The sequence below is a fragment of the Streptomyces sp. NPDC052107 genome (assembly GCF_040680215.1).
Lineage (GTDB): Bacteria > Actinomycetota > Actinomycetes > Streptomycetales > Streptomycetaceae > Streptomyces.
In genome coordinates, this window is record NZ_JBFAWG010000004.1 from 229,388 (window position 1) to 285,893 (window position 56,506).

Below are 56,506 nucleotides of genomic sequence, written 5' to 3' on the forward strand. Positions count from 1 at the left end.
CGGCGGTAGCAGCGACAGAGGGTCCAGGTAGGTCTCCCCTCGGCGCAGGCCCCAGTGCACGCATGTGGCCGGGCAGTGGGAGCCGGTCGCCTCCACCGTGCCCACCGTCTCTCCCGCCCTCACCTCCTCCCCCTTCCGGACCGACGGGGTAATCGGCTCATACGTCGTTCGAAGATCCGTGCCCGTCAGCTCCACGGAGACCACCCCCTTCCCCGCCACACGCCCCGCGAAGGACACCCGGCCCGGGGCGACCGCCCGTACGGCGGAGCCGGGCGGCGCCGCCAGGTCCACGCCCCGGTGGCCGGGGCCGTACACCGTCGCCGGTGGTTCCCAGCCCCGTAACACCAGGGGCCGGACGCCCACCGGCCAGACGCGCGCGAGGGGCGGGACCGGGGCCTGTGGGGGCGGTGCGGGGGCCGCCGGCGGGGTGTCCGCCCAGGACCGGCAGGGCACCAGGGCGGCCAGGCAGGCCAGGGGCAGGCCGAGGAGCAGACCCACCGACAGCAGGACATATCGCATCGCTTCTCGCATGCGACAACCGTCCCGCACCCCGCCGGTCACGGCCGGAGACTGTGGACAACCCGCCGGTTGTGGACAGCGGCGTCACCCGGTGGCCCGGCGGTCCCGTACACTTCTTCTGGCGATCCGGGTCACCGGGTCGACTTCGCACGCCCCGACACCGGGCCGTCAAACGGTCGGTGTCAGCGCCTCTCGGTCCTTCGCGGCAAGGCGCGTCGCGGGCGTCAGGCGCGGGAGCCGTCCGGTCCCCGCGGCACAACCGAGAAACTCAAGGAGATACGGCCATGGCCGTCGTCACGATGCGGGAGCTGCTGGAGAGCGGCGTCCACTTCGGTCACCAGACCCGTCGCTGGAACCCGAAGATGAAGCGCTTCATCTTCACCGAGCGCAACGGCATCTACATCATCGACCTGCTCCAGTCGCTGTCGTACATCGACCGCGCCTACGAGTTCGTCAAGGAGACCGTCGCCCACGGCGGCACGGTCATGTTCGTCGGCACCAAGAAGCAGGCGCAGGAGGCCATCGCCGAGCAGGCCACCCGCGTCGGCATGCCCTTCGTCAACCAGCGCTGGCTGGGCGGCATGCTCACCAACTTCTCGACCGTCTACAAGCGTCTGCAGCGCCTCAAGGAGCTCGAGCAGATCGACTTCGAGGACGTCGCCGCGTCCGGTCTGACCAAGAAGGAGCTTCTCGTGCTCTCGCGCGAGAAGGCCAAGCTGGAGAAGACCCTCGGTGGTATCCGCGAGATGCAGAAGGTGCCGAGCGCCGTCTGGATCGTGGACACCAAGAAGGAGCACATCGCCGTCGGTGAGGCCCGGAAGCTGAACATTCCGGTCGTCGCGATCCTCGACACCAACTGCGACCCCGACGAGGTCGACTACAAGATCCCGGGCAACGACGACGCGATCCGCTCCGTCACCCTGCTCACCCGTGTGATCGCCGACGCCGTCGCCGAGGGCCTCATCGCCCGCTCCGGCGTCGCCACCGGCGAGAAGGGCGAGAAGGCCGCGGGCGAGCCGCTCGCCGAGTGGGAGCGCGACCTGCTCGAGGGTGAGAAGAAGGACGAGGCTCCGGCCGCCGAGGCCGCTCCGGCCGCCGAGGCCGCCACCGAGGCTGCTCCGGCCGCCGAGGCCGCTCCGGCCGAGGGTGAGAAGGCCGCGGAGGGCGAGCAGGCCTGACGCCGGTACGTCAGCGTTCGACGGCGGGGGCGGCACTGCATCCGACAGCGCCTCCGGCGCGGTGAAGTCCGCCCCCGCTGTTCACCCGCAGGTCGGCACGACGTACGCGTTCCGCGGCTACATGTGGAACGCAACCGTGTGGACCTGAAGATCTTCCAGACTTCGAGAAAGACTCACAGACTCATGGCGAACTACACCGCCGCCGACGTCAAGAAGCTCCGTGAGCTCACCGGCGCCGGCATGATGGACTGCAAGAAGGCGCTGGACGAGGCCGAGGGCAACGTCGACAAGGCCGTCGAGGCGCTGCGCATCAAGGGCCAGAAGGGCGTCGCCAAGCGCGAGGGCCGCTCCGCCGAGAACGGCGCCGTGGTCTCCATCATCGCCGACGACAACTCCTCCGGCGTCCTGGTCGAGCTGAAGTGCGAGACGGACTTCGTCGCCAAGGGCGAGAAGTTCCAGGCCGTGGCCAAGGCCATCGCCGAGCACGTCGCCAAGACGAACCCGGCCGACCTCGAGGCCCTGCTGGCCTCCGAGATCGAGCCCGGCAAGACCGTCCAGGCGTTCGTGGACGAGGCCAACGCCAACCTCGGCGAGAAGATCGTCCTGGACCGCTTCGCGCAGTTCTCCGACGGCTTCGTGCTCGCCTACATGCACCGCACCATGCCCGACCTGCCCCCGCAGATCGGTGTCCTGGTCGAGCTCGACAAGCCGAACTCCGAGGTCGCCAAGGGCGTCGCCCAGCACATCGCCGCCTTCGCGCCGAAGTACCTCTCCAAGGACGAGGTCCCGGCCGACGTCGTCGAGTCCGAGCGCCGCATCGCCGAGGAGACCACCCGCGCCGAGGGCAAGCCCGAGGCCGCGATCGCCAAGATCGTCGAGGGTCGTCTCAACGGCTTCTTCAAGGACGCCACGCTGCTCGGCCAGCCGTACGCGCTCGACAACAAGAAGTCGGTCCAGAAGGTGCTGGACGAGGCCGGTGTCACCCTGAAGCGCTTCTCGCGCATCAAGGTCGGCATCTGAGCCCGTTCCGCGATCGACGCGCGACCCGCGGGAAATTCTCGGTAGGGTCGACAGCAGTCGTCCGCGCACACCGCCACACCCCGGGGTGGGGCGGACGGCAGCAGATCTGACGAGGAGGCCATTGCCGCGTATGGGAGCGAAAAGCGACCCCACCGGCAATGGCCTTCTTCGTATGTGCAACACGTGAAAGAGGCGGGATCTCCCATGACCACCAAGGCCCAGAAGAGCGACGACGGCAAAGTACGCGGCCGGTTTCTGCTGAAGCTGTCCGGAGAGGCCTTCTCCGGTGGCGGGGGCCTGGGCGTGGACCCGGACGTGGTGCACAAGATCGCCCGGGAGATCGCGGCCGTCGTCCGTGACGGGGCAGAGGTCGCGGTCGTCATCGGCGGCGGCAACTTCTTCCGCGGCGCCGAACTCCAGCAGCGCGGCATGGACCGCGCCCGCTCCGACTACATGGGCATGCTCGGCACCGTGATGAACTGCCTCGCCCTCCAGGACTTCCTGGAGAAGGAGGGCATCGACAGCCGAGTGCAGACCGCCATCACCATGGGCCAGGTCGCCGAGCCGTACATCCCGCTGCGCGCCGTGCGCCACCTGGAGAAGGGCCGCGTGGTCATCTTCGGCGCCGGTATGGGCATGCCGTACTTCTCCACCGACACCACCGCCGCCCAGCGCGCCCTGGAGATCGACGCCGAGGCGCTGCTCATGGGCAAGAACGGCGTGGACGGGGTCTACGACTCCGACCCCAAGACCAACCCGGACGCCGTCAAGTTCGACGCCCTCGGCTACGGCGAGGTCATCACCCGCGACCTCAAGGTCGCCGACGCCACCGCCATCACGCTGTGCCGTGACAACAAGCTCCCGATCCTCGTCTTCGAGCTCCTCGCGGAGGGCAATATCGCCCGTGCCGTCAAGGGTGAGAAGATCGGCACGCTGGTGGGTGACCAGGGCAGCCGAGACTGACCCGGCATCAACCCGGCCGGTGGTGTGCGGCCCCGTAAGGGGCCTGACCCTGGCCGGGGGATGGACAATGTCCTGCCGGTCGGGAACCGTGCAGGAAGAAGACGCGACGCAGCCGGCCGCCGCCCGCCAGAGGAACCGCAGCCGGGCCTTACTCAAGACACGCAGGAGCAAGTGGTGATCGAAGAGACCCTCCTCGAGGCCGAGGAGAAGATGGAGAAGGCCGTCGTGGTCGCCAAGGAGGACTTCGCCGCGATCCGTACCGGCCGTGCGCACCCGGCGATGTTCAACAAGATCGTGGCCGACTACTACGGTGCCCCGACGCCGATCAACCAGCTGGCCTCGTTCTCCGTGCCGGAGCCGCGCATGGCGGTCGTGACCCCGTTCGACAAGAGCGCGCTGCGCAACATCGAGCAGGCGATCCGCGACTCCGACCTGGGGGTCAACCCCAGCAACGACGGCAACATCATCCGTGTGGTGTTCCCCGAGCTGACCGAGGAGCGCCGCCGCGAGTACATCAAGGTCGCGAAGGGCAAGGGTGAGGACGCGAAGGTCTCCATCCGGTCCGTGCGCCGCAAGGCGAAGGACGCCATCGACAAGCTGATCAAGGACGGCGAGGTCGGCGAGGACGAGGGCCGCCGTGCGGAGAAGGAGCTGGACGACACCACGGCGAAGTACGTCGCCCAGGTGGACGAGCTCCTGAAGCACAAGGAAGCGGAGCTGCTCGAAGTCTGATGAGCGACTCTTCCTGGGGGGCGCCGCCCGCGGCGGGCCAGGCCGGGTATTGGGGACCCGCCGAGGGCGGGCCGTCCCAGTCTGTCCCGGGGGCCGGCCCGGCGGGTCCCGCGTACGATGCGCCTGAGGCGCAGCAGACTCGCCCCATGCCCATCGTGCCCGAGGACCCCGCGTACGGTGGAAACGCTTACGGCGGAGACCAGGATGGCGACCGGGGGGCCGCTCGCCGGAGCGGCCCCTTGTTCCAGGGATTCCACGACGAGTTCCGCCCTGAGCCCCCTCAGGCCCGCACCCTCCCGGCCGAGAGCCAGAATCCGGAGCCCATGCCCGACGCCCACCAGCCGGCCCCAGCGCCGCAGAAGAAGAGCGCGGGCCGTGACCTGAGCGCAGCCATAGGCGTCGGGATCGGGCTCGGTGTGGTGATCGTCGCCTCCCTGTTCGTCGAGAAGGCCGTCTTCGTCGGGGTGATCGCGGTCGCGGTCGTCGTCGGCCTGTGGGAGCTGACCAGCCGGCTGCGGGAGCGCAAGGACATCAAGGCGCCGCTGGTGCCGCTCGCGGTGGGCGGTGCGGCGATGGTGGTCGCGGGGTACGTCCGCGGCGCCGAGGGCGCCTGGGTCGCCATGGCGTTGACGGCGTTGGCAGCCCTGGTCTGGCGCATGACGGAGTCGCCGGAGGGCTATCTCAAGGACGTCACGGCGGGCGTGTTCGCGGCGTTCTACGTGCCGTTCCTGGCCACGTTCGTGGCGATGATGCTGACCGCGTCCGACGGCCCCTGGCGGGTCCTCACCTTTCTCCTCCTGACGGTCGTCAGTGACACCGGCGCCTACGCGGTCGGCTGGCGGTTCGGCAAGCACAAGCTGGCCCCGCGCATCAGCCCTGGCAAGACCCGCGAGGGCCTGGTGGGCGCGGTGCTGTTCGCGATGGTCGCGGGCGCGCTGTGCATGCAGTTCCTGATCCACGACGGCACCTGGTGGCAGGGCCTGCTGCTGGGCCTCGCGGTCGCCGCCAGCGCCACGCTGGGCGACCTCGGCGAATCCATGATCAAGCGCGACCTGGGCATCAAGGACATGGGCACCTTGCTCCCCGGGCACGGAGGCATCATGGACCGCCTCGACTCGCTCCTCCCGACGGCCCCGGTGGTCTGGCTCCTGCTGGTGCTCTTCGTCGGCTCCGCGTGAGCCACGGGTCGGGCTCCGCGTGAGCCTCGTGTCGTACGGCTTCCGGGCCCCCGTCCTGCGGGCAGGACGGGGGCCCGTCGACGTTGGTCGTACGGCCCTTGAGGTGGGACGATCTGGAGACGAGCCCTCTGTCCGGGAAAGGAGGTCGTGATGTCCGCCTTCCATGAGGAGATCGACGTCGACCGGAGTCCCGGTGACGTGTGGGCGTACCTCAGCGACCCGTCCCACCTGCCGGAATGGCAGAAGAGCGCGGTGTCGGTCGAGCAACTCGACGACAGCCCCTTCGGACTCGGGTCCCGGCTCCGGATCACCCGCCACGTCGGCCGCCGCGACGTGCCGCTGACCATGCGGGTCACCGAGTTCGAACCGCCGCGCTCGTGGAGCATGCAGGGCATCGACGGTCCGGTCCGGGGCCGGGTCCACGGCGAGGTCGTCCCGCTCCCCGACGGCCGTACGCGCGTGACCATGGACCTGGACTTCGAGGGCCGCGGCGTCGGCAGGGTGCTGATCCCGCTCGTCGTACGCCCCCAGGTCCGCAGGGAACTCCCGGAGAACGAGCGGCTGCTCAAGGAGCGGCTGGAGCACGCCGCCGGCTAGCCGGAAGCTCCTCAGGCGGTGGCCCGGATGGCGGCGATGTCGAACTGCAGGCGGACCTTCTCGCTCACCATGGCCCCGCCCTGGGCCAGCCGCGCGTCGTAGGACAGCCCCCAGTCGGAGCGGTTGATGGTGGTGGTGCCGTCGAAACCGACCCGCTCGTCACCGAACGCGTCGATGACGTGACCGATGTAGGTGAGCTCCAGATCGACGGGACGGGTGGTGTCCTTGATCGTGAGGTCGCCGGTCATGCGGTAGACGTCCTGGCCCGCCAGCCGCACGGCCGTGCTCGTGAAGGTCATCCGCGGGTGCGCCCCGGCGTCCAGGAACTGCCGGCCGATCACGTGCGCGTTGCGCTGCTCGACACCCGTGTCGACGCTGGCCGTGTACAGCACGATGTCGGCCCGGGAGCGGGTCGGCTCACGGCCGTCGAAGTACAGACGGCTCTCGTACTCGGTGAACGCGCCCCGCACCGTCGTCACCATCGCATGCCGCACGGAGAACCCGATCCTGCTGTGCGCGGGATCGATCAGCCACTCGCCGGTGAGGCCCGCCAGCTCGGGATCGGGCAGAACGGCGGTGGCGGTGGCACCGGCCGCCGGGACGGCGGTCGCCACGGGCGCGGCGGACTGCTGCGCGCGCCGGTGGAAGGAGTTGCGGCCGAAAAGGTTCATGGACTCGTGGTTACGGCAGGGCAGGGAGCCGGACAAGGGCCGATCAGGAAACCCGACCGTTCCCCGGCAGAACTTCACAGGGCGCAGCAACGGCGACCGTCCCGTGCCCATAGCCTTCGAGGGGGATCTCCAGGAACACTGTGTTGCGGGCCTTTACAAGGGGGTTGATCCCGCAACCTTCGGCCGTCACCCGTGACACCCCGGCCACACGGGCCGCTGAAGACAGTGACCCCGGGCGGGGTCATGGCGCTTGCCACTCCGGGGGAGGCGCGCGGGCGCCGATACGCGGGGGGAGGCTCGTCCACCCCCGTAACGAGTCTGCCCCTGCTCGAAATCTGGCCCGAGTGCCCAACGTGGCAGGGCACCCAGGCCACTTCAGGGGGCGGGGTGGCGCGGTCACACACCGAACAGCGACGGGCGACTAGCCTGCGGAACAGAGGCCGTCGTTCGGACAGAACACAACCCCCGTGTAGTTGTGGCCGGTCCGTATGGTCACGGGATTCGGGTCGGGGGGGAAGTTGACGTAAGAACCCGCGTCAGCTGTAGCGCTGAAGTGGACCGTCGTCCCGACCGGGAAGCTCGCAGTGCAGTGCGGCCGAGCGACGGACAGGTTCGGTCGGACGGGCGCCAGTGGGCGCCGACCGGTCTTCGGCGCGGGTCAGTGCCTCCCGTACGGTGTCGCGCTGGAGGCGCGGGGAGATGCCGACAGTCTCGCTCTCGGCGATCTGCTTTTCGAGGAAGGCGAGGATCGCCCGGAGCCGCGGTGCATCAGGCGGGAAGAGCAGTCGTGCCCGACAGCTGGCACAGACGCCCTCGCAGCTCGGTCCGGCCGGGCCGCGTGGCGAGCTGCCGGTAGGTGGCGCGTCACTCCTACCGTGCTTGGGCGAGGTCGTCGAGGAACGGTCGCACCGCAAAATTCAAGCATGTGTTCGATTCTTCGGCGTCATCGTGGAGGCAGGCACGTGACGGGTAGGGCATGCGCCGGAACCGAGAGGGAGTCACACACCCGCCGAATCCTTAAAAATTTACCTAAGTCCTATTGACTAGGGCCATATCCGGTGCATTGTGATTAATAGGCCATAACACCGAAAGAGTTACAAAGTCGATGAGGACGTCTAGTCGACGGAGCGACTTGGACAGGATGTGGTTCAGGCCCCCGGCAAGCCGGCGCGATACCGGAATGACAGTGACGACTGAAGCTCCAGGACACGCGCAGCACTACCGGGGACTGCTTTGCCCTCGGAGCCGTCGCACGGGCCGGGTCGCCGTGCGACGGCTGTGCTGAGCCCGCGAAGCCGCCCGCCTGGTTTCCCTGAGGTGGGCTGCTCGTGCAACGAGCGCGGACGGTGACCGCACTCGGCCGCCTGCTGCGGGCGGTCCCGAGGTGCCGGCCGTCGACGTGGTGCGGGAGAGCTGGGCGGCAACTGTCGCGGCCCTGCCTGTGGGGACGCGGATCACTGGCGAAGTCATCGGTCGCGGGGCCCATCGGAATCCTCATACGTATAGATCGCGTGCCGAACGCCATGGCGCTGGCGGAGATCACGTCCATGCCGCGGGGAATGGACCTCCCGGCCCTCGGCGCCTTCGTCAGTGGTGAGGGCCTCAGGCACGCCTACAACCACCAGGTCAGGGTCCGGCTCGACGAGTGGCGGGCAGCCGACGAGTGATCGCCCCTGGGCCGTCCCTGGGCCGCCCGAAGCCGCTCAGCAGCGACCGGTGACGCCTACTGACGACTGACGTAGCGAGCCGCAGCCGCAGGTCACCCATTTGGATCTGCGACACTGGTAACGCCATGCCTAAGCCCGGAGAACTCACTTTCGTCGCCCCGCGCGGAGCTCAGAAGCCGCCGCGGCATCTTGCCGATCTCACGCCCACCGAGCGCAAGGACGCGGTGGCCGAGGCCGGGGAGAAGCCGTTCCGCGCCAAGCAGCTCTCGCAGCACTACTTCGCGCGGTACGCGCACGACCCGGAGCAGTGGACCGACATCCCCGCCGGATCGCGTGCCAAGCTCCAGGAAGCGCTGTTCCCCGAGCTGATGACCGTCGTGCGGCATCTGTCGACCGACGAGGGGACCACCCGCAAGACGCTGTGGCGGCTGTTCGACGGGACCCTCGTGGAGTCCGTGCTGATGCGGTACCCGGACCGGGTCACCATGTGCATCAGCTCGCAGGCGGGCTGCGGGATGAACTGCCCGTTCTGTGCGACCGGGCAGGCGGGGCTCGACCGGAATCTGTCCACAGCCGAGATCGTCCATCAGATCGTGGACGGGATGCGGGCGCTGCGGGACGGAGAGGTGCCCGGCGGGCCCGCTCGGCTCTCCAACATCGTCTTCATGGGCATGGGCGAGCCGCTCGCCAACTACAAGCGTGTCGTGGGTGCCATTCGGGCGCTGACCGATCCGGCTCCGGACGGGCTGGGGTTGTCGCAGCGCGGGATCACCGTGTCCACCGTCGGGCTCGTGCCGGCCATCCACCGGTTGGCCGACGAGGGCTTCAAGTGCCGGCTCGCGATCTCCCTGCACGCCCCCGACGACGAGCTGCGCGACACCCTCGTCCCCGTGAACACGCGCTGGAAGGTGCGCGAGGTGCTGGACGCCGGGTTCGAGTACGTCGAGAAGAGCGGGCGCCGGCTGTCCATCGAGTACGCGCTGATCCGGGACATCAACGACCAGGCGTGGCGCGGCGACCGGCTGGGCCGGCTGCTCAAGGGCAAGCCCGTGCACGTCAATCTCATTCCGCTGAACCCGACGCCGGGGTCGAAGTGGACCGCCTCGCGGCCCGAGGACGAGAAGGCGTTCGTCGAGGCCATCGCCGCCCACGGCGTGCCCGTCACCATCCGGGACACCCGTGGCCAGGAGATCGACGGAGCCTGTGGTCAGCTCGCTGCCACCGAGCGGTAATCTGGCCGGGTCCACATATCTTCATATTCCGACAGGGGAGCGCCACAGCGCTGAGAGTGCGGCGGACAGGGCCGCAGACCCTCTGAACCTCGCCCAGGTCATTCTGGGTAGGAAGTTCGGTCATCACTCAAGCTGTTGCGCCCTGCCCGGGTCCTTTCCACACACAAGGCCCGGGCAGGGCCGCGTCTCTTCCTGGCCAACCCCCAGGAGGACATCCAGTGCACAACAAGACCTTCGTGGCCGTGGCGGTCGGGCTCGGCCTGATCGGCCTGTCCGCGTGCGGTTCGACCGACACGAAGTCGTCCGCGGACTCCAAGACCGTCACCCTGGTCAGCCACGACTCGTGGCGTATCTCGAAGAACGTGCTGAAGGACTTCGAGCAGCGGACCGGGTACAAGGTCCGCAATCTGCAGGACGGCGACGCCGGGCAGGCCGTCAACAAGGCGATCCTGACCAAGGACAACCCGCAGGGCGACGTCTTCTTCGGCGTCGACAACACCCTGCTGTCCCGTGCCCTCGACAACGGCCTCTTCCAGCCGTACACCGCCAAGGGCCTCGACAAGGCCGGCGCCGCCTACCAGCTCGACCAGGACAAGCACCGGGTCACGCCCGTCGACTACGGCGACATCTGCGTCAATTACGACAAGGCCTACTTCAGCAAGCACCAGCTGACCCCGCCGCAGTCCTTCGCCGACCTCGCCAAGCCCGAGTACAAGAACCTCCTCGTCACCGAGAACGCCGCCACCTCCTCGCCGGGCCTCGGCTTCCTGCTCGGCAGCGCGGCCCAGTTCGGAGACGACGGCTGGCAGGACTACTGGAAGAAGCTCAAGGCCAACGGCGTCAAGGTCGTCGACGGCTGGGAGCAGGCGTACTACCAGGAGTTCTCGGGTTCGTCGGAGGGCAAGAAGGCCGGCGGTGACCGGCCGCTCGTTGTCTCGTACGCCTCCTCCCCGCCCGCCGAGGTCATCTACGCCAAGAAGCGGCCCAGCACCGCTCCGACCGGGGTGTCGTACGGCACCTGCTTCCGGCAGATCGAGTTCGCCGGGCTGCTCAGCAACGCCCAGAACCCCAAGGGCGCCAAGGCGTTCATCGACTTCCTGGTCTCCAAGGAGTTCCAGGAGGACATGCCGCTGAACATGTTCGTCTACCCGGTGGTCGAGGGCGCGAAGGTTCCCGCCGAGTTCACCGAGTACGGCAAGGCCGCCGAGCACCCCGAGACCATGGCTCCCGGCAAGATCGCCGCCAACCGTGACCAGTGGGTCAAGTCGTGGACCTCGCTCGTACTGAAGTAGCCCCCGACACGAGGGACCGGCGCGGGAGCGCGGCGCGGTTCGGGCTGATGGCCCTGCCCGTCGCGTTCTTCGCGCTGTTCTTCGCCTGGCCCGTGGCCGCGATCGTCGCGCGCGGGCTGAAGGTGGACGGCGCCTGGCAGTTGGGGCGGACCGCGGACGTGGTCACGCGGCCGGACATCCGGCACGTGCTGTGGTTCACCACATGGCAGGCGCTCGCCTCCACCGGGCTCACCCTGCTGCTCGCGCTGCCCGCCGGGTACGTCTTCGCCCGTCTCGACTTCCCGGGCAAGCAGGTGCTGCGAGCGGTCGTCACCGTCCCGTTCGTGCTGCCGACCGTCGTCGCCGGCAGCGCGTTCCTCGCCCTCGTCGGGCACGGCGGGCTGCTCGACGACCTGTGGGGCGTACGGCTGGACACCACGGTGTGGGCGATCCTGCTGGCCCACGTCTTCTTCAACTACGCGGTCGTCGTACGGACCGTGGGCGGGCTGTGGTCCCAGCTCGACCCCCGGCAGGAGGAGGCCGCCCGGATGCTGGGCGCGTCTCCGCTCGGCGCCTGGCGGAGGGTCACCCTCCCGGCGCTCGCACCCGCGGTGGCCGCCGCCGCGTTGATGGTGTTCCTGTTCACCTTCACCTCCTTCGGCATCGTGCAGATCCTCGGCGGCCCCACCTTCTCCACCCTCGAAGTGGAGATCTACCGACAGACGTCCGAGGTCTTCGACCTTTCCGCGGCCGCCGTCCTCACCCTCGTCCAGTTCGTCGCGGTCGGCTTGATCCTCGCCGTGCACGCCTGGACGGTACGGCGCCGGGAGACCGCTCTGCGGCTCGTCGACCCGAAGACGGCCGCCCGCCGCCCGCGCGGCGCCGGTCAGTGGGCCCTGCTCGCCGGTGTCCTCGTCACCATCGCGCTGCTTCTCGTCCTGCCCCTCGCCGTGCTGGTCCGCCGCTCCCTGGACGCGCCGGGCCTCGGCTACTACCGGGCGCTGACGAACCCCGACGGCGGTACGTTCCTGGTGGCGCCCGCGCACGCGGTGTGGACCTCGCTGCAGTACGCCGTCGCCGCCACCGCCGTCGCCGTGGTGATCGGAGGTCTCGCGGCCGCCGCGCTGGCCCGCCGGGACGCCGGCCGCCTGGTCCGGGGCTTCGACGCGCTGCTGATGCTGCCGCTCGGCGTCTCCGCCGTGACCGTCGGCTTCGGCTTCCTGATCGCCCTCGACAAGCCGCCGCTGGACCTCAGACAGTCCTGGATCCTCGTCCCGCTCGCGCAGGCGCTGGTCGGCGCCCCCTTCGTCGTACGGACCATGCTGCCCGTGCTGCGCGCGGTGGACGTACGCCTCCGGGAGGCCGCCGCCGTGCTCGGGGCCTCGCCCTGGCGGGTGTGGCGGGAGGTGGACCTGCCGCTGGTGCGGCGGGCGCTGCTGGTCGCGGCCGGGTTCGCCTTCGCCGTCTCGCTCGGCGAGTTCGGGGCGACCGTGTTCATCGCCCGGCCCGACAACCCGACGCTCCCGGTCGCCGTGGCCCGGCTGCTCAGCCGCCCCGGAGACCTCAACTACGGCCAGGCGATGGCCCTTTCGACCATTCTGATGGTGGTGTGCGCCGCCGCGCTGCTGTTCCTGGAGCGGCTGCGCACCGACCGGACGGGGGAGTTCTAGATGCTGCTGAGCCTCGATGCCGCGACCGTGCGCTTCGGCGGGCGGGCCGTGCTCGACGCGGTCGATCTCGACGTCGCCGAGCACGAGGTGGTGTGTGTGCTGGGCCCCAGCGGCAGCGGGAAGTCGACCCTGCTGCGGGCGGTCGCCGGGCTCCAGCCCCTCTCCGGCGGACGGGTGTTGCTCGACGGCCGCGACCATGCGGGCGTGCGCGCGCACCGGCGGGGCGTCGGCCTGATGTTCCAGGACCACCAGCTCTTCCCGCAGCGGGACGTCGGCGCGAACGTGGCGTTCGGACTGCGCATGCACGGCGTCGCCAAGGGCGAACGGGACGCCGAGGTCGGGCAGTTGCTGGACCTGGTCGGGCTGCCCGGGGCCGCCCGGCGGGCCGTGGCCTCCCTGTCCGGCGGTGAGCAGCAGCGCGTGGCCCTCGCCCGGGCGCTGGCTCCCCGGCCCCGGCTGCTCATGCTCGACGAACCGCTCGGCCAGCTCGACCGCTCCCTGCGCGAACGACTGGTGGTCGAACTCCGCGAACTCTTCCGCCGGTTGGGTACGACCGTGCTCGCCGTGACCCACGACCAGGGCGAGGCGTTCGCGCTGGCCGACCGGGTGGTGGTGATGCGGGACGGACGGATCGCCCAGTCCGGCACGCCTCTTGAGGTGTGGCAGCGGCCCGCCGACGCGTTCGTGGCCCGCTTCCTCGGCTTCGACAACGTGGTCCCGGCGACCGTCGCCGGCACGGCCGCCGACAGCCCCTGGGGCAAGCTGCCGGTCCCCGACGGCTCCCCGCAGGGCAGCCGCACGCTCCTCGTCCGGCCCGCCGGGGTGCGGCTCGTGGCGGCCGACACCGGCCTGCCCTGCACGGTGACCGCGCGCACCTTCAAGGGCACCCATGTGGCCGTCCACCTCCAGCCGGCGGACGGGCCGCGCCTGGAGGCGGCCTGCGCGCTGCGGGACGCGCCCGAGGTCGGGGACGGGGTGGGCGTGGAGTTCGACGCGGCCGAAATCGTCGTGCTCGACTGATCGGCGCGCCCCTAGGGTGAGGCTCATGACCTTGCTCGCGCATGAGCGCTACTGCGACGAAATCGCCGACCAGGTGGGCCGGTTCCGGGCCCTGCTGACCTCCGGCGCCGATCTGACGGCCACCGTGCCGACCTGCCCGGAGTGGACGCTGGAACGGCTGGTACGGCACATGGGCGGCGCCCTGCGCTGGGTGGCCACGCTCGTGGGGACGCGGGCCCAGGAGATGGTCCCGCACGAGCAGGTACCGCTCGGCGCGGGACCGGACGCCGAGGGGGACGCGGCAGCCCTCGACGCATGGCTCGCGGAGACCGGCGAGCTGGTCGTCGGGGCGCTGCGCGAGGCCGGTCCCGACGCCAAGGTGTGGTCCTGGACCGGCACGGCCACGAGCGGGTTCTGGGCCCGTCGGATGACCCACGAGATCACCGTGCACCGCGCGGACGCCGCGCTCACGGTCGGGGTGCCCTACGAGGTCGCGCCCGAGGTCGCCGCCGACGCGCTGGACGAGTGGCTGCAGCTCGTGGAGTGGGTGCAGCGCTCAGGGGCGCGGAAGTGGGCCACGGAACTGCGCGGCACGGGCCGCAGCATCCATCTGCACGCCACCGACGCCGACCCCGCGCTGAACGCCGAGTGGCTCGTCGAGCTGGGCGAGGACGGCGTCAGCTGGCGGCGTGGCCACGAGAAGGCCACCGTCGCCCTGCGCGGCCCGCTCACCTCCGTGCTGCTCGCCTTCTACAACCGGCTGCCGCTGGACACCCCCGGCCTGGAGGTCCTCGGCGAGCGTGAGCTGCTGGAGTTCTGGCTGAAGCAGGCCACCTTCGGCTGACACACGACCGCGGCCCGTCCCCTGGGGATAGGAGGACGGGCCGCGGTGGCGTACTGGTGAGAGCGGGCGAGGCGTCAGCCGTTGCCGCGGGCTCCACGACGGCGCATGCCGAAGTAGACCGCGCCACCGCCGACGACGACCAGCGCGCCCGCGATGCCGGCGATCAGGCCGGTGTTGGAGTTGGCACCGGTCTCGGCGAGGTTCGAGTCACCGGCCGCCGGGGACGGCGCGTTGCTCGACGTTCCCGCCGGGGCGGAGCTGGACTCGGAGGCCGACGGGGTCGGGGTGGCCGACTCGGCCGGGGCGGACGTCGACGGCGACGGCTTCGGCGTCGAGGAGGCCGGCGGGGTCGGGGTCGGGCTGTCGGTCTTGCAGGCGGTGGACGCGGTCACCAGGTCGGGCTGGATGTCCTCGTCGACGATGTTGGCCGCCTTGATGTGGACGCGGTAGGTCGCGCTGGGCTTCCAGTCCTCAGGGAAGCTGACCGGAGTGCCTTCGGCCGAGCCCTTGACCTCCTGCTTGCCCACCTGGGTCTCCACGCCGCCGCTGTCCTTCAGGAACACGGTGACGGTGGCGGGGGTGCCGGAGCGGTCGGTGTCGGTGACGACGATGACGCCCTTGTCGCCGTCGCACTTGGCTTCGGCCTTGAAGTCACGGATGTTGCACGCGAGCGCGGAGCTGGACAGACCCAGCACGACCGCGGTCGAGGCGGAGGCGACACCCAGAATGCGCACGGAACGGCGTACGCCACGGTGAGATATGGACAACGTTTGTCCTTTACAGAGTGCAACTGCGGGGGGTTCAGGGGGCGTTGAGGCACGAGATGAGGCGAGTGCCCCACCACCCCCAAGTGGCTCACAGGTCTATAAGCGCTCCGTAAGCAGTGTCAATGCATATGCCGTCAACGACCGTTGGCTTTACTTGCTTATTACGCGCCGAGACGTTTGATCGCCTCCGGAGCCTGCTCGATCCGGTCAACCAGGGCGATACGGGACTCCATCGACCGGCCCCGGGCGAGTGCCCGCAACAGCGGCCAGGCGGGCAACTCCCGTGTCCAGTGCGCCTCGTCGACCAGCACCATGGGCGTCGGTTCACCGCGCGACTCGTAGTAGTTGGGCGTCGCGTTGTCGAAGACCTCCTGTACGGTCCCGGCGGCGCCCGGCAGGAAGACGACCCCGGCGTTGGAGCGGGCCAGCAGGCCGTCCTCGCGGGTGGCGTTGGCGAAGTACTTGGCCGTGTGCGCGGCGAAGGCGTTGGGCGGCTCGTGGCCGTAGAACCAGGTGGGGATGCCCACCGAAGCGCCGCCGCCCGGCCAGCGCTCGCGGACCTCGAAGGCGGCGCGCGCCCAGTCGGTGACGGACGGCCGGAAAGAGGGGGTCTTCGCCAGGAGCCGGAGGGCGTCGTGCAGCATCTCGTCGCGGAACGGGGCCGCGTACGCGCCGAGGTTCGCGGCTTCCATCGCACCGGGCCCACCGCCGGTGGCCACCGTGAACCCGTCGCGGGTCAGCTCCCGGCCGAGCCGGGCGGCGCCGGCGTACTCGGCCGTACCGCGGGCCATCGCGTGGCCGCCCATGACGCCCACCACCCGGGCGCCGACGAGGAGTTCGTCGAGGGCGTCGGAGACGGCGTCGTCGTGGATCGAGCGGAGCATGGAGGCGAATATGTCGCCGTCGGCCTTGGTCTGCTGGAACCAGGCGTAGGCCCGGGCGTCCGGAGTCGCCTCGTAGCCCTCGTCGAGCGAGTCGAAGAGTTCGCCGGGCGCGTAGACGAAACCGCGGTAAGGGTCGAACGGCAGCCCCGGGACGGGCGGGAAGACCAGGGCCCCGGAGGCGCGCACCCCGGCGGCCGCCTCGGCGTTCATGGGACAACCGAGGAAGACGGCGCCGGTCGTGTCGGTGGTGAGCAGGATGTCCGTACGGCTCGTCAGATCGACGGCCTGGACGCGGTACTGGGCGAGTGTGCCGTGCTCGGCGACGACCTCGTCGAACTCGGCGAGGGACTCGATCTCACGGTCGCGGGCGGCACGGTTCGGCTGGGCGGGTGTCGGATGCACCCGCCCATGCTAGGCGTCAGCCCTCGATCGCCGCCGGGTCCATCCACACGACCTCCCAGCTGTGGCCGTCGAGGTCGTCGAAGGAACGGCCGTACATGAAGCCCTGGTCCTGGACGTCGGGGTTGGCGGTGCCGCCGGCCGCGACCGCCTTGCCCACCAGCTCGTCGACCTTCTCGCGGCTCTCCGCGCTCAGGCAGATCAGCACCTCGCTGGTCTTCGAGGAGTCGGCGATCTCCTTCTTCGTGAAGTCGGCGTAGCGCTGCTTGCTGAGCAGCATCGCGATGATCGTGTCGCTGATCACGACGCAGGCGCAGTCGTCGGTGCTGAACTGGGGGTTGATCGTGTAGCCGAGCTCGGTGAAGAAGTTCTTGGACGCCTCGACGTCGTTGGTGGCCAGGTTCACGAAGATCATCTGCTGGTACATGAGGTGTCTCTCCCGACGTGGTTCGCTCGTGCCGAAGTCAGTGTGTTCGGTGGGTAGACCGGGGGTCCCCGGAGAACTCATCGGTCGCCGCGGAACTTTTTTCACCGGTCCACGGAGAGGGCCGCCAGGGCGGCGACGGCGAGGGTGAGCGGGCCGAACAGCGCCAGCAGGGCCGCCGCGCGCAGGGCCGCGGCCGCGCGCAGCGTCGAGGCCGGGGCGCCGAGACGCAGCAGCGCGGCGGTCGTGTCGGCCCGGCACTGGCGGGTCTCCACGGCCGCGGTGAGGAGGGTGGCGACCGTGCAGCCGGTGACGAGCAGCGCGCCGAGGGTGGTCAGGGGGCCGAACGACGGTGCCGAGCCGGCGTACAGCGTGGTCATGGCGTAACCGGCGGACCCGACCGCGCAGACGACGCCGAGGGGCCGGCCGATGCGAGTGGCCTCCGTCATGAGGACCCGGCCGGCCAGGAGGCGGAGGGCGCCGGGGCGGGAGGCCTGCAGGAGTCGGCCGCACAGGTGGGTCAGGCCGGGGGCGGCCAGCACCAGGCCGGTCGCGGTGAGGAGGCGGCCGAGGAGTACGGCGGCGTTCGAGTGGTCGGCGTAGGACTGGGCCGCGAGGCCGGTGGCGAGGAGGGCGATGCCCCAGGGGAGGCCGGTGGGAGCGGTGTGCTGGGGGCCGGGCATGACGGCGGCCAGGCTGTCGTCCGGAGTCGGGGTTTCGGCGTCGGCGTCGCCGGCCGGCGCCGGCGGCAGGCCGCCGTGCTGTGGGTCGGCGGCCGCCCCAGCGGAACGACCGCGCGCGGGCCGACGGCCGGGCTGCTCGCCGTCGTCCACCTGTCCGTGCTCGTCGCGAGGGCCCCCGGCCCCCGGCCGCGACCGCGCCCCGAACCTGCCGTACGTCCCGAACGGCTCGCGTGCCACCGAGTAGCCGTACGCCCCGAAGCGCCCGTACCCGCGCAGCAGCGGGGTCGCAGGGCGGGGGTCCTTCGGGCGCAGGGTCAGGGCCACCGTGGTCGAGGCGACGGCCGGGACCAGGCCCAGCAGGGTCAGGGTCGCCGGGACGGGGAGGTGTTTGCCCGCTGCCAGGAAGTCCGTCGCCGCGCCGTCGAAGGGCAGGCCGGTGAGGTTGCCGCGCAGGTGCAGGAAGGCCAGCAGGGCCAGCAGCGAGCCCACGGTGCAGGACAGGGCCGTGGTCAGCGCGGAGATCGCCATCAGGCGCGCCGGACCGAGGCCCACGGCGGACAGGCCGGTGCGTGGCCGGGTGCCGGGGTCGGTGCGGGCGACGGCGAGGGCGAAGTACACGGTGGCGGCGAGCGGCACCGCACACCAGGACAGCCGCAGCGCGGCCGCGTCCGCGGCCTCGGGGTGGTTCAGGGCGTAGCCGAAGCAGGAGAGCAGGAGGAAGCCGGTGCCCGCCGAGGCCGCGGCCACCAGCAGGCGGCGCAGCTGGACGGCGGGCCGGGCCGCCCCGGTCAGACGGAGAGTGACCACGCGGCGCGGCCTTCCGTCTCGGGGGCGTCGGGCAGGTGCACGGTGCTGACGCGCCGGCCGTCCAGCAGGGCCACGGTGCGGTCGGCGAGGGCGGCGGTGTCGGGGTCGTGCGTGGCGAGGACCACGGTGATGCCGTGCGAGCGGGCGGCCGTGGTGAGGGTGCGCAGCACGTGGTTGCGGTCGGCGCGGTGCAGCGGAGCCGTGGGCTCGTCGGCGAAGAGGACCGTGGGGGCCGGGGCCAGCGCCCGGGCGATGGAGACGCGCTGGCGCTCGGCCTGCTGGAGTTCGTGCGGGCGGTTGCGGGCCCGGTCGCCGACGTCGAGCCGCTCCAGCCACTCCAGCGCCGCGACCTTGGCCCTGCGGCGGCCGGTACCGCGCAGCATCAGCGGGAGCGCGGCGTTCTCCCAGACGTTCAGCTCGGGGACGAGCACCGGCGCCGGGTCGATCCAGCCGAAGCGGTCCCGGCGCAGCCGCTCCCGGTGCATCGGGCCCAGGGTGTGCATGGGCACGCTGTTGAACCACACCTCGCCGCTGCGCACCGGCACCAGGCCGGACAGACAGCGCAGCAGGGTCGTCTTGCCGCTGCCGCGCGGGCCGGTGACGGCGAGGATCTCGCCCTCGCGCACGCCGAGCGAGATCCCGGTGACCCCGGGGGAGCCGTCGGGGTGCGTGAAGTGCAGGGAGCGTGCCCAGAGCACGTCGTTGTCCGGCGGGGCCTCCATGGGCGTACTCCTCGGTTCTGATCCGTTTTCCCGTGCCTCGTCCCTCGTGTGGGGGAACGAAGGCTGGGCCGATCGGTCACTGGCACGCTAGGCAGCCGTCGCCGGGAGGCCGGACAGCACACGGCCCCGGGCCGCCGTTCTCACTCGAACGGACGGCACCGGGGCCGGTGTCGATCAGCTGATCGGATGGATGCGACTACAGCAATGCGGACTACAGCTTGGTCCACGCCTCAGTCAGCGTCGCGCGCAGGATCTGCTCGATCTCGTCGAAGGTCTCCTGGTTGGAGATCAGCGGAGGGGCGAGCTGGACGACCGGGTCGCCGCGGTCGTCGGCACGGCAGTACAGGCCGTTGTCGAACAGCGCCTTGGAGAGGAAGCCGTACAGGACGCGCTCGGTCTCCTCCTCGTTGAAGGACTCCTTGGTGTTCTTGTCCTTCACCAGCTCGATGCCGTAGAAGAAGCCGTTGCCGCGGACGTCGCCGACGATCGGCAGGTCGTGCAGCTTCTGCAGCGTCTGCAGGAACGCGCCCTCGTTGTCCAGCACGTGCTGGTTGAGGTTCTCGCGCTCGAACAGGTCGAGGTTGGCCAGACCCACCGCGGCGGAGACCGGGTGGCCACCGAAGGTGTAGCCGTGCAGGAAGGTGTTGTCGCCCTTGTAGAACGGCTCGGCGAGCTTGTCGGAGATGATGCAGGCGCCGATCGGGGAGTAGCCCGAGGTCATGCCCTTGGCGCAGGTGATCATGTCCGGGACGTAGCCGAACTTGTCGCAGGCGAACATCGTGCCGAGGCGGCCGAAGGCGCAGATGACCTCGTCCGACACGAGCAGCACGTCGTACTTGTCGCAGATCTCGCGCACGCGCTGGAAGTACCCGGGCGGCGGCGGGAAGCAGCCGCCGGCGTTCTGCACCGGCTCCAGGAAGACCGCGGCGACGGTGTCCGGGCCCTCGAAGAGGATCTGCTGCTCGATCTGGTCGGCGGCCCAGCGGCCGAAGGCCTCCGGGTCGTCACCGAAGATCGGCGCGCGGTAGATGTTGGTGTTCGGCACCTTGTGCGCGCCCGGGACGAGCGGCTCGAACGGTGCCTTCAGGCCGGGCAGACCCGTGATGGACAGGGCGCCCTGCGGGGTGCCGTGGTAGGCGACCGCGCGGGAGATGACCTTGTACTTGGTCGGCTTGCCCTTGAGCTTGAAGTACTGCTTGGCGAGCTTCCAGGCCGTCTCGACGGCCTCGCCGCCGCCGGTGGTGAAGAAGACCTTGTTCAGGTCGCCCGGGGCGTAGTCGGCCAGGCGCTCGGCCAGCTCGACGGCCTTCGGGTGGGCGTAGGACCACACCGGGAAGAAGGCGAGCTCCTGGGCCTGCTTGAACGCGGTCTCGGCCAGTTCCGTACGGCCGTGACCGGCCTGGACCACGAACAGACCCGCGAGACCGTCGAGGTAGCGCTTGCCCTTGTCGTCGTAGATGTAGGTGCCCTCACCCCGGACGATGGTCGGGACCGGGGAGTTCTCGTACGAGGACATGCGGGTGAAGTGCATCCACAGGTGGTCGTACGCGGTGCGGCTGAGGTCCTTGGTGCTCACGGTTATCGGGTCCTCACGGTTATCGGGTTCCCCACATGTAGGTCTGCTTCTTCAGCTTCAGGTAGACGAAGCTTTCGGTGGAGCGCACTCCGGGCAGGGACCGGATGCGTTTGTTGATGACGTCCAGCAGGTGGTCGTCGTCCTCGCAGACGATCTCGGCGAGGATGTCGAACGAGCCCGCGGTCATCACCACGTACTCGACTTCCGACATGTCAGTCAGCGCGTCCGCGATCTTCTCGACATCACCCTCGGCGTTGATCCCGACCATCGCCTGCCGGCGGAAGCCCACGGTGAGCGGGTCCGTGACGGCGACGATCTGCATCACGCCCTGGTCCAGCAGCTTCTGGACGCGCTGGCGCACGGCCGCCTCGGAGAGCCCGACCGCCTTGCCGATCGCGGCGTACGGCCTGCGGCCGTCCTCCTGGAGCTGCTGAATGATGGCGAGGGAGACGGCATCCAGCTGGGGGGTGCCGCCGTTCCTGGACTCGCGGGTGGAGTCCCTCTGGTCTGCGCTTCGACTGGCCACGACCTCACTGTGCACGAGGTCTCGACAGTTTCGCAAGCCCCGATCGATGAAATCCGTTGTTTGAGACTCACAGTCGTGCGGATTTCGCAGAAGACGTGGCCGTGGGGGTGTTGAAAACGTGGGCCCGGCGGCTAGGGTGGGTGTCTCAGTGAGTGGACGCAAAGAACCAGATCAGGAGGCCGGCAGTGAGCACCGAGCTGCGTCGTCTGCGCAACTACATCGACGGTGAGTTCCGGGACGCCGCCGACGGACGGACCACCGAGGTGGTCAACCCCGCGACGGGCGAGGCGTACGCGACCGCGCCGCTGTCCGGCAGGGCGGACGTGGACGCCGCCATGGAGGCCGCCGCCCGCGCCTTCCCGGCCTGGCGCGACACCACCCCCGCCGAGCGCCAGAAGGCCCTCCTCAAGATCGCTGACGCGTTCGAGGAGCGCGCCGAGGAGCTCATCGCGGCCGAGGTGGAGAACACGGGCAAGCCGATCGGGCTCACCCGCTCCGAGGAGATCCCGCCGATGGTCGACCAGATCCGCTTCTTCGCGGGCGCGGCGCGGATGCTGGAGGGCCGCTCGGCCGGCGAGTACATGGAGGGGATGACCTCGATCATCCGCCGTGAGCCGGTCGGCGTCTGCGCGCAGGTCGCGCCGTGGAACTACCCGATGATGATGGCGGTGTGGAAGTTCGCCCCCGCGATCGCGGCCGGCAACACCGTGGTCCTCAAGCCCTCGGACACCACCCCGGCCTCCACCGTCCTGATCGCCGACATCATCGGCTCGGTCCTGCCCAAGGGCGTCTTCAACGTCGTCTGCGGCGACCGTGAGACCGGCCGGCTGATGGTCGAGCACGACATCCCGGCGATGGCGTCGATCACCGGCTCGGTCCGCGCCGGCATGTCGGTGGCCGAGTCGGCGTCGAAGGACCTCAAGCGGGTCCACCTGGAGCTCGGCGGCAAGGCCCCGGTCGTCGTCTTCGAGGACACCGACATCGCCAAGGCCGTCGAGGACATCTCCGTGGCGGGCTTCTTCAACGCCGGCCAGGACTGTACGGCCGCCTGCCGCGTCCTCGTGCACGAGTCGATCCACGACGAGTTCGTGGCCGCGCTGGCGAAGGCCGCCGAGGACACCAAGACCGGTCAGCCGGACGACGAGGACGTGCTCTTCGGCCCGCTGAACAACCCCAACCAGCTCAAGCAGGTCGAGGGCTTCATCGAGCGGCTGCCCGCCCACGCGCGCGTGGAGGCCGGCGGCAAGCGCGTCGGCGACAAGGGCTACTTCTTCGCGCCGACCGTCGTCTCCGGCGTCAAGCAGGACGACGAGATCATCCAGAAGGAGGTCTTCGGCCCGGTCATCACCGTCCAGACCTTCTCCGACGAGGACCAGGCCGTCGAGTACGCCAACGGCGTGGAGTACGCCCTCGCCTCCTCGGTGTGGACCAAGGACCACGCCCGCGCGATGCGCATGTCCAAGAAGCTCGACTTCGGCTGCGTGTGGATCAACACCCACATCCCGCTGGTCGCGGAGATGCCGCACGGCGGCTTCAAGAAGTCCGGCTACGGCAAGGACCTGTCGGCGTACGGCTTCGAGGACTACACGCGGATCAAGCACGTGATGACGTCCCTGGGCGAGTAAGCACCGGGAACAGCAGTGAGCGGCCCCCGGACGGGTTCACCTCCCCGTCCGGGGGCCGGGCTGTGTCACGACAGGAAGCCGGCCGATACGGCGATCAGCATCCCCGGAACCGCGCCCAGCAGCAGAGCGGCGCCCAACAGCAGGAGCGGCACGCCGGCGACCAGGAGCAGCGGAGTGAGGCACAGCTCGGTGGAGGTGATCAGCGTGCGGTCCCCCCGGCCCTCCTCCAGCAGCCACAGGCGGCGGATCGGCACCGCGGCGAGGGAGGGGCTGGGCACCGCCCGGCCGTACGCCGTCTCACGCCCGGCCGTGTCCGTATGGACGTACCGCTGTTCCCACGGGCCGCCGACGCCGCGGGCGCGCTCGGTGCCGCGGTACTCGACCGCGACACGGCCGCCTCGGACGGCGCCCCGGGTCCGCGAGATCACCAGCCGGCAGACCATGCCCCCGAAGCCGGTCAGCCCGAGCCCGAAGTTCACGAGGGGGATGCAGATCAGCGCCGGGCCCCACCCGCCGACGAGTCCGACCAGCACGCAGTAGCAGGCCAGCACGACGAGGGTGGCGCGGGTCAGCAACTGCCGGGCGGTGAAGCGCTCCCTCAACCGCGGCCGGGAGGCGGCTTCCTGAACCGGCGTAGTCGCCGCGGGCGCGCCGATACCCGCCTTTTCCGACGTCGTTGGCGGCTTCGGTGGCTTCGGCGTGCACCCGCTACCGCCCGGTGGCCGTACCGCCCCCGCGCCGTCGGCCGGCAGCGCTCCGACGAGACGGGCGTTGAGACGGTGCAGGGCCGCGAGGCCCTCGGTCAGTTCACGCCGCGCGGATACCGGATCGCGCTCGGCCACCCGTGCGGCCTGCTCATAGGCGTCCAGAGCCCGGGCGTACTCGACGGCCATCACATGGGTGACACCCGGACGGTCCGCGGCGAACGGATGCCCCGCCAGCAACTCGCCGAATGCCGTCAACTGGCCCTGCAGACGGGCCGATTCCTCCCGCGCCTCGCGGCGCCGCTTCCCTGGTGGCAGCACCCGGTCATCGTCCTCCCGGGAAGCGGCCGGGACACTGTGCGGTGCGGGAAGCATATCCGGTCGCGTGTTTCCGTACCCCGGCAACGGCCGTTGATCGACAGGGTGTCGGGCAGCCGGGGGCATGCTCGACGCAGCGTCGATTGTCGGTCCGAGCGGCGGGACGGCATCCTTCCGGGATGCCCCGGACTTCTTCTCGTACGTCGCCGCTGTCCCGCCGCTCCCTCCTGCGCGCACTCGGCGGCACCGCCGCGCTCGGTGCCCTGGCCGGCTGCGGGGTGCCCGCCGCCTATGTCGCGCCCGGCGACCGGGCCGTGGCCGACGAGTCCATCGCCGACAAGAAGCTGACCTGGGCGAACTGGCCGCTGTACATCGACACCGACGACGACAACCCCAACCGGCGGCCCGCCCTGGAGGCGTTCGAGAAGCGCACCGGGATCTCCGTGGACTACGTCGAGGAGATCAACGACAACGACGAGTTCTTCGGCAAGATCAGCCCGGCGCTGATGAACCGTCAGTCCACCGGCCGCGACCTGATCGTCATCAGCGACTGGATGTGCGCCCGGTTCGTCCGCCTGGGCTGGGTCCAGGAGATGGACCGGGCCCACCAGCCGAACGTGGCCAAGTACCTTGACCCGCTGCTCCGTTCACCCGCCTTCGACAAGGGCCGCCGGTTCACGGTGCCGTGGCAGTCGGGCATCACCGGCATCGCCTACAACCGCAAGAAGCTCGGCCGCGAGATCCGGCACGTCAAGGACCTCTGGGCGAGCGACCTCAAGGGCCGCGTGACCCTCCTGTCCGGCCTGGACGAGTCCTTCGCCCTCCTCATGCAGGGCAACGGCGTCGACATCTCCCAGTGGACGGCTGACGACTTCCACAACGTCTGCGACGAAGTGGAGCGCGAGGTCCACCGCGGCCAGATCCGCCGCTTCACCGGCAACGACTACACCAAGGACCTGGTCAGCGGTGACGTCCTCGCCTGCCAGGCCTACTCCGGCGACGTCATCCAGCTCCAGGCCGACAACCCCGACATCCGCTTCCTCGTCCCCGAGGAGGGCGCCGAACTGTGGTCGGACTCCCTGATGATCCCCAACAGGGCCCGCCACAAGACCAACGCCGAGCGCCTGATCGACTCCTACTACGACCCCGAGACCGCCGCGGAGCTCGCCGCCTGGGTCAACTACGTCTGCCCGGTCCCGGCCGCCCGGGACGTCCTGGCCTCCTCGAAGGACCAGGACACCGCGTCCCTCGCCGACAACCCCCTGATCTTTCCGGACTCCGCCATGCGCAAGCGGCTCGTCATCGCCCGGGACATCACGTCCACGGAGCGGGCGGAGTTCGCGAAGCGGTGGAACAAGATCGTGGGGTTGTAGCGTACGGCCCTATGACGACATGGGGGCTGGTCGTGGAGACGACCGTGGGGATCGGTGAGCGCAAGCATGTGGAGGCCCAGGTGGTGGCGCACGTCTCCGGGACTCGTGCGGAGGCGCTCGCGGAGTTGGAGCGACGGGCTCGGAGATATGCGCCCGAGCATCCCCGGAGCCCCGTGCGCCGTCGGCTGCTGAAGGAGGCGGACGGGTTTCTGCTCGTTGTCGACGGGGCGTGGCAGTCGTTTGCCACCCGGTTCACGGTGGCGGAGCTGCTGGAGGATTCCGCCGCACCCGTCGCCGTCCCGGAATCCGCGGACGCGGATGGTGACTCCGGTGACCGTGACGAGCCCGTGGAGCAAGTCGAGCGGTACGCCGACGGCGTGCCGGTCAAGCCGACTTGGCTGGGGCGGGACGACCTGCCGTGAACGCGCCCGCGCGCGGGACAGGAGGCGACGGCGGCTCCTGGTGAGATACCCACGCCTGGCCGGTACCCCCTTCCGGTAAGGCTGATTTGACGCATGGCTCACCAACTCCCCTTGCTCTTACGATGGAAGCCACCGTCGGGGGAGGGTGGACGTGACGAGCAGGACACCGCAGGGAGCCGGACGTCGGCTGGAGGAGGCGATCGCCTGGGCGGTCCGGAACCTGGACGGGATCGTCGCCATCGCCGTCGCCCTCGTCGTCGGGCTGATGGACGTCCTCAACCAGAACATGGACGACAACGTCGTCTCCGGCGCCACCCTGCTGGTGCTGGCGGCGCTGGTGTACGGCTCGCTCACCGAGCGCCGCCGGCGGATGGCCGACATCCGCGCCGCGAGCGCCGGGACGAGCAGGGCCATCGAGGATCTGGCGATGGTGCGCACGCTCTCCGGCGCCGAGGTCGCCCTCGCGCACGAGCGGGCCCGGCGCACCACCACCCGCTGGGTGTTCAAGGGCGGCACCGGCACATATCTGCGCGCGGTCACGCTGCCCGAGTGCGTGCTGGAGGCGCAGCGGCAGCGGCGCTCCCTCACCATGAAGATCGACATCATCAATCCCGCGGACGAGCAGGTGTGCGCCGCCTACGCGCGGTTCCGCAGCACGTTCGGTCCCGGGCCGGATGACACCCAGTGGACCGTCGAGCGCACCCGCAAGGAGGCGTACGCCACCGTCGTCGCCGCGAGCTGGCACCGGCAGCGGCTGGACACCCTGGAGGTCGACGTCCATCTGTCCTCCGTCGCACCGGCGTTGCGGTTCGACCTCTCGGACAGCTGCCTGATCATCACGCAGGACGACCCCAGCCGGGTCAGCCTCTGCGTGGAGCGCGACCGGCCGCTGTACGACTACTACGTCACCGAGCTGCACCAGAGCCGGGAACAGGCCGTCAAGCTCGATCTGCGCGAGGCCGTCCGGCTCGCCGACGAACCGACCGTCGACGAGGTCAGACGCCTGCTCGACCGGCTCGGCCTGCCGCTTCCGCCGAGCTTCACCGACCGTGACGTCGGCGACATCATCGACAAGGCGCTGCGTGCGGAGAACCCGTACCGCAGATGAGCGAGCGCCGCGTTCCGGCCAAGGGGGACCGAGCGGGACCGAGGGGGACCGAGCGGGACTGAGCGGGACCGAGGGGGGAAGGAACATGGACTACCCGGCCCTGGAACGGGCCGCCCGGCGGCACGCCACCGCCGAGCTGACACGACACGCCGTATCGGAACTCGACCAGATCGTCTCCGGCCGCCGCACCCTGCACGCGGTACGCCATCCACTGGGCTTCGTCTGCCTGCCCATCCTGCGCGACGGCGACGACGGCGTCTGCGTGCACGTCTTCGGCACACCGGAGGCGGAGCCCGACGACTCCGTGCCCCAAGTGCACTGCCACAGCTGGGACTTGACGAGCACCGTGCTGTACGGCCAACTCGACAACCGGCGGGTGCACGTCGACCGCACCGGCGATCCCACCCACCGGGTCTTCGAAGTGCTCAGCGACCCGTCCGGCGTGGACGAAGTACGGCCCACCGAGCGGCTGGTGCGCTGCCGGCCCGGCGCGCGGCAGACCAGTGCGCGGGGCCAGAGTTACGCCCTCCCGGCGGGTGAATTCCACACCAGCGTGGTGCCGGACGGCCGCCCGACCGCCACCCTGGTCCTGGGCCGGACCCTGCCCGGCCGGGTGGACCTCTCCCTGGGCCCGCCGTCCGCCCCGGGGCACCGCATGGTCCGCCGGACCTGCGACGCGACCCAGACCGCCCGGATCGCTCGGGCCGCCCTCAGGAGGATCCATGAGCCCGAACCCTGACCCCCGGTCCTCGCCGGTCGGTTACGACGCCGAGCACCGTACGGCCGTGGGCGCCGCCGAAGAGGCCGGGGCGCTGCTGCGGTCCCGCTTCCCCGACGGCTTCGCCGCCAGGCCCAAGGGACAACTCGGCGACGTGGTCACCGACTTGGACGTCGCCGCCGAGCGACTGGTGGTCGGGCGGATCCGGGACCGCTTCCCGCACGACCGGATCCTCGCCGAGGAGTCCGGTGAACTCGTGGGGGACGGCGGGGGCCGCACCTGGCTGGTGGACCCGCTCGACGGCAGCAACAACGTGGTCATCGGGCTGGCCGTGTACGTCGTCGGCATCGCGTTGTGCGTCGATGACACACCGGTGGTCGGGGTCGTCCACGATCCGATGACCGGCCGTACGTGGTCCGCGCTGCGGGGTGGAGGGGCGCACGGCCCGGGCGGGCGGCTCGCCGCCCCCGCCGACGGCCGCCCGGTTTCCGCCGCCGGGCCCCTGCTGGCCTGGACCCAGGGCCACGCCGTGTCCCGCGACGACCCCCTGGCCTGCTCCCTCAGGCACACCCTCGAACTCCGCTCCCGGCGCCTGCTCCAGCTCTGGGCGCCCCTGGTGGCCTGGTCGATGCTGGCCCGGGGGGACATCGACGGCTTCGTCGGCTACCGCGCGGAGGCCATCGACCTGCCCGCCGGCGCGTTGCTCGCCCGCGAGGCCGGCATCGCCCTACGGCACCTCGACGGCGCGGAGTTCGGCGGTGGCTTCGGCGGTCCCGACACCGGGCGCTCCTTCGTCGCCGGGCGCCCGGAACTCCTGCCGCACCTGCTGGACCTCGTCAGCCCTTTCTCTCCCGGCACCGAGGACACTCACAGGGCGGAAACCGCCCCGACAGGTCCAACGGCGCGGCGTTCTTCGGCGGCCGGTACGTCACCCTGGGTCCCCACGTCCGGCCACCGTCCCGGGAGACCCTCAGCGTGAGATACACCCCGACGAAGCCGTCATCTTGGTCTTGCATTCCAGCGCCTTTCACTTTCCGTGGCGATTCATGCACAGGGTGAGGTGGGGGCGAGTAGCTTCGGTAGATGACCGAGCGTGACGACGGAGTCAGCACGAGGGGGAGTTGAAAGGTGGCCATCGAGGACAATCCGATCTCGCGGGTGCGGTACGGGGAGGAACTCAGGCGACGGAGGGAGGCGGCGGGACTTACGCAGGAGGAGTTGGGCGAACGTGTCGTGATGTCCCGCACGCACATCGCTCACATCGAGGCGGGACGTAGGAGGCCGGACCTGCAGGATGCGCGGCGCCTGGATCGGGAGTTGGGCCCGGACAATTTCTTCGAGCGGTTTCTGCCGACGCTGGATGGCAAGAAGGCGGCGGAGCATTTCGCCGAGGCCGCGGAGCTGGAGCAGCGGGCCATCGCCATCAAGGAGTACGCCAGCACGCTCGTTCCGGGATTCCTGCAGACGACTGAGTACGCGCGCGAGGTGCTCGGCTCCGGTCACCCTGCCAAGAGCGACGAGACAGCCTCCTCGGCACCCGGCTCGAACGCGCCCGCATCCTCGGCAGCTTCGACTCGCCCACGGTGACACTCCTCCTGGGTGAGGCTGCTCTCCGCCAGGTCATCGGCGGACCGGAGGTGATGTGCGGCCAGCTACGGCACATTCTGGAGCTGGGCGAGAGTCGGCGCATCCGCGTACACGTGCTCCCCTTCACGGTGGGTGCCCATGCCCTCCTGGAGGGTCCCGTCAAGCTCATGTGGTTCGAGGAGCCGCCGCCTGTCGCATATGTGGAGGGACTGAAGTCGGGGAGGATCTGGGAAGTGCGGGACACGGTGCGGGAGTTGGAGGACGTCTACGATCACGCGTTGGGCGACGCCTTGTCGCACCGTAAGTCCCTGGCGCTGATCAGGTCGGTCGCGGAGGATTACGAGCATGAAGCACAGCGGGCACAGCATTCCTGACGCATCCGCGCTTACTGGATGGCGCAAGTCGACGTACAGCGGCGAGAGCGGCGGTAACTGCCTTGAGGTTACGGCCTGGCGCAAGTCGACCTACAGCGGCGAAAGCGGCGGCGACTGCCTCGAAGTGAACGACACCGCCGCCCCCACCCACATCCCCGTCCGCGACAGCAAGAACCCCACCGGCCCCGCCGTCGTCTTCTCGGCGCCCGCCTGGACGGCGTTCGTCACGTCAGTGGGTGGTCGTAGCGTATGAACCCCCTGAAGCTCGCCACTTTGTCGTAAAGGGCGCGGGCGGCGGTGTTGTCCTCCTGGGTGGTCCAGTACAGGCGCGCAGCCCCGCGCTCCCGCGACGCCTCGGCCACCTTCTCGATCAGCAGCCGCGCCACGCCCCGACCGCGCGCCGCCTCGGCGACGAAGAGGTCCTGGAGATAGCAGCTGTCCTCCATCCAGAAGGTCGGGTGGAACAGATAGTGCGCGATGCCGACGAGCTTCCCGTCGGACCGGGCGCCGATGCCGTGGACCTCCGAGCCGCGCCGCAGCCGCTGCCAGGCCTCCTCATACCCCTGGTCCGGCACGGTGGTGCGGTAGAACGTCTTGTAACCGCGCGCCAGCACTTCCCAGTCGGTGCGGTCCTCGTCCCGCAGCGAACCGATCTCGATCACCGTCGCCCCTCCTCGTCAGGTCAGCGCCAGCGCGGCGACCGCCGCCCCCACCGCGCACGCGGCCAGTACCGCGCCCGTCCCCATCAACCGGGTGACCGGCACCCGGACCCCGTACGCATGGCACCGCTCGTACCAGAGCAGCGTGGCCAGGGACGCCCACGGGGTGATCACCGGCCCGGCGTTCGTGCCGACCAGCAGAGCCAGCAACTGGTCGTGGTTGCCCACGGGGACGGCCGCCTCCCCGGCCAGGTACACCGGGAGGTTGTTGAGGGCGTTGGACAGGCCGCAGCCGACCGCCGCTGCCCGGAACAGGCCGAGCGTGCCGCCGTCGGTGCCGACCGCCGAGGCCAGCAGGTCGTGCAGCCCGTGCGCGTTGACCGTCTCGACCACGAGGAACATGCCGGGGACCATCACCAGCAGCCGCCAGGGGACGAGCGACAGCCGGATCGCGGACCGGTCGCGGACCGTGAACGCTGTCACGGCGACCAGCGCCGCCGTGCCGGACGCCATCCACAGCGGTACGTCGGCCACCAGGGTGGCCAGCAGAAAGCCGGCGCAGGCGAGTGCGCAGGCGCGGAACAGCACCGGGTCGGCGGGGCGGTGCACAGCGGGCGGCACATACCGGTCTGCGGTGTCCGCCCGCACGTCCGCCGCTCGTGCCGCACCCGGGCCCGACACCGCCATGTCCGGCATCAATCCGGACCCGCCCACCACCGGCCCCCCACGCCTGCCCCGCCGCCAGAAGAACAGCCACAAACAAGCCATCGTCACGGCCAGCGCAGCGAGTTGCGGTGCCCACATCCGCCCCGCCAGGCCCAGCGGGGACAGCGCGACCCGGTTGCTGGCCAGCAGGTTGGTCAGGTTGGACACGGGCAGGAGGAGGCTCGCCGTGTTGGCGAGCCATACCGTCGTCATCGCCAGCGGCACCGGCGCGATGCCCACCCGTGAGGCGAGCGCCAGCATCACGGGAGTCAGCAGGACTGCCGTCGTGTCCAGATTCAGGGCGATCGTCGTGACCGAGGCGAAGGCGACGCACAGCAGGAACAACAGCGGATAGCTGCCCCGTGCGACCCTCGCCACCCGGGCCGCCACCACGTCGAACACCTCGGCCCCGCTGGTCAGTTCGGCCAGCACGATGACCGTGCCCAGGAACGCCAGCAGCGGGGCGATGCGTGTCATCGCGTGGGACGCGGATTCCGTCGGCAGCAGTCCCGTGGCCACACACAGCAGTCCGGTCGCCAGCAGACCGATCGCCACCTGGTCGAGCACATGCAGACGCAGCAATAAGGCACGCACGGTTGGAAGGGTCGCACGTTTGTGCGCCGCTGTGACCAGGGCACCGTCGAAGGCCTGGAAACGACCGGTATCAACCTCTCTTTTCACGGCATCATCAATACATGGTGGCTCGTCAGAACATCCCGGGGGACAGCACCGGGCCATTGGACTTTTTCATCAGTTACTCGCCGGCGGACGAACGCTGGGCGTCCTGGATCGCCTGGACCCTGGAGGAGGCCGGGTACCGCACGGTCCTGCAGGCCTGGGACTTCGTGCCGGGCACGAACTTCGTCGACTTCATGGACCGGGGCGTGAGCGAGTCCGCCGCCGTCATCGCCGTACTGTCCAGGAATTACGAGCGCTCCCGGTACGGGCGGATGGAGTGGCAGGCCGCGTTGCGCGCCGATCCGGACGCGCCGGAGCGGCGGCTGATCACCGTGCGGGTCGAGGACATCCCCGTGGAGGGGCTGCTGGCCACCATCACGTATGTGGACCTAGTGCCGGTCGCCGATCCGGCGGCGGCCCGGGAGTTGCTGCTCGCGCGGGTCCGGCAGGCCCTGGACGGGCGGGCCCGGCCCAGTCTGCCGCCCGGTTACCCCGGTGGTGCGAACGGCCACCGCGTGCCCGCCGCCCCGGCGGCACCGAGCCCCGGGCGGCCGCTCGGCGGGCTCGGGTGGGCGGGGCGCCGCAGACCCGCGGCGGCGCCGTCGTACCCGCGGGTGTCCGGAGCGGTCCGGGAGCGGGAGGCGGTCACCGTGCTCCAACTGGCCGGGCCCGCCTTCGGGCGCGGGCAGGACCCCACCGAGTTGCAGGCCGCGATCTGGGGCGATCTGGTCGAGCTGGCCGACGCCGGGGCGCCCTCACCCGATCTGCTGGTCGTCACCGGGGATCTCACCGCCTCCGGCAGCCGGCGCGAGTTCGAGCAGGCCCTCGCCTTTCTCACCGGGCTGCGCGCCCTGCTCGGGCTCGAACCGCACCGGGTCGCCCTCGTCCCCGGTGGCCAGGACGTCAACCAGGCGGCCTGCCAGGCCTACTTCAGCACCTGCGAGGCCGACGAGATGCCGCCCCGGCCGCCGTACTGGCCCAAGTGGCGGCACTTCGCAGGGCTGTTCCGGGAGCTGTACCAGGGGCTCGACGTCGTCTTCGACAGCGATCAGCCGTGGACCCTCTTCCCCGTGCCCGAGCTGCACACCGTGGTCGCGGGGCTCAACTCGTCCATGGCGTACAGCCATCGGCGCGACGACCAGTACGGGCTGATCGGGCGCGAGCAGGCAGCCTGGTTCGCGCAGGCGCTGCGGCCGCACGAGACCGAGGGGTGGCTGAGGATCGGGGTGGTGCGGCACTCGCCCAGTGCCCGCGTCGCCGCCGCCGGCGTGCGGCGCGCCGGTACGGCCGTCCTGGACGGCACCGGACCGCTGCGCGACACCGATGTGCTGACCCGGCTGACCGCGCCCCGGCTGCACCTGCTGCTGCACGGCCCGGCCGAGCCCGGCGCGCTGCCCGACCTGGCCACCGCCTCCGGAGAGGTGCCGGTGATCGGCGCCGGGCGGCCCGGCGGGCACCAGCTGGTGCGGATCGGCCGGGAGGGGCTGGCCGTCTGGCAGGGGCCGGGGGAGCCGCGTCGGCGGGCGGTCCAGTGGCGGCGCGCCGACCGGGCCTTCGGGCCTCAGGCCGGGCCGGCCGACGACCGCGAGGGCACTCCCGCGTCCGCCCCCGAGCCCGAGCCGCGCGCCGTGCAGACCCCCGCCGAGATACTGCTCGCCAGGGTCGCCGAGGTCTGCCGTACCCGGCACGAGGGCGCCCAGATCCGCCCGGTGGACGGGCCCATGCCGCAACTGCTCGTCACCTGGAGCCAGTCGGGCTTCGTACGGCAGCAGCGGGTGGCGGTCCACATCGGTACCCCGACCGCGCAGGACGTCGACCGGTTCGTGGCCCTCGTGCACGCCGCCGACGCCGAGGCGGAGGCCGAACTCGTCCACGACGGGCCGCCGCCCGCACGCGAGCTGCGGGACGCGGCCCGCCGGCGTGGCGTGCGGGTGCGCAGCTTCACCGAGTTCCAGGGGCTGCTGGACCTGCGCGGCTATGTCGCCGGACAGAGCGAGCGGCTGCGCACCGACCCGCGCTATCCGCCGGGCATGTACCTGCCGCAGCGGTACCGGGAGGTGGAGCGCCTCGACACCGAGGACCGCGACGGGCTCGTGGACGAGATGCTGCGGCTGCTCGACTCCGACCACGGGCGCTTCCTGCTGCTGCTCGGCGACTTCGGGCACGGCAAGACCTTCGCGCTGCGCGAGCTGGCCCGCCGGGTCCCGGCCGAACTGCCGCACCTTGTCCCGCTGTTGGTCGAACTGAACGCGCTGGACCGGGCTTATTCGTTCGAGGGTCTCGTCGCCGCGCACCTCGCCGCCCACGGCGTCGACAACATCGATCTGCGGGCCTTCCGGTACATGCTCCAGCAGGGCCGGATCGTGCTGCTCTTCGACGGCTTCGACGAACTCGTCAACCAGGTGACCTACGACCGCGCCGCCGAGCGGCTGCAGGTGCTGCTGGACTCCGCCGTGGACAGCGCCAAGATCGTGGTGTCCAGCCGTACCCAGCACTTCCGCTCCCAGGGCCAGGTGCTCACCGCGCTCGGCGAACGCGTCGGCCTGCTCCCGCACCGCCGGGTGCTGGCCGTGCAGGAGTTCAGCCCGCGGCAGATCCGCGCCTACCTGGTCAACCGCTACGACGGCGACGAACGCGCCGCCGACCACCGGCTGCGGCTGCTGGACGCCATCCCCGACCTGCTCGTCCTGTGCCGCAACCCCCGGCTGCTCGGTTTCGTCGCCGACCTCGACGACGACCGGCTGCGCGCCGTCGCCGGCGCCGGGCGCGCCCTCAGCCCCGCCGGGCTGTACGGGGAGGTTCTCACCGCCTGGCTGAACTTCGAGGTCGGGCGCGGCAGCGGGAGCCCCGGCCGGGCGCCCGGACTCGCCCTGGACCAGCTGTGGGACGCGGTCACCGCGCTGGCCCTGCGGCTGTGGGAGAGCGGGCAGGACTCGCTGCGCCTCGACGAGCTGACCGATGTCGCCGAGACCCTGACCGGACTCGCGGACGCCCGGCTGTCGGTGCCGCAGACCGCGCACGCCATCGGCTCCGGCAGCCTGCTGGTGCGCAGCGACGACGGCGTGTTCCGGTTCATCCACGGCTCGGTGGTGGAGTGGCTGGTCGCCCGCGAGTGCGGCCGCCGGCTCACCGCCGGCGACGACAGCCTGCTGAACCGGCGCCAACTCGGCCAGCTGGCCGTCGAGTTCCTGTGCGACCTCGCCGACCACCGGATCTGCCAGGCGTGGGCGGAGCGGGAGCTGTCCGGCACCTCCGCAGAGGTCTCTCCGGACGCCGCCCGCGCCAACGCCGTGAAGATCCTCAGCCGGCTCCGCGTGCCCGCCCACACCGATCTGCGTGGCGCAGCCCTGGCCGGGGAGGACCTGTCCCACCGCGACTTCTCCGGCGTGGACCTCACCCGCGCCGACCTCACCGACGCCCGGCTGGTCGGCGCCAACCTCTCCGGTGCCGTCCTGCGCGGCGCCCGGCTGGTCGGCGCCCGGCTCGACGACGCCGATCTGACGGGCGCCGACCTGCGCGGCGCCGACCTCGGACGGGCCCGGCTGATCGGCACCGACCTGACCGGCGCCCGGGTGGACGGCGGCCGGTGGCGGCGCGCGGCGCTGATCGCGGCGACCACCGGCGCCCTGGACCGCAGCCCCGAGCTGGCCACCGCCGCGATCGCGCCCGGCATGGCCGTCGACTCCGGTTTCCGGCCCTCCGCGGTCGGTGTGCCGTACGGCTTCGACATGCGCACCAGCCGGCTGCCCGAACCCATCTCCTACAGCCCCGACGGCGAACTGCTCGCCGTCGGCAGCGAGGACGGCGGCGTCCTGGTCTGCGAGGCCGCCACCGGCATCCCCCTGCGCACCCTCCAGGGCCACACCGGCCGGGTGTACGCCGTCAAGTTCCGGGGCCGGGTCCTGGCCACCGGAAGCTCCGACGGCACCGTACGCCTGTGGGACCCGGTCTCCGGCCGCTGTGCACACCGGCTGGAGGTCCACCCGGACGGCGTCTGGCCGGTCACCCTCGACACCGACGGCTCCCTCCTGGCCACCGGAGACGCCGACGGCGTGGTCACCGTCTGGGACACCGCCTCGGGCACCCCGCTGCACCGGCTGCCCGGTCACGCCGCGCCCGTCTACACCGTGGCGTTCGGACCGGGCGGCACCACCCTGGTCACCGGGGACGCCTCCGGCGCCGTACGCCTGTGGGACCTGGAGACCGGGCGGCGGACCGGCGAACTGCCCGGCCATCGCGGCGCGGTGTACCGGGCGCGGTTCAGCCCGGACGGCACCCTGCTGGCCACCACCGACCGCGGCGACGACCGGGACGGCGGCGCCGTACGGGTGTGGGACCTCGCCACCGGCACCCCGCGGCACGAGTTCACCGGGCACTCCGGCCGCGTCTACACCCTGGACTTCCACCCCGGCGGTGCCCTGCTGGTCAGCGGCGACACCGAAGGGGAGGTACGGCTGTGGGACCTGGCCGGCGGGCGCTCCGCCGGGCTGCTCGGCGGCTGCCGCGGGGCCGTGTACCAGGTGCTCTTCGACCCCGACGGGACCCTGCTCGCCGCCGGGGACAGCGCCGGGGTGGTCCGGCTGTGGCGGATCGACCCGGAGGCCGACCCCGTCGCCGTACCACTGAACCGGCAGCCCGGCGAGCACCGCGGCTCGGTGTGGGTGTGCAAGTTCCGCCCGCACGGCGACACGCCCGTCCAGGGTCCCGGCGCGCTGCTGGTGACGGGCGGCAACGACGGTGTCGTACGGCTGTGGGAGCCGGCCACCGGCCAGGGCCGGCGCATCCTGCGCGGGCACGGGCGGCGCGTCGGCACGCTGTCCTTCAGCGCCGACGGCTCGATGCTGGCGGCCGGCGGCAACGACGGTGTCGTCAGGGTGTGGCACTCCGCCTCCGGCCGGCGGCTGCGCGAACTGACCGGTCAGAGCGACCGCCTGGTGTCGGCGGTGTTCGGCCCTGCCGGGCCCCTGCTGGCCACCGCGAGCAGCGACGGCGACCTCTACCTGTGGAACGCGGCCACCGGCGAGTACCAGCGCGAACTCGACGTCGAGACCGACCACGTGTGGGCGGAGGCGTTCAGCGCCGACGGCGAACTCCTCGCCACCGCCAACGACGACGACACGGTCCGGCTGTGGTACCGCGCCACCGGGGCGCACGTCGCCACCATCACCGAGCACTACGGCCGGGTCCGCGCTATCGCCTTCCGGTCCGACGGCTCGGTCCTGGCCACCGGCTGCGACGACCGCAAGGTGCGGATCTGGGACATGAACGGCCGCCGCATCGCCGCCGAACTCGCCGGCCACACCGACCGGGTGTACGCCGTGGCCTTCGCCCCCGACGGCTCCTGGCTGGCCAGCGCCTCCTGGGACGGTACGGCGGTGATCTGGAAGGACGGCGGGATCGACCACCGGCTCACCGGCCACACCGGCAAGCTCTGGACGGCGGCGGTGCATCCGTCGAGGCCCTTGCTGGCGACGGCGGGCGACGACCGTACGGTCCGCCTGTGGAACCCCGGGACCGGCCGGGAGACGGCTCTCCTGACGGGCCACACCGGCCGGATCCTCGCCGTCGTGTTCAGCCCCGACGGCTCCCTGCTGGCCAGTGGCGGCGAGGACGGCACGGTACGGCTGTGGAACGTGCCCGCCGACGGCCCGGCCACCCTGCGGGCCACCATGGTCGGCATGCCCGGCGGCTGGGCGGCGCTGTCCGCGTCCGGTGGCTACAAGTACGAGGGAGACGTCACCGGCGAGTTCTGGCACGCGGTCGGCATGTGCCGCTTCGAACCGGGCGAGCTGGACGGGCATCTGCCGGGGGTGTGGCAGGTGCCGCTGGACGAACCGCTGGGGTGACACAGGGAAGGGGGTGCTTTTGAACGCGTTCAAAAGTGGGCGTACGCTCATGCCATGAGCGACAGAGCCGCCCTGCTCAAGGGCATTCGCGTCTGGCTGGTCTTCTTCGTGGTGTGCCTCGTCCTCAGCGGGGCCACCGCCTTCCCCCTGGTGCACGAGCTGCGCTGGACCGAGAGCGCGTTGCGCGCGCTGTCCGTGCCGGACCATCTGCCCGGGCTGACGGCCTGGATCTCCCGGGTGCGGGACGGGCTGGACACCGCCGACACCGACTACCCGTTCCTGCTCTACGGCACGGACTGGCTGGCCTTCGCCCACCTCGTCATCGCGGTCGCCTTCTACGGGCCGTACCGCGACCCCGTCCGCAACATCTGGGTGGTCGAGTTCGGGATGATCGCCTGCGCGGGGATCGTCCCGCTCGCCCTGGTGTGCGGACCGATCCGGGGCATCCCCTTCTGGTGGTCGCTGATCGACATGTCCTTCGGGGTGTTCGGGGTCGTTCCGCTGTACGTCGTCCGGCGGAAGATCAAGCGGCTGGAGGCGCTCACTGCTGCTTGAGGGCCGCGAGCACGATCCGCTGGGCCACCGGGTTCGCCTCCTCTCCCTTGGCGTCGGTGGAGTTCACCGAGTACACCAGGGTGCGGCTCAGGTCCCGGGTCGCGGCGATCGCGGTGCTGTAGCCGTAGCGGGCACCGGACTTGACCCAGTACACCCTGCCCTCGTACGCGAACCGCTGCAGCCCGGCGCCCAGATCCGGGTCGCCGAGGGCCGGAACCCCTGGCTGGCCGGCTGGCAGCGGCTCACCGCCAACCCGCACTCCCAGTGCACCTGGCAGGCCCGCCCGCAGGCCACCGTCGTACGCGGCGCGGGCTCCGGCCAGAACTACCGCACCCTCTACAACGACATCCACGCCGCCTACCAGAACGCCCTGCGCTGGAAGATCGGCGGCACGAAGGCCAACGGCGACACCGCGGTCGCCATCCTCAACGCCTGGTCGGCCACCCTCACCACGCTCACCGGCAACGCCGACCGCTTCCTCGCCGCCGGCCTCTACGGCTACCAGTTCGCGAGCGCCGCCGAACTCGTCCGCGACCACCCCGACTTCCACGTCGCCCGCTTCAAGAAGATGCTGCGCACGGTCTTCTACCCGATGAACACCGACGTCCTCACCCGCCACAACGGCGCCGTCGTCTCCAACTACTCGGCCAACTGGGACCTGTGCAACCTCGCCTCGGTGATGGCCGTCGGCATCCCGCTCGACGACCACGCGAAGTTCGGGCGGCGCCCACGCCGGCATGAACCACCGCGGGGAGAGCGTGGCCCTGCGCGGCAAGGGATATGTGCTGGTCCGCTGGCAGATCTCGCCGCAGTACCGGTCCGGCAGCCTGGTCATGCCGGCCTGGACCGGTCTGAAGGGCAGGCTCTTCCTCGTGGCCTCGGGCGGCGGCCGCCGCACGGACGACCCCCTCGGCACCGACCCCGCCGTCACCGGCATGGGCAATCCGGCCGTCGGTTACGACGTCCTGCCCCCCGGCACCCGGCAGATGTGGCAGAACGAGTACTTCCACCTCGACGGCAGTGTCACCCTCATCCAGAACGAACGCGGCGCCGACTACGGCCTGAGCGTGTTCCCGACCACCTGGGACGCGGCCGAGAAGGACGTCACGACCGGACCCACCCAGGGCACCAGGCGCTACGGCCTGGTCCGCGACACCGGCAATGACTCCGCACCCGTCCCGCAGTACCTCACCCGCACCACCCCGGCCGACGCGGCGACGGTGCCTCAGCGGTCCCGGGTGTAGTGCTCCTGGGCGGCCATGACCTCGTCGCCGTGCTCGAACGCCCAGGCACCGAAGGCGTCGATCGGGCCGAGCAACGTCCGTCCCAGCGGCGTCAGTTCGTATTCGACGCGGGGCGGCGAGCCGCCGTAGGCCCGTCGCTCCACCAGGCCGTTGAACTCCAGCCGGCGCAGAGTCTCGGTCAGCACCTTCTGACTGATCCCGCCGATCCGCTCACGCAGCGCGCCCGGCCGGCTGGGGCCGTCCTTGAGGGCCCACAGGATCACCGAGTTCCAGGTGTTGGCGAGCAGGTCGAAGGCGAGCCTGGCACGGCAGTCGGCGAGAAAGGCGTGGTCGTCGGTCACGTACCGAATGGTGCCCGAGCGGCTTCCTACTGTCGTGTGCGTATTCGACGGCCCGCAGAAGGAGGCAGTTGTGCGGATAGGGATTCTCGGCACCGGGGCGATGGCGGACGCGCTGGGCGGGCAGTGGAAGCGGGCAGGGCATGACGTCGTCGCGGGCAGCCGGTCGCGCGGCGATGTCCGGGCGGCGGTGGAGCACGGCGGTGACGCCGTGCTGCTCGCGGTGCCGTACGCGGCGGCCGTGGACCTGGTCGCCGGACTCGAAGTAGCCCTGCGCGGACGGGTGTTGATCGACTGCACCAATCCGGTGGGCGGCCCCGGCTTCGGGCTGCTCACGGCCGGCGGTCCGGCGGCGGCCGAGCGCGTCGCCGCCGCCGCGCCCGGCGCCCGTGTGGTCAAGGCGTTCAATCTGTGCCACGAGAGCGTCTGGCGGCTGGCCCCGCCGGTGTTCGGGGGCCGCCCGCTCGCCGTACCGCTGTGCGGGGACGACGAGGACGCGGTCACGGTCGTACGACGGCTGGTGCGGGACCTCGGCTGTGAGCCGTTCAACGCCGGGGGACTGGATCGGGCGGGGCTGCTGGAGGCGACGGCGGCGCTGCTGATCGGGCTGTGGGTTGGGGAGGGGGCGGACGCCCAGGCCATCGCGCCCCCGCTGGAGTTCGCCGGTGCCTAACGGCTGCTGCCGACGCCGCCGCCGTTGCGCAGGGTGTGCAGGACGTCGACCCGGTTCGTGGTGATCGAGTCGACGCCCAGGTCCAGCAGGCGGCTCATCGAGCGGCGGGTGTCCGGGGTCCAGACGGACAGCAGGTGACCGTCGTGGTGGACGCGGGCCGCCAGCTCCCGGCTCACCAGGGAGAAGCGGTAGTTGAGCCAGCGCGGGCGGACCACGTCCAGCAGCGCGGGCCGGGGCGGGGCCAGGCTCGTCCAGGTCAGCGCGATCTCGGCGGCCGGGTCGGCGGCGCGGACGGCGAGCATCGCCTCGGCGCCCGCGCAGTAGTAGACGCGCTCCTGGGCCCCGCTCTGCCGGACCACGTCCATGACCCGGTCCACCATCCGCCGCTCGACCCGCCCGCACAGGTCCACCATCACCCGGCTGTCGCCGGTCGCGGCCAGCGTCTCCGCCAGTGTCGGCACACCGCCCGCCGTGAGCCCGCGCACCTCCTCCGCGGACAGTGCGGCGAGCGGCCGGCCCAGTTCCCACAGCCGCTCCAGCGTGTCGTCGTGCAGCAGCACGGGGACGCCGTCGCGGGTGAGCCGTACGTCGATCTCGACCGCGTCCGCGCCCCGGCCGAGCGCGGAACGCAGCGAGTCGATGGTGTTCTCACGGACACGGTAGGGGTCGCCGCGATGGGCCACGGCGGTCACGGTCTGCATGGCCCCCATTGTGGGGTGCCCCCGATGTGGGGTGCGTCAGGAGGCGAGCCAGGTACCGGTGTAGGTGTCGATCTCCGCCGCAATCCGGGCCTTGCCGTCGGCCTCCAGGAACGACGCCTCCACGGCGTTCTTCGCGAGGTCGGCCAGGCCCCGCTCGTCCAGGTCGAGCAGCCGGGCGGCCACCGCGTACTCGTTGTTGAGGCCGGTGCCGAACATCGGCGGGTCGTCGGAGTTGATCGTGACCAGCACCCCGGCCCGGGTGAACTCCTTGATCGGGTGCTCGTCCAGGGTGCGGACCGCGCGGGTGGCGATGTTCGAGGTCGGACAGACCTCCAGCGGGATGCGGTGCTCGGCGAGGTGGGCGAGCAGCCCGGGGTCGTGCGCGGAGCTGGTGCCGTGCCCGATGCGCTCGGCGCGCAGATGGGTCAGCGCGTCCCACACCGTCTCCGGGCCGGTCGTCTCGCCGGCGTGCGGGACCGAGTGCAGACCGGCGGCGATGGCCCGGTCGAAGTACGGCTTGAACTGCGGCCGGGGTACGCCGATCTCGGGGCCGCCGAGCCCGAACGACACCAGGCCCTCCGGCCGGATCCGGTCGTCCGTGGCCAGCCGTGCCGTCTCCTCGGCGGACTCCAGCCCGGCCTCGCCGGGGATGTCGAAGCACCAGCGCAGCACGGTCCCGAACTCGGCCTCGGCGGCCTTGCGGGCGTCCTCGATCGCCGCCATGAAGCCGAGCTCGTCGATGCCGCGCCGGGTGGAGGAGAAGGGGGTGACGGTCAGCTCGGCGTAGCGCACCTGCTGCCGGGCCAGGTCGCGGGCGACCTCGTAGGTCAGCAACCGGACGTCCTCCGGGGTGCGGATGAGGTCGACGACCGACAGATACACGTCGATGAAGTGCGCGAAGTCGGTGAACGTGAAGTAGTCGGCGAGGGCCTCGGGGTCGGTGGGGACCTTGGAGTCGGGGTGGCGGGCGGCCAGTTCCGAGACGATGCGCGGGGAGGCGGAGCCGACGTGGTGGACGTGCAGTTCGGCCTTGGGCAGTCCGGCGATGAACGTCCGTAGATCGCGGTCGGCGGTGCCGGCGGCGGGTACGGAACTGTCGGTCATGGGGTCCTCCCCGGGAAGGGCGCCCGCGTGGCGGTGCCCGTGGTGCCGGGCCGCTGGTGCGGGCGCGGTGATCGGCTGATCGGTTGCGCGGGATCATCGTAGGCCCCGGCCCCACGCCGTCCCGGCCTGCCCGTAACATGGCGGGACGTCCAGCGGAGGGGGCCTCCACCATGTCCGACGAGGTGCCACAGTCCACGCCCCAGCGGCACCAGCCTGCCGGCGAGGCACCGACGGCACCCTGGGTGTCCCTGGACAAGCGGCCGGAGGAGGATCAGGCGCCCTGGCAGCCTCCGGGGCAGGGCGCGATATCCGGGTCGCGCCCGGATTCCGCACCTGGTGACGGATCCGTCCACTACCAGCAGACGCTGACCTCGCTGCCCTCCTCGCCGAACGAGCCCGCCGATGCCGCGCCGCAGGCCTGGGCCCCGCCGGCCGCCGCCGCACCCCGGGCGGCGAACCCGTTCGCGCCCCCGACGGCCACGCCGCACGCGAACCCGTACGCCCCGCCGGCCACCAACGCGAACCCCTATGCCGCGCCGGCCGCCGCCTACGCCCCGCCCGCCGCGCAGCACGCGGGACCTGAGCCCGTGCCCCCGCCGCCCATCGCCCCCGGCGGCCCCGGCCAGGTGCCGTACGGCTACCCGGGCATGCCGTCCGCCTACGGCTACCCCGGCCAGCCCCAGCCGCCGTACCCCGGCCCCTACGGCTGGCCCGGCACGCAGCCGCTGCCGAGCAACGGCATGGGCACGGCCTCCCTGGTGCTGGGCATCCTGTCGGCGGTCGGCTTCCTGCTGTGGCCGATCGCCCTGGTGCTGGGCACCCTCGCGGTGATCTTCGGCGCACTGGGCCGAGGCAAGGCCAAGCGCGGTGAGGCCACCAACCCCGGCGTGGCCCTGGCCGGCCTCATCTGCGGCGCGTCCGGCATCGTCCTGGCCCTGGGCTTCCTCGCCTTCCTGATCGCGTTCAGCAGCTGACACGCCGGCCAGGGCGCGATCAACGACCGTCGCACCGGCAGCCGGGAACGCTCCGCACCCCCGACGGCGTCAGTCCGCTCTCAACCGATCCCGCGCCTCCATCAGCGCGAAGCCCAGGAGGTTGAGGCCCTTCCACCGCGCCGGGTCCGAAGCCGCCTCGTCATCCGCCGCAAGCCCGATCCCCCACACCCGGTCCACGGGACTGGCCTCCACCAGCACCCGGTCACCCGTGCCCAGCAGGAACTCCCGGAGCGCACCGTCGGCCGCGAACTTGTGCACGCTCCCCTCGACCACGATCCGGAACCGCTCCCGCTCCCATATCGCCTCGTCGAAATCCCGGACCAGCCGGCCGGCCTTCTTGGCCTGGGATGGATGGCCGGAGGCCAACACCCTGCGCTCCGCCTCCGCGTCCCCGAACAGCCGCGCCTTGCCGGCCATCATCCAGTGCTCGGCCGTCGCGTAGGCGACCCCGTCGACCGCGAACGGTGACGGCCACCACTGGCTCAGACAGCTCGCGCCGATCCTGCCGTCCGGCCTCGGCCGGTGCCCCCAGAAGTGGAGGTACTTGATCCGGGACCCCGCCCGGACCTCCCTGATCAGGGCTTCCACCCCGTCGATCTTCTTCATGCACGCGAGTCTGGCACGCACCACTGACACTCCGTCCGGCCCACGCTGCGGAGCAGCATGTCGATCGCAGCCCGGCCCGACTCGACACCTGGTCGACAGATTCCGTCGCGTAACCAAAAGGCAACAACGGAATCACTTGTTGGAGTCCTATGGCTCTGTCAGGATCGGCACTCAAATCGAGCTGGAGCTACGCCACCCACCCCTCGGGACGGGGCGAACGGCGGAGGAGAGCGACATGCACAACCCGGGCACCGCCACCCCGGAACGATTCCCCGCACAGGAGCGATTCGCCGAGGGCGCGCAGTTCATCGGCGGCCGACCGGCCAAGGGCACCTCGGGCCGTACCCACGCCGTGGTCGACCCCGCCACCGGCGCGGAGGTGTACACCTACGAGCTGGCCGGCACCGACGACGTCGACGCGGCCGTCGCCGCCGCGCGCGAGGCCTTCCCGGGCTGGGCCTCGGCCACCCCGGGCGAGCGCTCCGACACCCTGCACCGGTTCGCCGCCGTGCTCGCCGACCGGGCGGAGGACTTCGCCCGCGCCGAGTCCCTGCAGTGCGGAAAGCCGCTGAAGCTCACCCGCGAGTTCGACGTGCCGGGGACCGTCGACAACACCGCCTTCTTCGCGGGCGCCGCCCGGCACCTCGCGGGGCAGTCCGCCGGTGAGTACTCCGGCGACCACACGTCGTACGTCCGGCGCGAGCCGATCGGTGTCGTCGGGTCGATCGCGCCTTGGAACTACCCGCTCCAGATGGCCGCCTGGAAGATCCTCCCGGCGATCGCCGCGGGCAACACCATCGTGCTGAAGCCCGCCGAGCTGACCCCGCTCACCTCGCTGCTGTTCGCCCGGGCCGCCACGGACGCCGGCATCCCCGACGGTGTGATCAACATCGTGACCGGGACCGGGAAGGAGGCGGGGGAGCACCTGGTCGGCCACAAGGACGTCGCCATGACCTCCTTCACCGGGTCCACCGCCGTCGGCAGGCGCGTCGCCGAGGTCGCCACCGCCACGGTCAAGCGGCTGCATCTGGAACTCGGCGGCAAGGCGCCGTTCGTCGTCTTCGACGACGCCGATCTGGAGGCCGCCGTCCACGGGGCCGTCGCCGGTGCGCTCATCAACACCGGGCAGGACTGCACGGCCGCCACGCGCGCCTACGTACAGCGGCCGCTGTACGAGGCCTTCGTGGAGCAGACCGCCGCCCTGATGGAGAGCGTGCGGCTCGGGGACCCGTTCGCTCCCGGCACCGATCTCGGGCCGCTGATCTCGCACGTCCAGCGGGACCGGGTGGCCGGCTTCGTGGACCGTGCGCGTGCCTACGCGCGCGTGGTGACCGGAGGCGAGGCCCCGAAGGGCGACCTGGAGAAGGGCGCCTACTACCGGCCGACCCTGATCGCCGACGCGGCACAAGGCAGCGAGATCGTCCAGTCCGAGATCTTCGGTCCCGTCCTGGTCGTCCTGCCCTTCGACAGTGACGACGAGGGCATCCGGCTGGCCAACGACACCCCGTACGGCCTCGCGGCCTCCGCGTGGAGCAGCGACGTGTACCGCGCGAACCGCGCCACCCGCGAGATGAAGGCGGGCTGCGTGTGGATCAACGACCACATCCCGATCATCAGCGAGATGCCGCACGGCGGATACAAGGCGTCCGGCTTCGGCAAGGACATGTCGGTGTATTCCTTCGAGGAATACACGCAGGTCAAGCACGTAATGTTCGACAATACGGCGGTTGCCAGGAAGGACTGGCACCGCACGATCTTCGGGGACCGGTAGCAACCGGACATCAGAAGGAGCCGGCTTGCCGCCGGGTGTGACGTTCCGGCCCCCGACCAGGCCGACCAGCCATCCCTCCCGAAAGGGCACCACGCGCATGGAGCAGTACGAGCCCGACCGCTTCACACCGGTCGAACTGGCCGCCATACGCCGCAGCTTCCGCAGCGGCCGGGCCGCGATGACCCGCCGGTCGCTGCTGCGCGCCTCCGCGGGCGGCGCGCTCACGGTCGGCGGACTCGGGGCGCTGAGCGCCTGCGGGATCCCCGCGGCGACCAAGACACAAGGAGGCGTGTCCGCCGACGACCACTCGGCCAAGGAGAAGGTCGTCAATTTCTCCAACTGGCCCGAGTACATCGACGTGGACGACAAGACGAAGCGGCACCCCACGCTCGACGCGTTCGCCAGGCGGACCGGCATCCAGGTGAAGTACACCGAGGACATCAACGACAACGACGAGTTCTTCGGCAAGATCCAGCCGCAGCTCGCCGCCGGCCAGGACACCGGCCGTGACCTCGTCGTGCTCACCGACTGGCTGGCCGCCCGCATGATCCGCCTCGGGTACGTCCAGAAACTGGACCCGTCCAACCTGCCGCACGCCTTCGCCAACCTGTCGGACCAGTTCCGCGCCCCCGACTGGGACCCCGGCCGGGCGTACTCGTACCCGTGGCAGGGCATCTCGACCGTCATCGCCTACAACAAGAAGGCGCTCGACGGCATCGAGGTGAAGTCGGTCTCCGACCTGCTCGACAACCCCAAGCTCAAGGGCCGCGTCGGCTTCCTGACCGAGATGCGCGACAGCATCGGCATGACCATGCTCGACATGGGCAAGGACCCGGCGAAGTTCACCGACGACGACTTCGACGCGGTGGTCGCCCGCCTGCAGAAGGCCGTCGACAAGGGGCAGATACGCCGCTTCACCGGCAACGACTACACGTCCGACCTCACCAAGGGCGACTTCGCCGCGTGCATCGCCTGGGCCGGTGACATCGTCCAGCTCCAGGCGGACAGCCCGGACGTCGGCTACGTCATCCCCGACAGCGGCTACATGACGTCTACCGACAACATGCTGATCCCCAACAGGGCGCGTCACAAGACGAACGCCGAGCGGCTCATCGACTTCTTCTACGAGCTCGAACCGGCCGCCGAACTCGCGGCCTACATCAACTATGTGAGCCCGGTGGCGGGAGTGAAGCCGTATCTCGCCAAGATCGACAAGGACGCGGCGAACAACCCGCTGATTCTCCCCGACAAGGCCATGCAGGCCCGGTCCCACGCCTTCCGCTCGCTGACGCAGAAGGAAGAGACCGCCTACCAGCAGAAGTTCTCGAAGCTCACAGGGGCGTGACGACGACGATGACGACACCAGACAACAGCGGCGACGTCCGCCTCTCCGGTATCAGCAAGACATACGGCAACGGCTTCACCGCCGTGCAGACGCTCGACCTGACCGTGCCGCAGGGCTCCTTCTTCGCCCTGCTCGGCGCCTCCGGCTGCGGCAAGACCACCACCCTGCGCATGATCGCCGGCCTGGAGGAACCTTCCTCCGGCACCGTGCACCTCGGCGACCAGGAAGTGACCCATCTGCCGCCGCACAAACGGCCGGTGAACACGGTCTTCCAGTCCTACGCCCTCTTCCCGCACCTCGACATCTTCGAGAACGTCGCCTTCGGCCTGCGCCGGCGCGGCATCAAGAGCGTGAAGAAGCAGGTCGAGGAGATGCTGGAGCTGGTCCAGCTCGGCGAGCAGGCGCGCAAGAAGCCGCACCAGCTCTCGGGTGGCCAGCAGCAGCGCGTGGCCGTCGCCCGGGCCCTCATCAACCACCCCAAGGTGCTGCTGCTCGACGAGCCGCTCGGCGCCCTCGACCTCAAGCTGCGCCGCCAGATGCAGCTGGAGCTCAAGCGCATCCAGACCGAGGTCGGCATCACCTTCGTGCACGTCACGCACGACCAGGAGGAGGCCATGACCATGGCCGACACGGTCGCCGTGATGAACGCGGGCCGGGTCGAGCAACTCGGCTCGCCCACCGACCTGTACGAGAACCCGAACACCACCTTCGTCGCGAACTTCCTCGGTACCTCCAACCTCATCGAGGCCGAGGTCGACACCAAGAACGGCGACGACATCGTGCTCAAGGCGGGCGGCGGCAAGCTGGTGCTGCCCAAGGCGCGATGTTCGGCCCCGGCGACGGCCGGCGGCAAGGTGCTGGTCGGCATCCGCCCCGAGAAGATCTCCCTCGCGCACGCCGACGACGCGGGCGAGATACCGGAGGGCCGCAACCGGCTCACCGGCAAGATCGCGGACGCCAGCTTCATCGGCGTCTCCACCCAGTACGTGATCGACAGCCCGGTCTGCGACGAGCTCTCGGTGTACGTCCAGAACATCGAGCGCGACGCCCGGCTCGTGCCCGGCGCCGACGTCGTCCTGCACTGGAGCCCGGCGCACACCTTCGGCCTGGACGCGGCCCAGTCCCTGCTCGCTGGGACAGTGGGCTCCGCGGGCACCGAGGAAGAGGCGGCCGCCTGATGACGACGCTCACCGAAGCCGAGGCGCCCCCGCCCCTCGCGCCCGTGGCCGAGGAGAAGAAACCTTCGCGCAAGCGCGGCCGGTTCACGCCGTACTGGCTGCTCCTGCCCGGCCTGCTGTGGCTGATCGTCTTCTTCGCGCTGCCGATGATCTACCAGGCCTCCACGTCCGTGCAGACGGGCTCGCTGGAGGAGGGCTACAAGGTCACCTGGCACCTCGCGACCTACTGGCACGCGCTGAGCGAGTACTGGCCGCAGTTCCTGCGGTCCGTCTTCTACGCGGCCGCCGCCACGGTCCTGTGCCTGCTGCTCGGCTACCCGCTGGCCTATCTGATCGCCTTCCGCGCGGGCCGCTGGCGCAACCTGATCATGGTCCTGGTGATCGCGCCGTTCTTCACCAGCTTCCTGATCCGCACCCTGGCCTGGAAGACGATCCTCGCCGACAACGGCCCCGTCGTGCACGCGTTGAACTCGGTGCACGTCCTGGACCTCACCAACTGGCTCGGCTGGACGGCCGGCGACCGCGTCCTCGCCACACCGCTGGCGGTGGTGTGCGGACTGACGTACAACTTCCTGCCGTTCATGATCCTGCCGCTGTACACCTCGCTGGAGCGGATCGACGGGCGGCTGCACGAGGCGGCCGGCGACCTGTACGCCAAGCCCTGGACCACCTTCCGCAAGGTCACCTTCCCGCTGTCGATGCCGGGCGTGGTCTCCGGCACGCTGCTGACCTTCATCCCCGCGGCCGGCGACTACGTCAACTCCGAACTCCTCGGCTCCACCGACACCCGCATGATCGGCAACGTCATCCAGACGCAGTTCCTGCGGATCCTGGACTACCCCACGGCCGCGGCCCTCTCCTTCATCCTCATGGCCGCCATCCTGGCCATGGTCACGATCTACATCCGCCGGTCCGGGACGGAGGATCTGGTCTAAATGCCCTTCGTCAACTGGCTCAAGCGCCATCTCGTCGTCATCGCGGGAATCCTGACGCTCGCGTACCTGCTGCTGCCCAACGTCATCGTGACGGTGTTCTCCTTCAACAAGCCGAAGGGACGCTTCAACTACGAGTGGCAGCAGTTCTCCCTGGACGCCTGGAAGCAGCCGTGCGGCGTCGCCGACATGTGCGGCTCGCTGTCCATCAGCCTCCAGATCGCCGTCTGGGCGACGGTCGGTGCCACCCTGCTCGGCACGATGATCGCCTTCGCGCTGGTCCGCTACCGCTTCCGCGCCCGCGGCGCCGTCAACTCGCTGATCTTCCTGCCGATGGCGATGCCCGAGGTCGTCATGGCGGCCTCGCTGCTCACCCTGTTCCTCAACATGGGTGCTCAGCTCGGATTCTGGACGATCCTCATCGCCCACATCATGTTCTGTCTCAGCTTCGTCGTCACCGCGGTCAAGGCGCGTGTGATGTCGATGGACCCGCGCCTGGAGGAGGCCGCCCGGGACCTGTACGCCGGGCCCGTGCAGACCTTCCTGCGGGTCACCCTGCCGATCGCGGCACCGGGCATCGCCGCGGGTGCGCTGCTGTCGTTCGCGCTGTCCTTCGACGACTTCATCATCACGAACTTCAACGCCGGCTCGACCGTCACCTTCCCGATGTTCGTGTGGGGTTCGGCGCAGCGCGGCACGCCCGTCCAGATCAACGTCATCGGTACGGCCATGTTCCTTGTCGCCGTCCTCATCACGCTGTTCTCGATGCTCGTCGGCAACAGCCGCAACAAACAAAAGGCATAAGCCTTCTCCACTGTAGGGAGTTGAAATCATGGCCCCAAGCGCCATGAGTCGTGGCAAAGACAACTGGATCGCCTCTCTCTCCGAAGCCCAGCCGGTCCCGTACTGGCTGGAAGACCCCGGCAAGCCACCCGCCGAGCCCGCCCTCACCGGCACCGACACCTGCGACCTGCTGGTCGTCGGCGGCGGCTACAGCGGGCTGTGGACCGCGCTGGGCGCCAAGGAGCGCGACCCGCAGCGCGACGTGGTCCTGCTGGAAGGCCGCGAGGTGGGCTGGGCCGCCTCCGGCCGCAACGGCGGCTTCTGCGCCGCCTCCCTCACCCACGGCCTGCCCAACGGCCTCACCCGCTGGCCCGACGAGATCCACAAACTGGAGGAGCTGGGCCGGCGCAACCTCGACGAGATCGAGGCCGCGCTCGCCCGGCACGGCATCGACTGCGACTTCGAGCGCACCGGCGAGATCGACGTCGCCACCGAGACCTACCAGGCCTGGGAACTGAAGGACTGGCACCGGGAGCTGGCGGAGAAGGGACTCGCGGACGGCATCGAGTTCCTGGACGCCGACGCCGTGCGCGAGCAGGTGAACTCGCCCACCTTCGAGGCCGGCCTGTGGGACCGCCGGGGCGTGGCCATGCTGCATCCCGCGAAGCTGGCCTGGGGCCTGAAGAAGGCCTGCCTGAAGCTCGGGGTGCGGGTCTACGAGCACACGCCCGCGCTGACCCTGAAGCAGTACGGCGCCGGCATGGCCGTACGCACGCCGTACGGCGCGGTCCGCGCCCGCAGGGTCGCGCTCGGCACCAACATCTTCCCCAGCCTGCTGCGCCGCGTGCGCTCCTACACCGTGCCGGTCTACGACTACGCGCTGATGACCGAGCCGCTGAACGCCGACCAGCTGGCGTCGATCGGCTGGAAGAACCGACAGGGACTCGGCGACAGCGCCAACCAGTTCCACTACTTCCGGCTGTCCGCCGACAACCGGATCCTGTGGGGCGGCTACGACGCGATCCACCACTACGGCGGCCGGGTGCGCGCCGAGTACGACGACCGGCCAGAGACGTACGCCAAGCTCGCGGGCCACTTCTTCACCTGCTTCCCGCAGCTGGAGGGCGTCCGCTTCACCCACGCCTGGGGCGGCGCGATCGACACCTGCTCGCGCTTCTCGGCGTTCTTCGGCACGGCGCACCAGGGGAAGGTCGCGTACGCGGCCGGGTACACCGGCCTGGGCGTGGGCGCGACCCGCTTCGGCGCGGACGTGATGCTCGACCTGCTGGACGGGGAGCGCACCGAGCGGACCGAGCTGGAGATGGTCCGCAAGAAGCCGCTGCCGTTCCCGCCCGAGCCGTTCGCCTGGACCGGGATCGCCCTCACCAAGTGGTCCCTGGCCCGCGCGGACGCGCACGGCGGCCGCCGCAATCTGTGGCTGCGGACCATGGACCGGCTGGGGCTGGGCTTCGACAGCTGAGTGCTTTTACCCCGCCCTTACGGCGCCGTCAAGCCACGAGATCCCGGAACATGACCCTTCTGCCGCATTCCGGCGTACTGGAAGCACGGACCTCACCCGAGGCACCGATGCCACACCTCCGGAACAGCAGGAGACGATCATGCCCCGCATCCCGGGTATCACCCGCAACCCCGACGGTTTCCGCGCCAGGCGCCGCCTCGGCCTGGCGACGGCGGTGGCCTCCGCCGCCGTCGTCGCCGGAGGCGTCATGCTGCCGGCCGCGGCCGCCTCGGCGGCGCCGATGCACCAGACGTCCGCGGTGACCACGGCCCACCAGAAGGACCACCACGACCATGGCTACCGGCACCACCACCGGCACCACTACTGGGACCATCAGCACCACTGCTGGGACTACTACTGGGACTAGGACTACGGCTGGTGACGACCCCAGCCGACCTGCAGATGTGATCCAGGCCACCTGAAGGGGGACGCGGAACCCGCGTAATGCCCCCGGAAGACCTCCCTCTCTCTCCTCCTGACGCGACCGCACCGGACGGTCGGGCGAGAGAAAGGGAGGCCTTCTCATGACTGGGACGAAGACGGCCGTCGAATGGCTGGCATCCGTCGCACCGGACCCCGAAGCCTGCCGCTGGGAATGGCAGCGCAATCCCCTCGGGGTCGCGCTGCTGCCCGCAGGCCGAGCCTGGGACGTACTGATCCTGCCGGGCGACCTCGGTCATCCGACCCTGGACGTGGTCACCCGCGTGCTCGGCCGGCCCGGTACTCGCCGGCTTCGGCGACAACCGGGTCGGGTTCTTGGTGCCGCCCGGCACCGCGGCCCGCTGGGTCGGTACCGGCGTCCGCACCGCCGGACCCGGCACCTGGATCGTCGTGCCGTATCCCGGCCGGGCGACCCGGAGCGTGCGCTGGCTCGTGCCGCCGGACGGCTCGGGCACACGGACCGGCCCCGCGCTGCTGGAGCCGGCGATGCACGATGCCGCGGCACGGCTGGCCTCAGGAGGGGCGGGGACGGCTAGCGCCCGGAAACCTTGACAACAGGATTGGTCTGGACCAAGTTGAGTGCGCTCCACCCTCCAACTCCCCCGACACCGGAGGCCCTTGTGGAACGCGCCGCACGCGCCCCGCGCGCAAGACGTCCCAGATCCGTCCTCGCCCTGCTCACGGCCGCCCTGCTGGCCGTGCCCGGCATCACCGCACTGTCGTCGGCCGCCCGCGCGGCCGACGCGGACATCGCGACGAACGGCGGCTTCGAGTCCGGCCTGACCGGCTGGACCTGCACGGCCGGTACGACGGTCAACTCGCCTGTGCACACCGGAACTTCGGCGCTGCAGGCGACCCCGGCCGGCAGCGACAACGCGCAGTGCGCGCAGACGGTGACCGTCCAGCCCGACGCGCAGTACACGCTGACCGGTTACGTCCGTGGCTCGTACGTCTACCTCGGCGCGAACGGCACCGGCACCACCGACGTCTCCACCTGGACCCAGTCCGCCCCCGACTGGCAGAAGCTGACCACCACCTTCACCACCGGCGCCGCCACCACGAAGGTCACCATCTACACGCACGGCTGGTACGGCACCGGCACGTACTACGCCGACGACATCTCCCTCGTCGGCCACGGCGGCAGCGGCACCGGACAGCCGCCCGCCGCGCCCACCGGCCTGAGGGCCACCGCCGTCACCTCGTCCTCCGTGGCCCTGTCCTGGTCGGCGGTCACCGGCGCCACGAGCTACACCGTCTACCGCGACGGGACCAAGTCCCAGACGGTGAGCGGCACGTCGGCCACCGTGACCGGGCTGTCCGCCTCGACGGCGTACGGCTTCCAGGTCACCGCGACCAACGCCGCCGGCGAGTCAGCGAAGTCCGCCGTCGTCACCGCCACGACCAGCGCCGGCAGCGGCGGCGGCTCCGCCGACCTGCCCACCCACGCCCTCGTCGGCTATCTGCACGCGAGCTTCGCCAACGGCTCCGGCTACACCCGCCTCGCCGACGTGCCCGACAGCTGGGATGTCATCGACCTCGCCTTCGGCGAACCCACCTCGCCCACCTCCGGGGACATCCGGTTCAACCGCTGCCCGGTCACCGAGTGCCCGAACGTCGAGAACGACGCGGACTTCAAGGCCGCGATCAAGGCCAAGCAGGCGGCCGGCAAGAAGGTGCTGATCTCGATCGGCGGCCAGAACGGCCAGGTCCAGCTCACCACCACCGCGGCCCGCGACACCTTCGTCTCCTCGGTCTCGGACATCATCGACACTTACGGCCTGGACGGCCTCGACATCGACTTCGAGGGCCACTCCCTGTCCCTCGACACGAGCGACACCGACTTCAGGAACCCGACGACCCCCGCGATCGTCAACCTCATCTCCGCCCTGAAGACCCTGAAGGCCAAATACGGCTCGAAGTTCGTGCTGTCGATGGCCCCGGAGACCTTCTTCGTGCAGATGGGCTACCAGTACTACGGCACCGGCAAGTGGGGCGGCCAGGACCCGCGCTGCGGGGCGTACCTCCCGGTCATCCACGCCCTGCGCGACGACCTCACGCTCCTGCACGTCCAGGACTACAACTCCGGGCCGATCATGGGCCTGGACAACCAGTACCACTCCATGGGCGGCGCCGACTTCCACATCGCCATGACCGACATGCTGCTCACCGGCTTCCCGGTGGCGGGGGACCCGAACAACGTCTTCCCACCCCTGCGCCCCGACCAGGTCGCGATCGGCATGCCGGCGTCGACGAACGCGGGCAACGGCTATGTGGCCCCCTCCGAGGTCACCAAGACCCTGGACTGCCTCACGAAGAAGACGAACTGCGGCTCGTACGCGACGCACGGGACCTGGCCCGCGCTGCGCGGTCTGATGACATGGTCGGTGAACTGGGACCGCTACTCGAACTGGGAGTTCCAGAAGACCTTCGACGCGTACTTCGGCTGAGGCCCGTCACCAGGGACAGGGTGGTCAGCAGCACGGTGGACAGGCACCAGCTGGCCACCACGTCCAGCGGCCAGTGCCAGCCACGGCGGACGAGGCCGTACGACACCCCGAGGACCAGCAGTGCGCAGCCGGCCACCAGGAACCGGCGGGTGACGGCCGACCGGAGCCAGGGGAGCAGGAGCAGGGTCGCGGAGCCGTAGGCGACGGCCGCCGTGGCCGAGTGCCCGGAGGGGAAGTAGCCGACGGCCGGGGGCATCACGGGGGTTCCCGGCCGTGCGGTCCAGTCCTTGAGCGGTACGACGATCGCCGGGACCAGCGCCATCAGGAGGGCCGCGGCCAGCGGCGGCAGCCACCACCGGTCCGTCCCGGCGGCCCGCCCCCGCCAGAGGACGTAGCCCACGGCCGCGACGAGGACCGGGACGGCGACCTGGATGTTGCCGAAGTCGGAGAGGAGCCCGCCGAAGCGGTCCGGCTCGACGAGGGCCCTGCTGAGGCGGGAGTCCAGGCGCAGCAGTGGGCCGTGGGCCACGACCTGCCAGGTGATCAGGGCGAAGAGGACGGCCGGAACGCCGAGGAGCAGGGAGCGGCTGGTTGAGGTCGACACGGTGTCCAGCTTCGCAGGTGTGCTCGGCCCGTAATGCGTCACATGGACATACGGGATGACAGTGTGTCGGTTTATGCCGTTCTTACTCTTTCAGGGTGGCAGTCCGCGGCCCCCACCATCGTCAGCGGCTCGATCCCGCCCAACAAGAGCGACCTGACGACCTTCGGCGTCTACACGGAGACGAACACGACGCCGAGGTTCCTCGAACTGTCCCGGCGGCGGCAGAACGTGCCGTCCGGCACGACCGACATGGACCTCGAGCTGAACCAGAAGTTCTGCGACACGTCGACGACGACGCCGACCAACTGCGCGAACAACGGGAACACCGAGACGGCGACGCCGGTGCGCACCGTGGGCGCCAAGCTGATCACCTACGACCTCGCGGGTCAGCTCCACCACGATCCCGGCCAACTCGGCCTATGTGAGGAGTCATGCCTCGACCTCCTTCAACTCCGAGCCGAAGGACTTCATCGCCCCCGGGCGGGTGCAGATCACCAGCTGCTCGTCGCTGAGCACCACCGCGACGGACACCGCGACGGACACAGCGACGGTCCGCACCTCGATCCACGACTCCGCCACCCTGGCCGGGGCCACCGCCGACGTGGGCGGCACGATCACCTTCAACCTCTACGGCAACGCACAGTGCAGCGGCACCTCGCTCGTCACCAGCACGGCCAAGGTGAGCGGCAATGGCTCCTTCAGCTCGGCGAACACCTCGCCGGCGTCGACCGCCTGCGGCGACGCCGGAGAATCGACGGTGGTCACCAAGGCCCAGCCGTCGATCACCACACAGCGGCTGCACGCAGGGTCAGCGGGACGCCGGCACCGTGCCGGTCACCAACGGCTCGGTCCCCGCCTCGAACACCCTCACCTTCTCGGCCCCCGGCACCTTCTACTCGCAGGCGACCTACAGCGGTGACGGCAATAACACGGGCGCGATGAGCGAGTGCGTGAGCGAGCCGCTGATCGTGGCCAGGGCGGACGTCGACATCGCGACCCAGCAGAGGAGCTTCCCGCAGGACTCGACGACGGTCAGCGCCACGGCGGGCGGGATGCCCACGGGCACCGTCGCGTTCAAGCTGTACGGTCCCACCGACATGACCTGCAACACCACTCCCGTCCACACAGAGGATGTGACCCTCGACAACAGCGGCCATGCAGGCACGTCGGACACCATCTACCACGTGGCCGCCGCCAACGACGGCGGCGACAAGTGGCAGGTGACCTACAACGGCGACGGCACCCGCAACGCCGAAACGAGCACCTTCGGCGCGGAGAACGCCACGATCAACGTCTCGGGCACGTGACACCCGGACTCGTGGACCAGCGACGCGGCTGACCGCGTGAAGGCCCCGACCACTCGGCAGGAGTGGTCGGGGCCTCTCGGCGCCGCGGAGCGGCAAGCGAAGTGGAAGAAGGAGGTCGGCCGCCCCGGAACAGGGGGGGTAGTTCCGAGGCGGCCGTCCGGATCGGAACGTCGCGCGCCCCGGGGGGTTTGGGGCGGCGACCGTCCGATCGGTGAGGAGATCCCGGAGCCGTCAGGCGCCGGTTGTGTGCGCGAGGGCACGACCAGGTCGAAGCTGGGGAGGCCTCGGCCTGAAATCGCCCACAGTCCCCTGTGGGCGGGGTGTATCTCTCATCTGGGTAGAACCTACGGCAGGGCGGGCCGCTTGGGCAGACGGAATCGGCTCCCGCCATCCACCTCGCACACCTTCTTCACACGGCCTGCCGCAGGCATCCCTCAGAGGGGCGGACCAGTCGCTCGGATGCGCGGGATCAGATGCGCGCGAAGGCCTGCTCGATGATGTCGAGGCCCTCGTTGAG

The 56,506-nt window shown here is 70.6% G+C and carries 53 protein-coding genes, 6 pseudogenes and 1 riboswitch (2 of these 60 cut by a window edge); of the genes and pseudogenes, 36 read left to right on the top strand and 23 right to left on the bottom strand.

What is annotated here, in order from left to right; all coding sequences use genetic code 11:
• Positions 1-531 carry the 5' portion of a M23 family metallopeptidase gene (locus AB0M27_RS06535; protein WP_365718558.1) on the bottom strand. The gene continues 63 nt to the left of window position 1, outside the view, so 531 of the gene's 594 nt are visible here — the first part of the coding sequence; it begins with the start codon at positions 529-531; its stop codon lies off the left edge, out of view.
• A gap of 272 nt (positions 532-803) precedes the next feature.
• On the opposite strand from AB0M27_RS06535, the gene rpsB reads away from it, so the two are divergent.
• The 6 genes from rpsB to AB0M27_RS06565 all read left to right on the top strand — a co-directional run bounded on the left by rpsB (position 804) and on the right by AB0M27_RS06565 (position 6,187).
• Entirely contained in the window at positions 804-1,697 is an 894-nt protein-coding gene (gene rpsB / locus AB0M27_RS06540) for a 30S ribosomal protein S2 (protein ID WP_365718560.1), read from the top strand.
• A gap of 183 nt (positions 1,698-1,880) precedes the next feature.
• Positions 1,881-2,717, top strand: a complete 837-nt coding sequence (tsf, locus tag AB0M27_RS06545) for a translation elongation factor Ts (protein WP_365718562.1) — start codon at positions 1,881-1,883, stop codon at positions 2,715-2,717.
• Between the two features lie 204 nt (positions 2,718-2,921).
• Positions 2,922-3,680, top strand: a complete 759-nt coding sequence (gene pyrH, locus AB0M27_RS06550) for a UMP kinase (protein WP_365718564.1) — start codon at positions 2,922-2,924, stop codon at positions 3,678-3,680.
• Between the two features lie 174 nt (positions 3,681-3,854).
• Entirely contained in the window at positions 3,855-4,412 is a 558-nt protein-coding gene (gene frr, locus AB0M27_RS06555; protein ID WP_014675285.1) for a ribosome recycling factor, read from the top strand.
• Entirely contained in the window at positions 4,412-5,590 is a 1,179-nt protein-coding gene (locus AB0M27_RS06560) for a phosphatidate cytidylyltransferase (RefSeq protein WP_365718566.1), read from the top strand. The genes frr and AB0M27_RS06560 overlap by 1 nt, the downstream gene beginning before the upstream one ends.
• Before the next feature lie 150 nt (positions 5,591-5,740).
• The gene (locus AB0M27_RS06565) at positions 5,741-6,187 is read left to right on the top strand and encodes an SRPBCC family protein (protein ID WP_365718568.1); all 447 of its coding nucleotides are present in this window, start codon (positions 5,741-5,743) and stop codon (positions 6,185-6,187) included.
• Positions 6,188-6,198: 11 nt separating this feature from the next.
• Here the strand turns inward: AB0M27_RS06565 and AB0M27_RS06570 are convergent, their stop codons facing one another.
• On the bottom strand, positions 6,199-6,858 hold the full coding sequence (locus tag AB0M27_RS06570; RefSeq protein WP_365718570.1) for a YceI family protein: 660 nt from the start codon (positions 6,856-6,858) through the stop codon (positions 6,199-6,201).
• Between the two features lie 1,511 nt (positions 6,859-8,369).
• Between AB0M27_RS06570 and AB0M27_RS06575 the strand changes: the two genes are divergently transcribed.
• The 6 genes from AB0M27_RS06575 (at position 8,370) to AB0M27_RS06600 (ending at position 14,541) form a co-directional block, all read left to right on the top strand.
• The gene (locus tag AB0M27_RS06575) at positions 8,370-8,525 is read left to right on the top strand and encodes a hypothetical protein (protein ID WP_365718572.1); all 156 of its coding nucleotides are present in this window, start codon (positions 8,370-8,372) and stop codon (positions 8,523-8,525) included.
• A gap of 125 nt (positions 8,526-8,650) precedes the next feature.
• The gene (gene rlmN / locus AB0M27_RS06580) at positions 8,651-9,757 is read left to right on the top strand and encodes a 23S rRNA (adenine(2503)-C(2))-methyltransferase RlmN (protein ID WP_365718574.1); all 1,107 of its coding nucleotides are present in this window, start codon (positions 8,651-8,653) and stop codon (positions 9,755-9,757) included.
• A gap of 23 nt (positions 9,758-9,780) precedes the next feature.
• A riboswitch (TPP riboswitch) is annotated at positions 9,781-9,889 on the top strand.
• 86 nt (positions 9,890-9,975) lie between these two features.
• A complete protein-coding gene (locus AB0M27_RS06585; RefSeq protein ID WP_365718576.1) occupies positions 9,976-11,049 on the top strand; it encodes a thiamine ABC transporter substrate-binding protein in 1,074 nt (357 codons plus the stop codon).
• A gap of 47 nt (positions 11,050-11,096) precedes the next feature.
• Positions 11,097-12,698 carry an iron ABC transporter permease gene (locus AB0M27_RS06590; protein WP_365718578.1) on the top strand — a complete coding sequence of 534 codons (1,602 nt, stop codon included), beginning with the start codon at positions 11,097-11,099 and terminating at the stop codon, positions 12,696-12,698.
• Positions 12,699-13,718, top strand: a complete 1,020-nt coding sequence (locus tag AB0M27_RS06595; RefSeq protein ID WP_365718580.1) for an ABC transporter ATP-binding protein — start codon at positions 12,699-12,701, stop codon at positions 13,716-13,718.
• A gap of 25 nt (positions 13,719-13,743) precedes the next feature.
• Positions 13,744-14,541, top strand: coding sequence for a maleylpyruvate isomerase family mycothiol-dependent enzyme (locus AB0M27_RS06600; RefSeq protein WP_365718582.1), 798 nt, complete (start codon positions 13,744-13,746; stop codon positions 14,539-14,541).
• A gap of 74 nt (positions 14,542-14,615) precedes the next feature.
• Here AB0M27_RS06600 and AB0M27_RS06605 read toward each other — a convergent pair whose 3' ends face one another.
• From AB0M27_RS06605 to AB0M27_RS06635, 7 genes are all read right to left on the bottom strand, one after another.
• On the bottom strand, positions 14,616-15,308 hold the full coding sequence (locus AB0M27_RS06605; protein WP_365718583.1) for an LAETG motif-containing sortase-dependent surface protein: 693 nt from the start codon (positions 15,306-15,308) through the stop codon (positions 14,616-14,618).
• Positions 15,309-15,469: 161 nt separating this feature from the next.
• Complete coding sequence (locus AB0M27_RS06610; protein ID WP_365718585.1) at positions 15,470-16,594, bottom strand: Rossmann fold nucleotide-binding protein; 1,125 nt, start codon at positions 16,592-16,594, stop codon at positions 15,470-15,472.
• A gap of 16 nt (positions 16,595-16,610) precedes the next feature.
• Complete coding sequence (locus AB0M27_RS06615; protein ID WP_365718587.1) at positions 16,611-17,018, bottom strand: VOC family protein; 408 nt, start codon at positions 17,016-17,018, stop codon at positions 16,611-16,613.
• Between the two features lie 101 nt (positions 17,019-17,119).
• On the bottom strand, positions 17,120-18,505 hold the full coding sequence (locus AB0M27_RS06620) for a hypothetical protein (protein ID WP_365718589.1): 1,386 nt from the start codon (positions 18,503-18,505) through the stop codon (positions 17,120-17,122).
• On the bottom strand, positions 18,487-19,227 hold the full coding sequence (locus AB0M27_RS06625) for an ATP-binding cassette domain-containing protein (protein WP_365718591.1): 741 nt from the start codon (positions 19,225-19,227) through the stop codon (positions 18,487-18,489). The genes AB0M27_RS06620 and AB0M27_RS06625 overlap by 19 nt, the downstream gene beginning before the upstream one ends.
• A gap of 211 nt (positions 19,228-19,438) precedes the next feature.
• A complete protein-coding gene (locus tag AB0M27_RS06630) occupies positions 19,439-20,803 on the bottom strand; it encodes an aspartate aminotransferase family protein (RefSeq protein ID WP_365718593.1) in 1,365 nt (454 codons plus the stop codon).
• A gap of 19 nt (positions 20,804-20,822) precedes the next feature.
• Positions 20,823-21,344 carry an Lrp/AsnC family transcriptional regulator gene (locus AB0M27_RS06635; RefSeq protein WP_323376913.1) on the bottom strand — a complete coding sequence of 174 codons (522 nt, stop codon included), beginning with the start codon at positions 21,342-21,344 and terminating at the stop codon, positions 20,823-20,825.
• Positions 21,345-21,514: 170 nt separating this feature from the next.
• Between AB0M27_RS06635 and AB0M27_RS06640 the strand changes: the two genes are divergently transcribed.
• Positions 21,515-22,954 (top strand): gamma-aminobutyraldehyde dehydrogenase, encoded by a 1,440-nt coding sequence (locus AB0M27_RS06640; RefSeq protein WP_365718595.1) that lies wholly within the window; start codon positions 21,515-21,517, stop codon positions 22,952-22,954.
• A gap of 65 nt (positions 22,955-23,019) precedes the next feature.
• Here AB0M27_RS06640 and AB0M27_RS06645 read toward each other — a convergent pair whose 3' ends face one another.
• Positions 23,020-23,979 (bottom strand): hypothetical protein, encoded by a 960-nt coding sequence (locus AB0M27_RS06645; protein WP_365718597.1) that lies wholly within the window; start codon positions 23,977-23,979, stop codon positions 23,020-23,022.
• Positions 23,980-24,155: 176 nt separating this feature from the next.
• On the opposite strand from AB0M27_RS06645, the gene AB0M27_RS06650 reads away from it, so the two are divergent.
• The 7 genes and pseudogenes from AB0M27_RS06650 to AB0M27_RS06680 all read left to right on the top strand — a co-directional run bounded on the left by AB0M27_RS06650 (position 24,156) and on the right by AB0M27_RS06680 (position 29,811).
• Complete coding sequence (locus tag AB0M27_RS06650) at positions 24,156-25,349, top strand: extracellular solute-binding protein (protein WP_365718599.1); 1,194 nt, start codon at positions 24,156-24,158, stop codon at positions 25,347-25,349.
• An 11-nt stretch (positions 25,350-25,360) separates the two neighbouring features.
• Positions 25,361-25,771 carry a hypothetical protein gene (locus AB0M27_RS06655; protein ID WP_365718601.1) on the top strand — a complete coding sequence of 137 codons (411 nt, stop codon included), beginning with the start codon at positions 25,361-25,363 and terminating at the stop codon, positions 25,769-25,771.
• A 151-nt stretch (positions 25,772-25,922) separates the two neighbouring features.
• A complete protein-coding gene (locus AB0M27_RS06660) occupies positions 25,923-26,879 on the top strand; it encodes a hypothetical protein (RefSeq protein ID WP_365718603.1) in 957 nt (318 codons plus the stop codon).
• Between the two features lie 85 nt (positions 26,880-26,964).
• Positions 26,965-27,618 (top strand): hypothetical protein, encoded by a 654-nt coding sequence (locus AB0M27_RS06665; protein ID WP_365718605.1) that lies wholly within the window; start codon positions 26,965-26,967, stop codon positions 27,616-27,618.
• Entirely contained in the window at positions 27,602-28,576 is a 975-nt protein-coding gene (locus tag AB0M27_RS06670; protein ID WP_365718607.1) for an inositol monophosphatase, read from the top strand. Before AB0M27_RS06665 ends, AB0M27_RS06670 begins: the two co-directional genes overlap by 17 nt.
• Before the next feature lie 179 nt (positions 28,577-28,755).
• Positions 28,756-29,558, top strand: a pseudogene (locus AB0M27_RS06675) (helix-turn-helix transcriptional regulator).
• Positions 29,530-29,811: a DUF397 domain-containing protein gene (locus tag AB0M27_RS06680; RefSeq protein ID WP_365718609.1), complete on the top strand. Its 282-nt coding sequence runs from the start codon at positions 29,530-29,532 to the stop codon at positions 29,809-29,811. Before AB0M27_RS06675 ends, AB0M27_RS06680 begins: the two are co-directional and overlap by 29 nt.
• On the opposite strand, the gene AB0M27_RS06685 is transcribed toward AB0M27_RS06680, so the two are convergent.
• Positions 29,783-30,220, bottom strand: coding sequence for a GNAT family N-acetyltransferase (locus AB0M27_RS06685; RefSeq protein ID WP_365718611.1), 438 nt, complete (start codon positions 30,218-30,220; stop codon positions 29,783-29,785). The genes AB0M27_RS06680 and AB0M27_RS06685 overlap by 29 nt on opposite strands.
• Before the next feature lie 15 nt (positions 30,221-30,235).
• Entirely contained in the window at positions 30,236-31,516 is a 1,281-nt protein-coding gene (locus AB0M27_RS06690; RefSeq protein ID WP_365718613.1) for an SLC13 family permease, read from the bottom strand.
• A 101-nt stretch (positions 31,517-31,617) separates the two neighbouring features.
• On the opposite strand from AB0M27_RS06690, the gene AB0M27_RS06695 reads away from it, so the two are divergent.
• Both AB0M27_RS06695 and AB0M27_RS06700 read left to right on the top strand, forming a co-directional pair.
• The gene (locus tag AB0M27_RS06695; RefSeq protein ID WP_365718615.1) at positions 31,618-37,446 is read left to right on the top strand and encodes a TIR domain-containing protein; all 5,829 of its coding nucleotides are present in this window, start codon (positions 31,618-31,620) and stop codon (positions 37,444-37,446) included.
• Between the two features lie 54 nt (positions 37,447-37,500).
• Positions 37,501-38,001, top strand: coding sequence for a hypothetical protein (locus tag AB0M27_RS06700; protein ID WP_365718617.1), 501 nt, complete (start codon positions 37,501-37,503; stop codon positions 37,999-38,001).
• On the opposite strand, the pseudogene AB0M27_RS06705 reads toward AB0M27_RS06700, so the two are convergent.
• Positions 37,988-38,188 (bottom strand): annotated as a pseudogene (locus tag AB0M27_RS06705) (peptidase); the annotation flags it as partial. The gene AB0M27_RS06700 and the pseudogene AB0M27_RS06705 overlap by 14 nt on opposite strands.
• Here AB0M27_RS06705 and AB0M27_RS06710 point away from each other — a divergent pair.
• Positions 38,189-38,716, top strand: a pseudogene (locus AB0M27_RS06710) (cell wall anchor protein); the annotation flags it as partial.
• Between the two features lie 22 nt (positions 38,717-38,738).
• A complete protein-coding gene (locus AB0M27_RS06715; RefSeq protein WP_365718620.1) occupies positions 38,739-39,245 on the top strand; it encodes a hypothetical protein in 507 nt (168 codons plus the stop codon).
• Here AB0M27_RS06715 and AB0M27_RS06720 read toward each other — a convergent pair.
• A complete protein-coding gene (locus AB0M27_RS06720) occupies positions 39,227-39,586 on the bottom strand; it encodes a helix-turn-helix domain-containing protein (RefSeq protein ID WP_365718622.1) in 360 nt (119 codons plus the stop codon). The genes AB0M27_RS06715 and AB0M27_RS06720 overlap by 19 nt on opposite strands.
• Before the next feature lie 70 nt (positions 39,587-39,656).
• Between AB0M27_RS06720 and AB0M27_RS06725 the strand changes: the two genes are divergently transcribed.
• Positions 39,657-40,256 (top strand): NAD(P)-binding domain-containing protein, encoded by a 600-nt coding sequence (locus AB0M27_RS06725; protein ID WP_365718624.1) that lies wholly within the window; start codon positions 39,657-39,659, stop codon positions 40,254-40,256.
• Here AB0M27_RS06725 and AB0M27_RS06730 read toward each other — a convergent pair.
• On the bottom strand, positions 40,253-40,957 hold the full coding sequence (locus tag AB0M27_RS06730) for a glycerophosphodiester phosphodiesterase (RefSeq protein WP_365718626.1): 705 nt from the start codon (positions 40,955-40,957) through the stop codon (positions 40,253-40,255). The two genes, AB0M27_RS06725 and AB0M27_RS06730, sit on opposite strands and share 4 nt — an antisense overlap.
• Before the next feature lie 36 nt (positions 40,958-40,993).
• Positions 40,994-42,061 (bottom strand): adenosine deaminase, encoded by a 1,068-nt coding sequence (locus AB0M27_RS06735; protein ID WP_365718628.1) that lies wholly within the window; start codon positions 42,059-42,061, stop codon positions 40,994-40,996.
• Between the two features lie 170 nt (positions 42,062-42,231).
• On the opposite strand from AB0M27_RS06735, the gene AB0M27_RS06740 reads away from it, so the two are divergent.
• Complete coding sequence (locus tag AB0M27_RS06740) at positions 42,232-43,035, top strand: DUF4190 domain-containing protein (protein WP_365718630.1); 804 nt, start codon at positions 42,232-42,234, stop codon at positions 43,033-43,035.
• A 69-nt stretch (positions 43,036-43,104) separates the two neighbouring features.
• Here the strand turns inward: AB0M27_RS06740 and AB0M27_RS06745 are convergent, their stop codons facing one another.
• Positions 43,105-43,662, bottom strand: a complete 558-nt coding sequence (locus AB0M27_RS06745; protein WP_365718632.1) for an NADAR family protein — start codon at positions 43,660-43,662, stop codon at positions 43,105-43,107.
• Positions 43,663-43,897: 235 nt separating this feature from the next.
• On the opposite strand from AB0M27_RS06745, the gene AB0M27_RS06750 reads away from it, so the two are divergent.
• The 9 genes and pseudogenes from AB0M27_RS06750 to AB0M27_RS06790 all read left to right on the top strand — a co-directional run bounded on the left by AB0M27_RS06750 (position 43,898) and on the right by AB0M27_RS06790 (position 54,078).
• Entirely contained in the window at positions 43,898-45,433 is a 1,536-nt protein-coding gene (locus tag AB0M27_RS06750) for a gamma-aminobutyraldehyde dehydrogenase (RefSeq protein ID WP_365718634.1), read from the top strand.
• A 97-nt stretch (positions 45,434-45,530) separates the two neighbouring features.
• Positions 45,531-46,778 (top strand): spermidine/putrescine ABC transporter substrate-binding protein, encoded by a 1,248-nt coding sequence (locus AB0M27_RS06755; RefSeq protein WP_365718636.1) that lies wholly within the window; start codon positions 45,531-45,533, stop codon positions 46,776-46,778.
• Between the two features lie 8 nt (positions 46,779-46,786).
• A complete protein-coding gene (locus tag AB0M27_RS06760; protein ID WP_365718638.1) occupies positions 46,787-47,956 on the top strand; it encodes an ABC transporter ATP-binding protein in 1,170 nt (389 codons plus the stop codon).
• Positions 47,956-48,891 carry an ABC transporter permease gene (locus AB0M27_RS06765; RefSeq protein WP_365718640.1) on the top strand — a complete coding sequence of 312 codons (936 nt, stop codon included), beginning with the start codon at positions 47,956-47,958 and terminating at the stop codon, positions 48,889-48,891. Before AB0M27_RS06760 ends, AB0M27_RS06765 begins: the two co-directional genes overlap by 1 nt.
• Positions 48,892-49,692: an ABC transporter permease gene (locus AB0M27_RS06770; RefSeq protein WP_365718642.1), complete on the top strand. Its 801-nt coding sequence runs from the start codon at positions 48,892-48,894 to the stop codon at positions 49,690-49,692.
• Between the two features lie 28 nt (positions 49,693-49,720).
• Entirely contained in the window at positions 49,721-51,151 is a 1,431-nt protein-coding gene (locus AB0M27_RS06775; RefSeq protein ID WP_365718644.1) for an FAD-dependent oxidoreductase, read from the top strand.
• Positions 51,152-51,290: 139 nt separating this feature from the next.
• Complete coding sequence (locus AB0M27_RS06780; protein ID WP_365718646.1) at positions 51,291-51,557, top strand: hypothetical protein; 267 nt, start codon at positions 51,291-51,293, stop codon at positions 51,555-51,557.
• 157 nt (positions 51,558-51,714) lie between these two features.
• Positions 51,715-52,183, top strand: a pseudogene (locus AB0M27_RS06785) (hypothetical protein).
• A gap of 68 nt (positions 52,184-52,251) precedes the next feature.
• Positions 52,252-54,078 carry a glycoside hydrolase family 18 protein gene (locus AB0M27_RS06790; protein WP_365718648.1) on the top strand — a complete coding sequence of 609 codons (1,827 nt, stop codon included), beginning with the start codon at positions 52,252-52,254 and terminating at the stop codon, positions 54,076-54,078.
• On the opposite strand, the pseudogene AB0M27_RS06795 reads toward AB0M27_RS06790, so the two are convergent.
• From AB0M27_RS06795 to AB0M27_RS06810, 4 genes and pseudogenes are all read right to left on the bottom strand, one after another.
• Positions 54,020-54,682: pseudogene (locus tag AB0M27_RS06795) on the bottom strand (phosphatase PAP2 family protein); the annotation flags it as partial. The gene AB0M27_RS06790 and the pseudogene AB0M27_RS06795 sit on opposite strands and share 59 nt — an antisense overlap.
• 170 nt (positions 54,683-54,852) lie before the next feature.
• Positions 54,853-55,044: a hypothetical protein gene (locus AB0M27_RS06800; protein ID WP_365718650.1), complete on the bottom strand. Its 192-nt coding sequence runs from the start codon at positions 55,042-55,044 to the stop codon at positions 54,853-54,855.
• 67 nt (positions 55,045-55,111) lie between these two features.
• Entirely contained in the window at positions 55,112-55,294 is a 183-nt protein-coding gene (locus tag AB0M27_RS06805) for a hypothetical protein (RefSeq protein WP_365718652.1), read from the bottom strand.
• A 15-nt stretch (positions 55,295-55,309) separates the two neighbouring features.
• Complete coding sequence (locus AB0M27_RS06810) at positions 55,310-55,471, bottom strand: hypothetical protein (RefSeq protein WP_365718654.1); 162 nt, start codon at positions 55,469-55,471, stop codon at positions 55,310-55,312.
• Between the two features lie 38 nt (positions 55,472-55,509).
• Between AB0M27_RS06810 and AB0M27_RS06815 the strand changes: the two genes are divergently transcribed.
• Positions 55,510-55,989, top strand: a complete 480-nt coding sequence (locus AB0M27_RS06815) for a hypothetical protein (protein WP_365718655.1) — start codon at positions 55,510-55,512, stop codon at positions 55,987-55,989.
• Positions 55,990-56,105: 116 nt separating this feature from the next.
• Here AB0M27_RS06815 and AB0M27_RS06820 read toward each other — a convergent pair.
• Positions 56,106-56,322: pseudogene (locus tag AB0M27_RS06820) on the bottom strand (phosphoesterase); the annotation flags it as partial.
• Positions 56,323-56,458: 136 nt separating this feature from the next.
• Positions 56,459-56,506, bottom strand: the 3' portion of a protein-coding gene (gene gabT, locus AB0M27_RS06825) for a 4-aminobutyrate--2-oxoglutarate transaminase (protein WP_365718658.1). Its footprint extends 1,287 nt past the window's final position; the window shows 48 of its 1,335 coding nt (coding positions 1,288-1,335); its start codon lies beyond the right edge, outside the window — the gene reads right to left on this strand; its stop codon occupies positions 56,459-56,461.

Excerpts from the sequence above, each read along its gene's own strand:
- rlmN (WP_365718574.1), top strand. The coding sequence starts at position 8,651 with ATGCCTAAGCCCGGAGAACTCACTTTCGTCGCCCCGCGCGGAGCTCAG.
- AB0M27_RS06775 (WP_365718644.1), top strand. The coding sequence starts at position 49,721 with ATGGCCCCAAGCGCCATGAGTCGTGGCAAAGACAACTGGATCGCCTCT.
- AB0M27_RS06625 (WP_365718591.1), bottom strand. The coding sequence starts at position 19,227 with ATGGAGGCCCCGCCGGACAACGACGTGCTCTGGGCACGCTCCCTGCAC.
- AB0M27_RS06650 (WP_365718599.1), top strand. The coding sequence starts at position 24,156 with ATGCCCCGGACTTCTTCTCGTACGTCGCCGCTGTCCCGCCGCTCCCTC.
- AB0M27_RS06615 (WP_365718587.1), bottom strand. The coding sequence starts at position 17,018 with ATGTACCAGCAGATGATCTTCGTGAACCTGGCCACCAACGACGTCGAG.
- tsf (WP_365718562.1), top strand. The coding sequence starts at position 1,881 with ATGGCGAACTACACCGCCGCCGACGTCAAGAAGCTCCGTGAGCTCACC.
- AB0M27_RS06665 (WP_365718605.1), top strand. The coding sequence starts at position 26,965 with ATGGACTACCCGGCCCTGGAACGGGCCGCCCGGCGGCACGCCACCGCC.
- pyrH (WP_365718564.1), top strand. The coding sequence starts at position 2,922 with ATGACCACCAAGGCCCAGAAGAGCGACGACGGCAAAGTACGCGGCCGG.
- AB0M27_RS06595 (WP_365718580.1), top strand. The coding sequence starts at position 12,699 with ATGCTGCTGAGCCTCGATGCCGCGACCGTGCGCTTCGGCGGGCGGGCC.
- AB0M27_RS06680 (WP_365718609.1), top strand. The coding sequence starts at position 29,530 with ATGAAGCACAGCGGGCACAGCATTCCTGACGCATCCGCGCTTACTGGA.
- AB0M27_RS06760 (WP_365718638.1), top strand. The coding sequence starts at position 46,787 with ATGACGACACCAGACAACAGCGGCGACGTCCGCCTCTCCGGTATCAGC.
- AB0M27_RS06745 (WP_365718632.1), bottom strand. The coding sequence starts at position 43,662 with ATGAAGAAGATCGACGGGGTGGAAGCCCTGATCAGGGAGGTCCGGGCG.
- AB0M27_RS06695 (WP_365718615.1), top strand. The coding sequence starts at position 31,618 with ATGGTGGCTCGTCAGAACATCCCGGGGGACAGCACCGGGCCATTGGAC.
- AB0M27_RS06655 (WP_365718601.1), top strand. The coding sequence starts at position 25,361 with ATGACGACATGGGGGCTGGTCGTGGAGACGACCGTGGGGATCGGTGAG.
- AB0M27_RS06730 (WP_365718626.1), bottom strand. The coding sequence starts at position 40,957 with ATGCAGACCGTGACCGCCGTGGCCCATCGCGGCGACCCCTACCGTGTC.
- AB0M27_RS06590 (WP_365718578.1), top strand. The coding sequence starts at position 11,097 with ATGGCCCTGCCCGTCGCGTTCTTCGCGCTGTTCTTCGCCTGGCCCGTG.
- AB0M27_RS06740 (WP_365718630.1), top strand. The coding sequence starts at position 42,232 with ATGTCCGACGAGGTGCCACAGTCCACGCCCCAGCGGCACCAGCCTGCC.
- rpsB (WP_365718560.1), top strand. The coding sequence starts at position 804 with ATGGCCGTCGTCACGATGCGGGAGCTGCTGGAGAGCGGCGTCCACTTC.
- AB0M27_RS06670 (WP_365718607.1), top strand. The coding sequence starts at position 27,602 with ATGAGCCCGAACCCTGACCCCCGGTCCTCGCCGGTCGGTTACGACGCC.
- AB0M27_RS06765 (WP_365718640.1), top strand. The coding sequence starts at position 47,956 with ATGACGACGCTCACCGAAGCCGAGGCGCCCCCGCCCCTCGCGCCCGTG.
- AB0M27_RS06570 (WP_365718570.1), bottom strand. The coding sequence starts at position 6,858 with ATGAACCTTTTCGGCCGCAACTCCTTCCACCGGCGCGCGCAGCAGTCC.
- AB0M27_RS06780 (WP_365718646.1), top strand. The coding sequence starts at position 51,291 with ATGCCCCGCATCCCGGGTATCACCCGCAACCCCGACGGTTTCCGCGCC.
- AB0M27_RS06750 (WP_365718634.1), top strand. The coding sequence starts at position 43,898 with ATGCACAACCCGGGCACCGCCACCCCGGAACGATTCCCCGCACAGGAG.
- AB0M27_RS06715 (WP_365718620.1), top strand. The coding sequence starts at position 38,739 with ATGAACCACCGCGGGGAGAGCGTGGCCCTGCGCGGCAAGGGATATGTG.
- AB0M27_RS06770 (WP_365718642.1), top strand. The coding sequence starts at position 48,892 with ATGCCCTTCGTCAACTGGCTCAAGCGCCATCTCGTCGTCATCGCGGGA.
- AB0M27_RS06560 (WP_365718566.1), top strand. The coding sequence starts at position 4,412 with ATGAGCGACTCTTCCTGGGGGGCGCCGCCCGCGGCGGGCCAGGCCGGG.
- AB0M27_RS06565 (WP_365718568.1), top strand. The coding sequence starts at position 5,741 with ATGTCCGCCTTCCATGAGGAGATCGACGTCGACCGGAGTCCCGGTGAC.
- AB0M27_RS06735 (WP_365718628.1), bottom strand. The coding sequence starts at position 42,061 with ATGACCGACAGTTCCGTACCCGCCGCCGGCACCGCCGACCGCGATCTA.
- AB0M27_RS06700 (WP_365718617.1), top strand. The coding sequence starts at position 37,501 with ATGAGCGACAGAGCCGCCCTGCTCAAGGGCATTCGCGTCTGGCTGGTC.
- AB0M27_RS06755 (WP_365718636.1), top strand. The coding sequence starts at position 45,531 with ATGGAGCAGTACGAGCCCGACCGCTTCACACCGGTCGAACTGGCCGCC.
- AB0M27_RS06600 (WP_365718582.1), top strand. The coding sequence starts at position 13,744 with ATGACCTTGCTCGCGCATGAGCGCTACTGCGACGAAATCGCCGACCAG.